We start from the raw sequence: 56,623 nt of genomic DNA on the forward strand, positions 1-56,623 counted from the left end.
AAGCTGGCCTTACCGCTGATGCCGGTGGGCGGTCAGATCGTGTTCGTCACCAGCCATCAGGCGCACTTCTTCCCGAACAAGGCCGTGCCGAAGGGTTACGGACCGATCGCCGCGAGCAAGCGGGCCGGCGAGACCGCGCTGTACGCGATGCGTTCCGAGTTCGACCGGCGGGGAATTGATTTCACCGTGGTGTCCGGCGAGATGATGTCGGACCGGGAGTTGGCGACGACGATCGCCCGCGCCGCGTCCGCACCGTACCCGTCGGGGATCGTGTACGTCGGCGGGCCTGATCGCCTGAGCCGGATGTCGGCCTGACGTACAGCGAATAGCTCGAGACAAAGCGAGGGGCGCCCGGTATGGGCGCCCCTCGCTTTGCTTGCGTCGCGTGTCAGCGGCCGTTGCCGAATGTCGATGTGACGACGCCGGTGCTCGCCTGCTGCTGGATGTCGTGCACCCACTGGTGATGGGAGATATCAGCTTGCGCCGGGGCGGCCAGGCCGACGATGGCGGCGGCGAAACCGGTGGCGATCATGCTCGCAAAACCAAACTTCTTCATGTCGAAGCCCTTCGCTCGGGGCGTTCGAGCCGTGGCGTGTGAGTCGCGGTTCGGACGTCTTGTCCACCGGTTCGGGGGATTCCTACCCGGTCTGACCTCCACAACACGCTGCTCAAGGCGGTTAATTCCGCTGGCAGAAATTGACCGGCCGTTGGCAGCAATCACGCGACTCCGCTGCCTTCAGGCGCCCTTCGGGATCATCGCCAGCTGACGGCTCTGCACAACGACCGCCCCGGTCGCGTCGAGGATCAGGTGGTCCTCTTCGAACCAGGTCGTGCTCATGACCGTCGAATTCGCCATCACCCGCAGCCAACCCGGCGACGGTCGCCGGCGCAGATAGGTCGTGAGCTGGACCGTCGGCGCCCAGCCGAACATTCCCCGGTTCATCGTCACCGGCGCACTGATGTCGCCGGCCATCAGCGCGAACAGCAGCGCCGTGTCGGTGTCGGCCTCGTCGGCGGCGAAGGGCCGCAACCACATCCGGTTGATCGGGTCACCCTGCCGGCCGGTCAGGAACAGTGCGGCCGAGGGGTCGACCCGCAGATCGCAACCCTGCGCGACGTGCACGATCTGTCCCATCGGATGGTCCGGTGTCACGTGCACGGCATCGGCCGACGGTTCGGCCGGCATCTGGGTCAGCGCCAGCGGTTCCTGATGCCGCGGGTCGCCGTCGTCGAGCATGCCGAGGGTGACCGCCGCCGTCACCGCGACCCGATCCCCCTGCGACAGCTGCACATCCACCGCGCACACCTGTCGGCCCAGCTTGCGCAGGGTCGTGCTCACCTGCACCTCACCCGGATCCGGTGCGGCCAGATAGTTGGCACTCACCGCGACCGGCTGCAGCTCGGCGCTGCCGCCGGCGGCGAGGACGGACCGGCGCGCGGCGGCCGCGCAGATCGCCATCATGCAGCCGCCGTGCACCTTGGGCCCGATGGTCCACATCGGATCAACGGTCGCACCGAAGCGGTCTGGCCCGAGCTCGCGCAGCGCGGTGAGCTCAGCGAATGGGCTGGTGCGGGTGAGGATCTCGGTCATGGGGTTCCTTTCGGGATCTCCACGGTCGGCTCGTCGTTCGAAGGGCCGGCGGCGGCAAGAGCGGGAACCGGTTGCGGTGCAGCCGGAGTGGGACGCGCCGGGCGGCTTCGAACCTTGAGCGGCCACCAGAACCAACGCCCGAGGAGCGCCGCGATCGAAGGAGTGATCAGTGAGCGGACGATGAAGGTGTCGAACAGCAGCCCCAGGCCGATGGTCGTGCCGATCTGACCGACCGAACGCAGGTCGCTGGCGATCATCGAGATCATGGTGAAGGCGAACACCATGCCGGCCGCGGTGACCACCCCGCCGGTGGCGCCCATGGCCCGGATCAGCCCGGTCTTGATACCGCCGCCGAGTTCCTCCTTCATCCGGGAGACCACCAGCAGGTTGTAGTCCGAGCCGACCGCGAGCAGGATGATCACCGACATCGCGATCACCAGCCATTGCAGTTCGATGCCCAGGATGTGCTGCCAGATCAGCACCGACATGCCGAACGAAGCGGCCAGCGAGAGCACCACCGTTCCCACGATGACCAGCGAGGCCACCAGGGCCCGGGTGATCAACAACATCACCACGAAGATCAGGATGATCGCCGCGAGCGCCGCGATGAACAGGTCGTAATGCGCGCCTTCCTGGATGTCCTTGTAGGTGGCCGCGGTACCACCGAGATAGAACTTGGCGTTGGCCAACGGCGTGCCCTTGACGGCTTCCTTGGCTGCCAGCAGCTCGGCGTCCACATGCGAAATACCTTCCAGCGTGGCCGGATCCACGTCGTGGGTGATGAGGATCCGCGCCGCCTTCCCGTCCGGTGAGAGCATCAGCTCCATACCGCGCAGGAAGTCCGGGCTGGTGAACGCCTCGGGCGGCAGATAGAACATGTCGTCGTTCTTGGCGTCGTCGAAAGTCTGGCCCATGGCCGACGCAGTGTCGGTCATCTGCTCCATCTGGATAACCATCCCGCTGAACGTGCTGTGCAGCGTCAGCATCAAATCCCGCACCTGGGTGGAGATCCCGATCATCGGCGGAATCTGCGCGGCGATCTGTGGGGTCAGCCCGTCGACCTTGTCCATCTCGGTGGCCAGGGCCTTGGTGTTGTCGGCCAGCTTGTCGAAACCGTCCGTCGCATCGAACACCGACCGCAGGGCGTGACACACCGGGATGTTGAAGCAGTGCGGTTCCCAGTAGAAGTAGTTGCGCACCGGCCGGAAGAAGTCGTCGAAATCGGCGACCTGATCCCGCAGTTCGGCCATGGTGGCTTCCATGTCGTGCGTGGCACCGACCGCGCTGTGGGTCGCGTCGGACAGTTGCACGCTCAGATCGTGCAGGTGCTCCATGATCGCGATCATCGAGCTGAGGTGGTCGGTCATCTTCAACGTGTCGTCCAGGCGGGCCCTGACGAACTGCAGGTTCTCCCGCATGGCCACGCCCTGGGCGCTGACCTGGAACGGAACCGAGCCGTGTTCCATCGGCGGTCCGAGCGGACGGGTGATGCTCTGCACCCGCGCGATGCCCGGCACCCGGAAGATGTTCTTGGCGATACGGTCCAGCACCAGCATGTCGCGCGCGTTGCGCATGTCGTGGTCCACCTCGACCATGAGCATGTCGGGATTCATTCTGGCCGAAGAGAAATGCTTCTCGGCCGCGGCGTGCCCGATATTGGACGGCACATCGGCCGGAACGTAGTGACGGTTGTCGTAGTTGGTCCGATAGCCCGGCAGGGCCAGCACCCCGATGAGCGCGACGGACGTGGCGGCAACCAGGATCGGCAACGGCCAGCGCACGATAGCCGTGCCCAGCCGGCGCCAGCCGCGGGTCTTGGTCGCCCGCTTGGGGTCCAACCAGCCGAACCGGACACATACCGCCAGCACCGCTGGGGCGAAGGTCAGTGCCATCACCAGGATCACCAGCATGCCCAACGCACACGGGATGGCCAGCGTGTTGAAGTAGTTCAACCGGGTGAAGTGCAGGCACAGCATCGCGCCCGAGATGGTCAGCCCGGATCCGACGATGACGTGGGTGACGCCGGAAATCGTGGTGTAGTACGCGGTTTCACGCTCTTCGCCGGCGTTTCTGGCCTCGTGGTAGCGGCCGACCAGGAAGATCCAGTAGTCGGTGCCCGCCGCGATGGCCAGCGCGGTGAGAATGCTGACGACGAATGTCGACAAGCCGAAGACATGCACGGACCCGAGCACCGCGATCAGCCCGCGCGCCATGCTCATCTCGGCGAGAACCACCGACAGCGCGATCAGCGTGGCACCGAACGAGCGGTAGACCACCAGCAGCATGATCGCGATGACGGCGAGCGTCACGGCGGTCATCTTCACCATGCTCTCGTCGCCGGCCTCGTTGGTGTCGGCGACCAGGGCGGCCTGCCCGGTGACGTGGGCCCGGATGCCCGGCGGCGCTTCGGTCTGCTCGACGATCTCGCGGACCGCATCGACGGATTCGACGCCCTGGGTGGAGCCCTGGTTGCCCGCCAGGTTCACCTGGACATAGGCGGCCTTGCCGTCCTCGCTCTGCGAGCCGGCCGAGGTGATGCGATCACCCCAGAAATCCTGCACATGCTGGACGTGCTCGGTGTCGCGTTCCAGGTTGGCCACCAGCTCGCCGTAGAAGCGGCGAGCGTCGTCGCCGAGCGGTTCGTCGCCTTCCAGCACCACCATCAGGGCGCTGTCCGAGTTGAACTCGCCGAACTTCTCGCCGATGTGCTTCATCGCGATCACCGACGGTGCGTCCTGCGGGGACAGTGAGACGGCGTTGTTCTTGCCGACGATTTCCAACGTCGGCACCAGCACGCTCACCGCGATGGTGGCTGCCAACCAGAACAAGATGATCGGCACCGACAGGGTGCGGATCAGCCGGGGATACAGGGGCGGCCGGGCGCCCTCGACGTTACGGTGGCCGCTCATGCCGCCTTCACCAAACAGCTTGTGGTGGCGGTGTGTCCGTCGGCGGACCGCTCGTCGCGAACTTCGCCGTTGACGGTGATGCGGCAGCCCAGCGCCCCGCTGTCGCCCTGCGCGATGACGTTGGCGAACACGCTGGGCACGGTGGTGGTCAGGGTCAGCGTCCAGGGCAGGGCGCTGAACTGAGCCTCCTGCGCTTGCGCGTGTTCGTCGATGTAGCTGACCATCCCGGAGGTGCCGGCCGGTCCGTACACCTCGTAGGTCACGTACTTGGGCACGGTCGAGACGATGTTCTCGACCCGGGCGTCACCGCCAGCCAGTCGCTGCGTGCCGAACACCCCGTGGAACCGGTTGATGATGAACGCGCCGGCGCCGACCACCACGACGATCACCAGCACAATCCACATCCGCGCCAGTGCGCTCATCACTGTCTTCATCGCCTGTATCCAGACGCATTCCGCGTTACCGCACCCAACATGGACGCTGACCTTACAGCCATAAGCAAACAGGTGTAAAGTTGAGGCAATCGACCGGTAAACCAGGCGTTCGCCGAGACATTGGAATCGCGTAATCCGCTGAGCAGCAATAGTTTTGAGCGGCAATCAGACAAGGACCGTCGCCGAAAACGCCCGAGGCGCAAAGACGCGACGGGCGCAAGGCCGGTCCACATATAGTGGGCGCACGAGAAACCGACCCGACGTTAACCTAACACGTGTTAGCATAAGGGCATGGTTCCAGCCCCTCGTCGACGCAATATGCGTGGTCAGGGCGCTCTCCTTCGCGACGAGATCCTTTCCGCGGCCATCCGCGTCATCGATGCCGCCCAGAATGAGGCTGAGGTATCGCTGCGCAGCATCGCCCGCGAGGCCGGTATCGCGGCCCCTTCGGTCTACGCGCACTTCGAAGACCGTGACAGCGTGCTCGATGCGGTGGCCGAAGCGAGTTGGACGCAGGTGTCCGAGGAGATCGCGGAACACCGCACCGACAGCAAGCCCCCGCGCGAGCGGCTGTTTCTCGGCTGCCAGACCTACGTGTCCTTCGCCGAGCGCCACCCGCTGCGCTATGCGCTGATGAGCCAGATCACCGACACCTCGCCGGCCGCCCGGCAGGCATTGGCGATCGTCACCCGGGGCCTGCTCGCCTGCCGCGGCGACGACCCGCAGGCGCCCCCGACGCCCGAATCCGATCGGATCGCCGCGGCCCTCTCGGTCGCGGTGCACGGTGTGGCGATGCTGCACCGCACCGATACCCCACACCTGTGGCTGAGCTCGTTCAGCACCGACGAGATCCTCCGCAGCCTGATCGACGCCGCCATCCTGCAACTCGACCAGGCCGCCGTCTCCCCCGGGTCACGTCGTCAATCGACTTCAAGGCGCGGCTCACGTACTTCTTGACCGAGCCTTCGGTCAATTTGTCCACTTTCGTGCACCATCGGCACCGTCAGCGCGAAGCTAGCTTTCTGACGAACACACTTCGCGCCAAGGAGGCCCTGTGTCCCGACTCCGCTTCGGCTTCTTCATCGCCCCGTTCCATCGCGCGGGCATCAATCCGACGTTGGCCCTGCACCGGGACCTGGAGTTCATCGAGCACCTCGACGCGCTCGGGTACGACGAGGTCTGGATCGGCGAACATCACTCCGCCGGCAGCGAGATCATCAGCTCGCCGGAGGTGTTCATCGCCGCGGCGGCCGCACGAGCCAAGCGGATCAAGTTCGGCACCGGCGTGATCTCGCTGTCGTATCACAACCCGCTGTGGGCGGCCGACCGGCTGATGCTGCTCGACCACCTCACCCACGGCCGCATCATCGGCGGCGTCGGGCCCGGTTCCCTGCCCACCGACTCGGCCATGATCGGACTCAACCCGACCGATACCCGCGAATTGTTGGAAACCAACCTCGACATCCTGGTACGTCTGCTCGCCGGGGAAACGGTCAGCGCCAAGACGCCCACCCACGAACTGTTCGACGCGAAACTGCAACTGGCCCCGTACTCAGAAGGTGGGATCCCTTTGTCGGTGGCCGCCGTGGCCTCCCCCACCGGTGCCCGGTTGGCCGGCAAGCATGGCATCGGCCTGCTGTCGGTCGGCGCCACGCTGAGCGAGGCCGGTTTCGATGCGCTGGGCCATCACTGGAACATCGCCGAGGAGCGCGCCGCGGCGTTCGGCACCACGATCGATCGGAGCAACTGGTCGCTGGTCGGCCCGTTCCACGTCGCCGAGACTGACGCGCAGGCCCGCGCCGAGGTCCGCTACGGCATCGAGGCGTGGTTCAACTACTTCCAGAAGATTGCGGCATTCCCGCAGATGACCATGCCGGGCGGCCATATCGACGAGATGATCGACATGATCAACGATCGCGGCGCCGGTGTGATCGGAACTCCGGAGCGGGCGCGCGCCCAGGTGCAGCGACTGTGGGACCAGTCCGGCGGGTTCGGATCCATGCTCCAGATGGCCGCGGACTGGGCCAATCCCGCCGCCACCCGACGCTCGGCGGAGCTGTTCGCCGAGGAAGTCATGCCGCATTTCCAGGGGCAGGCCCAGCCGACCCTGGACGCCGCGGCGCGCGCCGGGCAAGTGCGCGACGAGCTGGCCCAGACACAGATCGATGCGATCACCCACATGGCGCAGAAGTACGAGGCCGAAAAGGCCGATACCTAAGCGGATTGGATGATCTCAGCCAAAGTCGATGCCGCGCGAAAGAGCGAAAGGGTGCGTTCAGTGATCGACTTCAACCGCTTGTCGAGCGCTTCGAGTGAGCGATTCACATCGTCGAGGTCCCGGATCGCCGCGACCGCCCGTTGAACATCGGGGATGCGGTAACCGGCAGCCCGCAGAGCTGCCGTGATGCGCGCCTCGCGGATGGCCTCAAGCTGATAGCGCCTGGTCGATCCACTCCGATTCGTGATCCGCTCTGGCTTCACCAGCCCCTCCTTCTCCCAGAAGCGGAGCGTGGAGGCACGAACGCCGAGCGCCCGTGACAGTTCGGTGATGGTCATCGCGTCGGCTTCCACCGGGGCAGCTTCAGTCTCGGCCTCGCCCTGGATCGCCTCCAGCGCTTGACGCGCGACCAGTGCCTGTTCGTGCTCCCTGTTGAGCCCGATGTGCAACGAGCACACCAGGTTTACGGCTTCGCCTGGCGACACCGTTCGGATTGCGCGCATCGACCGACGGGCCTCGGCCGGCCCCACGGCGTTGGCCAGATCGCGATACGCACGTAGGTCACGAATCTCGGTTGTCGAGAACTGCCGGTACCCGTTGTCCGCTCGTACCGCCGATGAGATGACGCCGAGACGCTCCAGGTCACGAATCTGCTGGACCGAGTACCCGGTCGCCGCCGCTACCGCCGAGACGGTCAGCATGATGCTCCAAACCCTCCATAAGGACTTCAACCGCACACTTCAACCATGAGTATGGACCAGCTACTGGAGATGATCCGACGCTTCGACGGCGTCTTTGAACTGGCACCGACAGCGGGCAGCCCGTTCCCGCAGATCGCCTGGGGCGACCACTTCTTCTACTTCGCACCCAACGGTCAAGTACCGCAACGAGAACAGCCTTACGCCACCATTGTCACGAAGAACTATCCCGACGATACTTCGTGTGACCTCGACCAACCCGACCGATGGCGGCTGAACATCCACGTCGGCCGGAGCGCCTTCATCGAAGTCGTCGGCGCTGATCCTCGGGTCGACCCGACCGCCGTCGACTTCACCGCCGTCGACACCGTCCTCCCTCATCCGGTCCATCGCGCCCAGGGCTGGATCTCGATCATCAACCCGGGGGCACACACTCAAGCGTTGGCGGTCAACCTGCTCGGCGGGGCGCACGACGCGGCGCGCCGGCGAGCAATCCGCCGCGCGTCCAGCACTTCCCAGCACGCCCCATGAGTACTACATTCGGTAGTAGTCAACCCTCCGGGGGGCAGGATGCGGTGGCGCGGAGTAAGTCATGTCGAGTTCGCGGTCTTGGACTACGACGAATCGATCGCGTTCTACGACGCGATGCTCGGCTAGCTCGGGTACCACAGCTTCTCGTCGCTGAACATGGAGTACCAGTCGGTCTACTACATGACTCGATTCATCAACCCGCACAGCTACATTGGAATCCAACCGGCCCGCACCGGGGAGAAACTCACCCACCCCGACCCGGCCGTCGGGATCAACCACATCGCACTGTGGGCTCGAAATCGCAAGGAAGTAGACCGCTTTCATCGCGAATTCCTGCTCGCCAGGAATCTCCCGGTCACCGATGCACCCAAGGACTACCCCCAGTACTGGCCCGGCTACTACGCGGTGTTCTTCGATGACCCGATCAACGGAATCCACTGGGAACTGGCCTGGGTACCGAAAGTTCCGACCCCACCGCAGATCTGGTCGTTCTATCGAACGATGCGGGCCTTCGGCAAGCAGCGCCCGGACCTGGCGAACTCGGTGCCCGGCATCACCCGGCAGGCGATGCGGCCCCTGCAGCGATGATCCAGTTGCCGAACTCGACGGCCAGGTGCCAGCGGTGCGCGGCGACCATGCGGGCGGGAAACAGCCCGGGAAACTCGACCGCCAGGAGCGCCTCCATCGCGCCGTCGTGGTCCCGGAACTGGTGGCGGACCCCTCCGATGACCAGCCCGTCGTCGAGGACTGCCCGACCGGCGATCTGCACCGGGTACTCAGGTTTCACCGGCACCGAGACCGAACCGGCCGCGGCATAGTCGACGAGGAACCGGGTCGGGGTCGGCGATCCCCCGGTGGTCTCGACGACTTCCTGCCGCCCGTCCGGCAGCGCCCGCAGCAGGTAGTGGTCAGGGCAGGCCCGGACCATGGCCGCCTCGTCGTTCGTCGCGGTGAGGCCGTCGAACCACGCACCGAACTGCGCGGCGGACACCCCGTCGACCTCGCCATCGAATTCGGCAAGTCGATCCTGCGGCGTTTCGACATCGATTGGTCCGCAGTCGGATTCGACGGCGATGCGCTCGATCAGCTGGTCGAGTTCATGCTGCGGACACTGCAGTCGTTCATCATCGACCCCGGCGGACCGTCACGCCGAGACTCCGAACTGCGTACCTATCTGCGCGATTGGGTGGCGCCGGCTGTGTCGGCGCGCACGACCTACCCGTCGTCGCCGGCCCCGTGATTGGGGTTGGTGCAGATGGTGCCTTCACACGGCACATCCGAGCCGTCGCCATTAGGGTTCGGCATCACCGCCCCGCCATTTTCCTCCGGATTGTCACCGGCCCCATGGTTCGGGTTGGTGCAGATGGTCCCCTCGCACGGCACCATCGAACCGTCGCCGTTCGGATTGGGCATCATCGGCTGACTCGGCGCGCCAGGCGCAGCCGGATGGGTGACTCCTGGTGACCTGGCCGGATTGGTGGGCGACGAGGTGCCCGGGACGGGCGTGGTCGACGGGTCCTGATCAGTGGACGCACTGCTGCATGCGGCGGCCCCAAAGACCGCCAGTGCAGCCGCGGCTGCGGCCATACATTGCACGAGCTTCATGAGCGCGACGGTATCAGCTAACTTCAATTAATGTTGGCGGTTGCCAGAGGACTTCCGCACTAGGGTTCGAAACTGTAGGAATACGCCATAATTCGCGTCTCCATCGACGAATCCACACCGCGACAGAGCCATACCCAGCAATCGATGAGATCCCCACGAGGATCTGGGCTCCCGCACCGCAACATAACAAGCGGTCACCTGCCACGCTTTCGAAAAACTATTGAATTGTCAAAAACATTCGTGGCCGAACGCCCGTCGGTGACTGACAGATCAGAGGGTCACGACACCTTCGATGCAGGTGGTGGTCGCACCGCCGACCCAGACCGAGCCATCGGTTTCAGCCACCACGCTGATCTCGCCGGCCCGGCCGAGCCGCGCCCCCTGGGCGACCCGGTATTCCGCCGGAGCCGCGCCGGTGCACGTCAGCCACTGCCCCACTGAGGCATTCATGCTGCCGCACACCGGATCTTCGGGAACGCCGACGCCCGGTGCGAACGTCCGCATCTCGTAGTCGTGCGCGGATCCCGCCGGATATGCGCCGATGACACCGACCATGGCGGCGGGAATCCGGGCCAAGTCAGGTTCCAGTTCGAGCACACGTTGCGCGCTGTCCAGCACGAGGACGGCCCAGCCTGGACCGTTGTCAGCCCACTGGTGCGCGAGGACGTCTGTGCGTGCCAGCCCGAAGGCGTCGATGATCTGATCCAGATACTCGTCGTCGAGAAGTCCGGACCGCAGGGTCGGTGGCGCCCGGAAGTACAGCTCGGCGTCACGTTGCCGCACCTCGACGAGTCCGGCACCGCATTCCTGCACGACACGTCCCGCACGCCGGGGTTGTCCGCCGTGTCCGAGCCAGGCGTGTGCGGAACCGAGCGTGGGGTGCCCGGCGAACGGCAGTTCACTGCCCGGCGTGAAGATGCGCAGACGGTAGTCGGCCTCGGGGTTCGTCGGGGGCAGCACGAAGGTCGTCTCCGACAGATTGGTCCAGCGTGCAAGCCGTTGCATCGCAACGTCGTCGAGCCCCTCGCCATCGAGCACGACCGCGACCGGGTTACCGAGGTACGGGGTTCGCGAGAACACATCGACCTGGGCAAATGCACGATGACGCGGCATAGTCCTCCCACCTCCGAAGAGCGCAGCAACCTACGCCAGTATCCGCCGAGTTGCAGTGGGACGCTCGTAGCCCTGGCGTACGCTCACCCACGTGGTCGACCTCTCGTATGTCATCGCCGGATCCGAAGCCACCGGCGGCGCCGGTTTGCAAGCTGACCTGCGCACTTTTCAGGAGTTCGGTACCTACGGCGTGGGCACCGTGACGTGCATCGTGTCGTTCGACCCCAAGGCGAACTGGGGCCACCGGTTCGTGCCGGTCGACCCGCAAGTCATCGCAGATCAGATCGAGGCGGCGACGTCGGCGTACGACCTCGACGTCGTCAAGATCGGCATGCTCGGCACTCCCGCAACGATCGACGTCGTCGCAGAGGCCCTGGCCCGCCAATCCTGGCGGCACATCGTCGTGGACCCCGTCCTGATCTGCAAAGGGCAGGAGCCCGGCGCCGCACTCGACACCGACACCGCACTGCGCCGTCAGATCCTGCCGCTGGCGACCGTCGTCACCCCGAACCTGTTCGAGGCCCGCACCCTCGCCGGGATGGACGCCATCTCCTCGATCGATGACCTCGTCGAGGCGGCCCGACGCATCGCCGACCTGGGCCCGACCTACGTTGTCGTGAAGGGCGGGGTCGAGTTCCCCGGTGACGACGCCGTCGACGTCCTCTTCGACGGCAACGAGGCTGAGGTCCTGCGCGCGCCGAAGGTCGGACAGGCCCGCGTCGCCGGCGCGGGATGCACGCTGGCAGCGGCGATCACCGCCGCACTGGCCAAGGGGGCGAGCGCCCCGGAAGCGGTGCGCCTGGCCAAGGACTTCACCACCGCCGGCATCATCGATCGGATTGGTGGAAACGCACCGTTCGACACCGTGTGGCAGGGAGCCGGACACTCCCTCGCGCGCAGCTGAGGGCTACCAGCCGGCCTCATCCAGCGATCCCAGCGGGGGTAGTCACGGAGATTGCCGTCAGCAAAGGCCGCGATCGGCGACCGGAAGCTCAGGCGGACGGAAACCGGAAGATGAGCGCGTCGAGGAGGCGCCTCACCTCGTTGAGTCGCGTACGCACCGCCATCTGGTGATGCTGTGCTCCCGGTCGGCCGGCCCTGACACGGTCGTCAATCCGGGCTAATTGCGATTGAAGGTCGGCCATTTCAGCCTCGAGAAGCACGATGAATGCCTGCGCCTGGCGTACATCGGCGCTGGCCCGCGGAGCCATGTTCACCACCGGAGCAGGCACGGCCACCGGCCGGAGCCAGAGTGGATCAACAGGGTCTGCCGTCATCGCCTTACGGTGGCAGCGTCCCTCGGCGATCCAGTTTCCCGGTCGTATCCGTCCGGTAAGGAGCTGTTCACACCGGTGTCCACCGGTGTGTGAACTCGCGCCCTATTGGCTGCGTAGTGCCGGCCCAGGGCTTACCGGACAGGGCGCTGGCGACGTCCGCGATGACGCGTCAACAGGGGTCGCCGGGTGGGGTGTAGTAGGGCACGCCTTCGACCGTGTAGCAGGGGATTTCTCCGGGAACGTAGGGTACGTGCGCTGCTGCGATCGCCGCGCCGGTTGCGACGTCACCGGCGATGTTGGTGCAGCCACCTGCGGCGAAATGTCGTCCGCTGGCGCCGGCACAGACGTCAGCGCCGGCAGTGGGCGCCACGGCGATCGGCGCGAGACCGATCGCTGTGGTGGCGATGAGGGTGAGAGTGTGTTTCTTCATCGGATACTCCGTGTTCTGGTAGTCAAAGCCACCCGGCGCCAGCGGATCTCGTTATCTCACAGGCGTATACAAATGCGATTCGAAACGGTGATGACTGCGGACAGCGGTCCCGCCCGGCCGCATGCCGCGTGAACCGGTTCCTAGACCTTCTCCGGTTTGGGTGCTTGCCAGGTGCCGTTGAGGGCGGCTTCTTCGGGCCAGTACAGACGTTCGACGACCTGGAACGCACCTTCCGGTGAGGGTAGCCAGTTGGATTCCTTGTCCGGGCCGGGCGATTGGTTCTGGATGTAGATGGTGTAGCCGCCGTCAGGGTCGGCTTTAAGGCTGGGCAGCATCGGCGAGTTGATGAGGTACCGATTGATCGGGTTGGCCACCAGCAGGCTTTGCGGCATCCGGTACATGGTCAGCGACCAGAACGCCTTGACGGGTGGCAGCTGTCCGGGCGCGAACCGGTAGGTGTAGTTGTTGGCACCGTCCAGCGGTGCACCGGTGGAGTCCGTGGCGAAGATCGGATACATCGCTTCGGCTTTGGTGTTGCCGTAGATTCCGATTACCGCGCCGGCCATCCGGTACAGGTAGTTGTCACCGAGTATCTCCCGGGTGCCGAACAGATCACCGGAGGTGACTTTGCCGTCGGCGACCTTGGCCTGCAGCCCGTCGAATTCCTTCCAGGCATCGGTGATAGCCCCCTGGAACGCGTCGCGCTGCTGCGGGCTCAGCTTCTCGGCGTTGAAATCACCGTCGGAGCCGATCCCGATGGAGGCGAACTTGGCGCGCAGGTCTTTTTCCGAATCCAGGACGGGCACGTACTTCAGGACAAAGTTGAGTTCTTCGAAGAACTTCGGGGAACCCTTCTGCTCGTCGATACTCAGCGGCGCGACGAAGTCGACTTTCGGCGCGGCGGCCGGGGGCTGCTGCTTGAGGAATCCCGACAGCGGCTGCACGGTGTAGCCGGCCTGGATGGCCTTGACATTGTTGATGTCGTCAGGGCCGAACAACTGCGTCCGGTACACCGCCAACACGAAATCACTGTCGGCGTGCAGCACCTCATCGACACCGGCGGGCTTCTCACCGGTCCATCCGGGACCCGCGAGCAGGAACTTGCCGCCACCGTTGCCGGTGGTCCGGCTGCCCGCATAGGCGAAGTTGTAGGTGTAGGCGTCGATGAACTGGATCGAGAAATAGCGGTCCTTCTCGATCGGCGGGACCGTCAACACCAACGGTTCGGCACGCAGGTCCGCGCCCAGCATCGAATACGGCGTATCGGAATTAGGGGTCTGCACCGTGGTGTCGGCCGGCGTGTATACCCGGCTATCGGAGTGGGTCTCATTCCAGCCACCGACATACTGCGGGCTGGTGTGATTGACGAAATACGAGTGCTGAATCCGGTAGTTGTCGACCATCGGATACCCGTAGATGTAGGCCTGCTTCGCGATCTCACGGATCTGCTCCAAACTCACCTCGCCACGGTCGTCGGATCCGCCATCGCCACTGCATCCCGCCATTGCCGCCGAAACCGCCACCACGGCAAGCGCACTCGACCACCGCCGCCACGAACCAGAGAGCTTCAACTCGGACCCCTTCACCTGGACCGCTCGGCGTGCCGCGCCGGGGTCGCCGAATCACACCGGCCCGTCCCCATATCACCGTCGGCGGTGAACCGGGCCCCGATGATCTTTGCTGTAAAAGGTCACCGCCGTCTTGACATATCTGGACATCTTCTTGACCGTTATGGACATGCTGTTGATCCGGGGCTCGTGCCTGACCGGCTTTTCGCCGCTGGTGACCGCCCATGGCGGCGACCCTGAAGCCATACTCGAACTGGCCAACATCGATCCCGACGACGTTGGCCAGCGTGACCGGTTCATCCCGCTGCGCAACGCCATTGCTGCCATGGAGGATGCCGCCGTGGTCCTCAATGTGGCTGACATCGGTCGCCAGCTCGCGCTGCGCCAGAGCATCGACATCCTCGGCCCAGTCGGCGTCGCGGCCCGCACCGCGTCCACCGTCGCCGACGCCTTCGCCATCGTCGACACCTACATGGACACCTACAGTCCCGGCATCAAAACGCGCATCAGTGCCCATCCCGATCCTGCGCTGGGCCGGTTCGAATTCGACTTCCTGCTCAATCCGCCACCCCCGCAGGCGCAGGCCATCGAACTGGCCCTCGGTGTCACGCTACGGGTGCTGCATCTGTATCTGGGCACCACCTACCGGCCCGTGGCCGTACACCTGCCCCATCCCGCGCTGAGCACAACAACTGACTATCGCCGCTACTTCGGCTGCCCACCACAGTTCAACGAGCCGATCGCCGGATTCAGCGTGCGCGCAACTGATCTGCAACGACCGCTCAGCCACGACGTCCTCGCCCACCAACTCGCCCTCAACTACCTGTCCACTACCAAGGGCCAGCACACGCGCGGCCTGGCCGACACCCTGCGCAGCGTCATCCGCCAATTGCTGCCCACCGGAAATCTCACCGCCGAGGTGGCCGCGCGCCAATTCGGCCTGCACCCCAAAACACTGCGCCGCCGGTTGGCCGACGAAGGCACCACCTTCGCCGAGCTGCTCGATCAGGCCCGCCGCGACATCGCCCACCGCCTACTGCTCGACACCGATCTGAGTCTGAACCAGATCTGTCGCCACCTCGGCTACGCCGAACAAAGCGTGCTCACCCGATCCTGCAAACGCTGGTTCAACAGCACTCCCACCGCCTACCGCCACGCCCGCACAGGCCCCGCGACCGACACCTGACACTCGATGGCCATGACCAAGTGCCGCAGGCCGACATACGCTGGGCGGGGTGGATGTGTATGAAGCGGTGGCGTCACGGCACTCAGTGCGGGCTTTTGCGGATCGGCCGGTGGATTGGGACGTCTTGTCACGGGTGCTGACGGCAGCCTCGCGGGCGCCGTCGGGAGGCAACCTTCAGCCATGGCACATCTACGTGCTCGGCGGTGAGCGCCTGGCTCACCTCAAAGAACGCATCGCCGTACGCGTAGCGGCAGGGGACCGCGGAGATCCCTTGGAGGTCGCGACGTATCCGGCACCGCTGAGCAATCCCTACCGGGAGCGCCTCGAAGAATTCGGGCAACGGCGTTACGGCGCTCTGGGTATCAGCCACGACGACCACGCGGCGCGAGCCCGAGTCCGTGCCGGCAACTGGGACTGCTTCGGCGCCTCCACCGCGCTGTTCTGCTACCTGGACCGCGACATGCTACCGCCGCAATGGGGCGATGCCGGCATGTACCTGCAGACGGTGATGCTCTTGCTGCGGTCGGAAGGACTGCACAGCTGCCCGCAGATCGCCTGGGCGGAATACCATCGCACCGTTGACGAGGTCATTGCACCGCCGTCACAACGAATCTTGTACTGCGGTATGTCAATTGGATACCCAGACCCGACACCGCCGCAACCGTCCATACCGCGTGCACCGTTGTCGGAGACGGTTACCTTTCTGCGGTGAGTTCTGCGCCGCGATGCATTTCATAGCTGCTGCGGGCGCCACCGGGAAACTCGACGAACTCGACGGCGGTGCCGTCGGGGTCGTTGACGAAGAACATCCGGACCCGGTCGATGGGGAACGGCTCTTGAACGGGCTGGAAGCCCGCGTCGATCACGGCGCGATACGTCGCGTCGAGGTCGGTGACCGACAACGCGATGTTCTGGTTGCCCACGATGCCTCGTTTCCCCGATCCAGGCGGGGTCGACGTCCCGAAGCTGACAAGTTCGAGCATGACTCCGCCCACCGCTCCCCCGACAACTCGTCCCTCCTGCTGGCGGGACGCGTGCAGGACCGCGTCGAACGGCTCACCGGAAATCAACTGGTCGAACACCACATCCATGCCCAGCAGGCCACGGTAGAAGTCCAGGGCCCGATCCATGTCGGTCACGCCGACAACCAGATGGCAGAAACGTAGATCACTCAGCATGGGGTTCCTCGACTTCCTCGTCAGCGCTTGATCATATGAGTTAGCGTGCCAAATCTGGCCGACTTCGAAAGGCAACCCCATGTCCACCTACAGCCATCCGCTCTCGCTGGACGGCCACGTCACGATCGTCACCGGAGCCGCCCGTGGTGTCGGCAAAGGCATCGCCACTGCCCTACTCTCCCGCGGGGCGCGGGTGCTCGTGACCGACATCCTCGATGACGTACTGGCAAACACCACAGCGGAATTCGTCGAAGCCGGATTCGACGTCGCATCCGTGGTGGCCGACCTCCGAGACGGCGACAGCGCCCAGCGCATCGTCGACGCCGCGCTCGACGCATTCGGAACGGTGGACGGATTGGTCAACAACGCCGTGGCCAGCGCCGGACCCATCCCGTTCGTCGATATCCCGGCAGAGGAGTACGAGCGGGTCCACGACACCGGGCCACGCGCGACGTTCCGGCTGATGCAGGCGATTCACCCGATCATGGTCAAAGGCGGCGGCGGATCCATCGTCAACCTCGGTTCAGCCGCCGGAACAGTCGGTACCCCCGCGTTCGGCGCCTACGCCGGCGCCAAGGAAGCGATTCGCGGCATGTCCAAAGTCGCCGCGCTGGAATGGGGCGTCGACCGGATCCGCGTCAACGTGGTTTGCCCGCTCGCCGAAACCGACGGCCTGAAAGTGTTGCGCGACATGGCGCCCAAGCAGTACGAGGCAGTCGTCAGGAGCACCTCACTCAAGCGAATCGGCGATCCCACCACCGACATCGGTGCCGTCGTCGCCTTCCTGATCGGCGACGACTCCGCCTATCTCACCGGGCAGACGCTCCTCGTCGACGGCGGGGCCGGCTCTTTCCGCTAGCGGCAATCCCCGCCAAACCGCTGGTCACCCTTGTAGGTTCGATTTTGCCGATATAAGCACGAGCCAATAAGGAGGAAGACCAATGACGAATCATTCAGGGAGCGCGTTCTCCCGCCGCACGTTCATCCGCGGTGCCGCCTTGACGGTGCCCGTCGTCGGAACCGCGGTACTCGCGCCAGCTGCCTTGGCGGCGCCACAGGAATGCGGGGATCCATCCGGCAAAGTCGGCAATTGCGCGGCTCAACTGCCGCAGCAGTTCACTTCGACGAGTTTCAGCACGACAGCAATTGCCGGAGGCACGAACTACTCAATCTTGTTCAGCACGAACATCAGACGGGGTCCACTCATCCCGTCCGGCACCACCGGTTATCGCATCAGAAGCGTCAGCGTGTCCGGCACGAAGCCCGACGGCGCCCCGTTCTATCTGACACCGGGGATCGGTGAGGTCGGCCCGCGGCTACTCAATGCCCTGTCCGCGTCGTCGCTCGGTTTCGCCCTCGACGTGCCATGGGACGCGAACCAGCTCGTGCGTTCGTTCCTCTACACCTACGACGTCGAGTTCCTCACCGGCCTGACGGTCAATCAGACCTGCCGCTACACGACGACGATGACGCTGCGCGACAACGGGATGACGCTTGGCGGCGTCGGATCGGTCAACTTCTCCACACCGATGCTCGCCGAGTGCGAAACGGCGCCCCCGCCTCCGCCGCCCCAGTAGGGCGCCGTTCCAGCCACATCGAGTGCCACCGGTCCTCTGCCTGTACCGGTCGTTATCGGCGGCTGCCTGGAAGTTCGGGCGCCCGGGGGGCCGGCGTGCGAATAGCCGATGCGGCGCCTGGGAACAGCATGCGCCGGCGGGTATCAACGAAACGGCTCAGCTCGGTGAGCGAGCGTCGCTGGAGGTCGGCCCGCAACCCGCTGTCGGCCACAGTCTCCGCGAGCTGCAACGACATCAACTGCCTGAGGGAAGTGACAATCGGGTCACCGCGGTTGATGACCAGGACTTGCCCGTCAACACCAATGAAGCCACCGCCGTCAACCCACGGAATACCCCGGCTTCCACCCACCGGGATCTCGCCCTCCAAGTCGCGTCCGGCATGGCCAGAAAACGACAACGTGGCCTTCCGTGCCGCAGGGTCGATTGCATCGACGCGGATCTGGACGTAGGGCAGGTCCCGAGTATCCGGCCACGGTGACCAAACGTCACCGGCGACCAGCCCATACGTCCCGCGGTGTGATGGCTGGAGGACTGAGTGGTTGTCAACGAAGCTGTGCACGAGCACAACTGGTTCGGGTTCTGCCGAATCCCATCCGGTGCGGTCGCGGTACTCGATGATGAAGTCGTCGACTTCCAACGCCAAGTAGCCGGGAAGTTCTCGTGCATGCAGCGGCCGCAACTCGACATGCGTCGATGTGTAGGCGTCGGTACCAATCGACATGACACGCGATCGGTCCAGCCACCCGCGGCCCCGCATGTTCGCGGCATTCAAGCCGGGCCCCCACGCGCCATAGGGGCCGACCGTGTTGATGTGGCAAGAACCCCACGTGGACATGACATCCCAGTCGTCGAGATAGTCCGCGTCGGGCTGATCGGCTCGGCGTGAATGGTCGAGACCGTAGACATGTCCCATCTCCTGCCCCAACAGGGCCGGGTGAACGTTGGTCGAGTCGCACACGGCCGCCCAACCATTCTGTTGCCCGTAAAGGTCTGTCGCCGTGTTCATCACGATCACCGCGCCGGTGAAATCGGCCGTCGAGTAACCCGCATCGTCGGCAGCCTGGCGGGCCGCTTCAACGAGTCCCGTACGGTTGATCTTCCCCTGCGGGGCCGTGGGAACGTTGCCGACATAATCGGCCTGCTCGTACGGGAGCGAGATCCAGGCTGACACTTTGGAACCGGTGAGATCTAGGGTGCCGTGCGACATCCGATCGAAGAACTCCACCATGTTGTGCGTGCCTGCACCGGCCGCAGTGAACATGTTCTCGAAGTACGTGTCCGATAGTGGTTCGGCGTCAGCGCCCTTCCACTTGCATCTCAGAATCAGCCACGGTGTCGATACAGCCATCGCCAGCCTCCTTGGCGTCCATGTGTGGGACCGTCCCAAGCAGGAGCGTGCGCCCATCTGGGCCGGTGATCACGAGTAGCCCACTACCTGTAAACGCTCGTAGCGAGACAGCACCGATGGCACTTTCGAGCCACCGTGAAGGCATGATTCACACACGGCAGCGCCCGTGCGCCGGACAGGAGAGCATGGCCGGCGCCGGTTGGAGAACCGCAGCCCGTCGGCTACCCGTGCGCCTTGCGGACCAGGTCGATGGCGTACTGGTTGACGAAGGTGCCTGCGGAGGCCTCTCCCGTGCCGCAGGCACCGTCGGACTCGCCGGGCCGCTTGACCCACAGGAACGCGTCGACGTTTCCGTTTCCGGTTGCCGTGGTCGGCGCAGCGCCGAGGGCCCGGCCGCTGGGGTTGCACCAGTACATCTCGCCCTCGGCCGGTCCGGCACCGTTGCGCGACGTGTCGATGACGTAAGGCTTCCCACCTGTCGCACCCGAGATGGCGTCGCCGTAACCGACTTCCTCATCGGTGGTGAAGAAGTTGGCGGTATTGAGGCTGAAACCGCGAGCCTTGGCCACCCCGACCCGGTTCAGCCTGTTTGCCATTTCACCGGCGGCCGTCCACCGGGAGTGGCCCGCGTCGACGTACAGCGCGGTGCCCGGATTGCGGGTCAGCGTATCGACGGCGTAGCTCATCAGGTTGTAGCGCTCCTCGCGCTGATCGCCTGACAGACAGTCGGCCATGGCGAGCGCATCGGGTTCGAGGATGACCGCGGCCGGCCCGCCGCCGATGGCGGCGGCGACGCCGTCGATCCAGCCCTTGTAGGCCGCAGCCGACCCGAAGCCGCCTGCCGCGTAGCTTCCGCAGTCGCGATGCGGGATGCCGTACAGCGCCAGGATCGGCATGGTGCCGGCGGCCTGGGCCGCGGCGATGTACTTCGCGTCCACTGCGGGGCTGGAGACGTTGTCCATCCAGTACGCCGTGGGCGTGTTGGCGATCGCCTGCAGCTCAGGGCTCGGGTCGCCCTGCGCGGCGCGCGCGGCCTTCGACGAGGGATTGACGTAGAAAGTCTGCCCCTCGAGTGGGTTGGAATCACTGACCAGGCGCACCGTCGGCGCCGGGCCTGCAGCAAGACCTGCGCCGACCACGGAGGCAACTGTCAAAACGGGGGCGATCCAACGCGCGACTGCACCAGCAGCAGAGGACATCACCTCAGGGAAAGTAATGGCGCGACGCGAGATGCGCCAGTCGCTGCCTGCCGCGGCGGGCGTGTCAGGCCTGGATCCGGCCGGCGTCGAATGTGTCGAGCGCCTGGGTATAGAAGCGCATACGCTCGCGCAACTCGTCGGGGTTGATGCCGAACTCCTCGGGCAGGTAGCGATGCTTGCCTTTCCCGTCGCGCGGTTGGGCGCGGTGATGTTCGTCGAGCATTCCGGCGATGTCCGGCGGCTCCATCTGTGCTGCGGCGTAGATCCGGCGCACCGTCGCCTCGGGGTCGGACACCAGGTCGCGGTACTTGATATCGAGCCAGGTGGCGGTCGGTTCTGCCGAGGCTCGGACGGCGACGGCGCGCCGCAGCCACAGCTCGGTCTGCTCGGTTTGAAACCGGCCCACGTCGGCCCCGTCGACGTGGTCACTGTAGGTGGATCGGTACGTCGCGAACAGGCTCGCGCCGGACGCGACAGTCTCCACGATGTCGCGGTGCAGCTGCACGACGCAGGCGCCCGGATACGTCGCGATCACATGGCGGAGCTCCGCGGTGTGTGCCGGTGCCTTGAGAACCCAGCGGCGTCCGTCGCCGGCGTCGAGGATCTGCAGCATCCGGCGGTGCTGGTCGTATTCGGGCCCGAAGTCCTGACCGGCGAGCCAGGTCGCGTAGCTGTCCAGGCGAGTGGTTGCGGTGAACCCCCAGTTGCGCAGGGAGGTGCCCATGCCGAGCACGCACTCCTCGGGCAGGTGCGGCCCCGAGTCGTGCACGGCCGCCATTGCCGGGTTGAGGACGTGCAACAGGTACTGGCCGGCGGCGGCCGCCTCGAGGCGACGGTCGCGTTCGTCCGGGCCGAGGTCACCGGGTAGCCGCCAGGGAGCGCCGAGTTCGGCGGGCAGCGGCGCGCGCAACCGCGGGTCACGGTCGAGCAGCCGGAACAGGAACGTCGTCCCCGTGCGCCAGCCCCCGGTGATGACGATCGGCGGCAGCAATGGCCGGTGTCCGATCGCGGGGTGCTCCTGCAGATAGCGGGTGATCGCGACCCGGGCGGCCAGCCGGCCGGCCGCCGTTCGCTGCGCGGTGAGCGCGCCGAGCGCATTGAGCCGGCCGTCCCCCTCGGCGGACTCGAGGTACTGCTGCAGGCCCGGACGCCACTGGTCGGGATCGCCGAGCACGCCGGCGCCTGCACCACGGGTGCCGCGGTCGATGACGATGTCGACGGCGTCGGCACCAAGCCGGTACCGGTCAGGGCGGACAGCCCGATCCTCTTCGGCCGCGGCATACGCCTTGCGCGCTTCTGGCGTGCGGGTGGGTGCGGTCCAGCCGGTCATGAGCGCCCTGCCAGGTCGGCGAGGCGCACGACGCGTGTCGAGGGCACGACCGGCTGCTGCTCGGGCTGCAGGAACCGCATGACGACGATCCCGAACGAACGGCCCTCACTGTCGATCCAATCGCCGGCCGCCGGGCCGGGATCGGTGGCCGAGACCACGAATCGGTAGCGCCCGCCGTCGAGGCTCGCGGTGGCACCGGTGTAAGACACGCGCCGATGGCGGTAGTCCAGTGAGTTGAGAAATCTGCTGTACGCCAATATGTTCCAGTACCGACACGGCACCAGCTCACCTTCGATGAGCAGCGCTTCACCGGGGTCCAGCTGCCAGCCGCCGCGCACATAGTGGATGGCCGGTTCGGTGAACACCGCGCCACCGGTCATCTCGGTCCAGTGCCGCAACTGGTTCGGTGCCGTGTGATCGGCTGCCGCAGCGGCGTTCCAGATGCGGGGCAGGTGCAGTATCGCCGCCGACGCCTTGGACAGGTGCTTTCCGAACCGAGCCGGGTCGGTGGGTGCCGGGATCGGGGGCGACTCGACCGGCTCGATTGCACACCACCCGGGCTGCTCGGTCTGCACGTCATCGTGAAAGTGCCGTACCCAGACCACGGTGGCACGCTCGGGCAGGGCCAGCCAGTCGCCGGACGTCGGTCGATCTCCGCCGACCGTCACCTCGTAGGCCCCGTCGGCGTCGAAAGTGATTGCATCACTGTCGATACGGGCGGTTGCCTGGGCACCGCTCCCGCCGGCGCCGTAAACCGTGATCGATACGTACGCCGCGTCTCCTCGATTCCCGCGGATCCGGTATCGGCCGTCGGAGCGAATATCGGCGACCCAGTACCGGAAGTCGGGATTGTCCATCAGAAACTTCTGGCGCCACCCGTTGAACGCGACGAACTCGGGCTTGTCGCGATCGACTTCGAAGCGTCCCAACTGGTTTGACAGGGCCCGCAGCAGAGCCCGGAATCCATCGGCACGTTCGGAATCCGGAAGGTCCGCGGTGTCGATCGCGAGTTGCTCACCCGCCGTTCGCAATCCGTCGACGAGTGCATTCCAGGCCGCAACTTCGGCCCGGGGTTCTTCTGCGACGCCTTCGTCGGACGCGGTCACGATGCATCCCCCCTCCAATTCCGGAAGCGCATGCTTCCGGAATTGGATGCTGCCCGCTATGCTCGCGACATGTCAAGGCCGTACCGCGGCCAGGCCGCCGGCGCACGGTCGGCCGATCGCCGCGCCCGACTGCTGCAGGCAGGCGTCGATCTGGTCGGTACCCACGGGGTAGCGGCGATGACCATGCGAGCCGTGTGCCGTGAAGCCGAGCTCAGCCAGAGGTTCTTCTACGAAAGCTTCACCGACACCGACGATCTGCTGCGCGAGGTCTACCGCAGCACGTTCGAGCGAGCACGTCACGTCATTCGGTCCGCCGGCGACCCGGATGCCGATCTGCACGCGCGCACTCGCGCGGGGGTGGGGGCGGCAGCGCGACTCGTCAAGGACGATCCCCGCCTCTGCCGAATCCTGTTGGTGGAGCCCATCGCCGACCTGAGGCTGCGGCAGTTTGTGCGCGACACCATCGGCACGATGACGCTGGGCACACTGACCGCGCCCATTGCCGGGGCCGACGCCGCATCGGCACCGGTCAAGATGCAGTACGCCACCGTATTCGGCGCCATCATCTCGCTGTTCATCGAATGGACCGAGGGCAACCTCGGTGCCGACCAGGAGGCATTCGTCGATCATGTGACGACGATGCTGCTGTCGTCACCGCTGGTGACCGACCATCAGAGCCACCCGACTGCCGCTCAGACATGGTTGAGACCATGAAGCTGAGCCACATCGGAACCCGCACCGACGACCGAAGCGGCGGTACGACGGGGTGGCTCGGCGCATCCGGATGTCAGTCGACGCTGGCGTAAAAGGGCTCGAGTCCCGTCAGCAGATCATCGATCAACGCAGCAACAGCGTCCATCTCCTTCAGGTGGATCACCTTCTGCGTGGTCGTCGGCTTGTCGAGCTTGTAGGTGAGTTCGGTGTATGGATGCTTCGACATCCCCATGTAGACGCAGTACGGCAGAGCTTGTTCCCGGGTGTAGGTGACGTCAACGAAGAGCTTCCCTCGCGTCGCCGAGAAGATCAGTTCCACGTCGCGGTGCTCAGCCTCTGCTTCGGTCAGATTGTTGACCACGACTGTCCAACTGGAGAGCCGGAGAGGGATCAGGTCCTTGCCGAGCGGATTGAGGAACCGGGGAAGCATGCCGAAGATCGCCTCGATGTCGTGGCCGGTTGCGATCGTTGTGTGGACGCTTCTTGTCTCGTCGTACGTCCATCTGCCTGACGCTCTCGACAGCAGAATCTGCTCGAGTGAATAGCCGATGGCCGCGTTCTCGTATGAGATGGAGACCGTCACGCCGGTGATGCCGTTCACCGCGGCGAACAGTACGGTGTCATCGAACGGCACGTCCTGTGCGTTGTAGCGCTCGTCGATGAACGCATTGGAGTCAACACTCCATCCGCCGTCGACCTGGATCCCTCTTGTCGTGCTGGTCTTCGTCACCGAGTTCCTTTGAGTCCGTCCTGCTGCCGCGAGCGTCGCGGCACGCGGTGATCCCCACGGCCTGCATTGACGAGCAAACGCCCGATGAGCAGACCACACTGGCGGGGACACCCAGTTGCGCGGGGTGGTGCCCAAGGGCACACCCCTCAAGTCCTCACAGTGACGGCACGGGTTCCAGTTCGACGGCGTGTTCGGCGGCTCGGCGTCCCGAGAACACGCAGTCGGCTATCGACAATCCACTGACGTACGAGTTCGCACAGATTCCGATCGCCGTGCGCCCCGCCGCATAGAGACCCGGAATTGCCTGGCCTTCAGGCGTTTTCACCGCTCCGGTGACCTCGTCGACAATCAGGCCGCCGAGGGTGAACATGGGGCACGGATTGATCAAGCTGCGCTTGATGGATATCGCGATCAGCGAGAACGGTCCCCGCTCGACAGGTTGCACGAATTCGGCGGGCTTTCCCATCGGGTCCGGCAACCCGCCTGCGGCCGCGGCATTGTGGGCCTCGACGGTAGCCCGCAAGCCCACCGGATCGACACCGGCCTTGGCGGCCACTTCCTCCAGCGTGTCCCCGACGACCCGGTCGGTGCGCAGCATGGCTTCCATCTGCAGGCGCTGAAACCAGATGGCCTGCTTGGGAAGTTGCGCTCGCGCCTCGTCGAGCAGACGCCGATCGGCCAGAATCCAGCCGCGGCCGCCGTGGTCTTGAATCATGGCGTGCCCGACGGCCGCGCCGTAGCGGGTCTCGTCGATGAATCGTTGTCCGGCTTGATCGACGACGAGGGCGCCCAGGAACGCGCTCGGTGGGGTGATGAATCGCCAGGCCGATACATTGTCGAGGCGATCGACGGCGGCACCGACATCGGCGGCGAGAGTGATTCCGCTGCCGTCGTCGGCGCTGGTGCCGAGCTGAAGGCCGTCGCGGTACTCCGGTGCATGCTCGGCGATCCATTCGCGATTGGCGATGTAACCGCCCGCGCTGAGGATGACCGCCTGGCGCACATGAATATCGACGGTGCGGGCATACCTGCGCTCCAGACGGTTCAGGAGCTTTTCCATCGCGGCCCGCAGTGGCGGGTAGTAGATGCCCGGTTTGATCGCGAGCTCGGCGTATGCGCGATAGCGGCGCTGAACCCAGGCCGGCGCATCGGCGAGCGTGCTGGCCCGCACGCCGACCACCCGGCCGTCCGAGTTGGTCAACAGCGCGACAGCGCGGGTGTGGAACTGCGTGCGTACCCCCAGGGCCGCGGCTGATTCGGCCAGCGGTTGATAGATCTTCTTGCCCGAGGCTCCCGGTCCTTTGGCCCGGTGACCACGTTGCGCGGGCGGCGTGACCGCCCGGAATCGCCCGGAGTTCTCGCTGCCCGAGTAGTACAGGTAGTACTTGTTGTTCGGGTAGGACGTCTTGTACGGGCACACCGACGCTTCGAACGGCACGCCATGTTCGGTGAGCCAGTCGATCATCGCCGGGCTGGTGTCGACGAAACGGCGAAGTGTTTCGGGACGCACGGCATCGCCGATCTCGGCCTGCAGGTATGCGTACATCGCATCGGCGTTGTCGTCGACACCGGCTTGCTGCTGCACCCAGGTACCACCACCGGCGTAGATGATCCCGCCGGACACCTGAGTGGCGCCGCCGCCGTTGAAGCGGTCGATGGCCAGCACGTCGGCGCCTCTCGACCGTGCTTCCAGGGCGGCACAGACCCCAGCCGCTCCGTATCCGACCACGAGGACATCGACTGTGCGTGCGTCTGGCATGGCTCTCCCTGAAAGTGATCGACGACCGCTCTTAAACTCCTAGTTTGTACTCACAGTACAAACTAGGCGCAAGGACGCTCGTAGACTGCGCTCGTGGCTGAACAGACCGGGCGGACAGTGCCCCCCGCCGTTGCCGAGAAGCTGTACACCGCGACGGACCTCATTGCCGCCCGCGGGCTGGAGAAAACCAAGATCGAGGACATCGCCAAAGCATCAGGCGTCCCGAAGGCAACGCTGTACTACTACTTCAAAGGCAAGGACGACATCCTGGCCTTCCTCTTCCGGGATTCGCTCGATGCACTCGCCCGCGACGTCGCCTCGGCGGCCGACGCCCCCGGGCCGGGCCGAGACCGATTGGCCGCCGTGATCCAGGTCCAGGTTGCGCACACCATGCACCGACCGGGCACTGCCCAGGCACTGGTCGGTGATCTGGGCCGCGCAATCCGACTGCCCGAACTCGCGTCGGCCGTTCAAGAGGCTTTCTACGAACCCATCGCCCGAGTGCTCGAGGCCGGGGCCGCCGATGGCTCACTGCGGAACCTCGCCGACCCGCAGGGCACCGCGATCAGCATCTTCGGCGCCATCATGATGACCGCGATGCTGCACAACGTCATCAACTCCGAGAAGACGCAGGACGAAGTCGCCGACGAGGTCATGCACCTCATCGAGAACGGGCTCGCGCCGTCACGCTGATCGGTTCAGACATGATGGAGCCCATGAGCCACACGCGAACCCAGTCTGCAAACCGGCCGGCAGCCACATCGATGGCCATCGCGATGGTGCTGGGTCTGCTGGCAGCGGCTCTGGTGTGGGGTCCGGGTGCCGGGCGGGCGTACGCGGCGGAAGCGTCACCGGCCGGGGACGCGCTGTCCATCGGCGACCCTGCCGCGCCGGGCCAGATCGACCTCTATCTGGATCCGCTGTGCCCCTACAGCGGGAAGATGGTGCGCGAGCAGGGCACGGAGATCGGCCGGCGCATCGAAGCCGGCAAGCTCCACATCAATCTGCGGCTCGTCAATTTTCTCGAAAAGTACTCGGCCAGCGGCACTTACGACAGCCGGGCGATCTACGCGGCCTTCATCGTCGCCGATCACTCGCAATCGAGCGACGTCACCTGGAAGTTCATCGAGCAGATCTTCGCCGCCGATCAGCAGCCGAAGGAGAAAGGCCAGACCGATCTGAGCAACGATCAGCTCGCCGGCCTGGCCGACCGCGCCGGCGCGCCGCCGTCGGCTCAGGACATGATCAAGCTGGGCCTTCCCATCCCCTTCGACGGACACGCCATCGCCGCCAACAACCTGCCGCTCCTACGGGAACTCCCCGACTCCGGAGTGCCGATGGCGGTCATCGACGGCGAATCGGTCGACGGAAACTCTGATTGGCTCGACCGCCTGCCGCGCTGACTATCGAGGGGTTCCGATCGGCGGCAGCGAGCCGACGGCCTCGAGCTGATCGTGCTGGGCAGCGAGGGTATCGGCGAGGAACGTCCGGGCGATGAGCAGCAGTTCGGCGATCTTCGGATGCGCGAGGGTGTAGTACACCGCGTTGCCGACGCGATGCCCGCTGACCACATGATGGCGTTTGAGGACCGCGAGATGCTGGGACAGCAGAGTCGGTTCGATATCGGTGGCAGCCAGGATCGTGCTGACCGGGGTTGGCTCCTCATTCATGGACAGGATCTCCAGCACCCGGATCCGCGCCGGGTGCGCCAACGCCTTGAACAGGTTGGCCTTGATCTCGTACAACGGCCGCTCGGGGCCATCCAGGACGCTGTCGACCACCACTGCCCCAATGATTGATGGATTGATGAAATTCGCAATCCATCATAGCGACCGTTACCCTTCAGCAATGCCCACCGGCCAAGCCCCACGCACCAAACCGGGCCCGCTGCAGTACATCGGGTACTGCTACGGCAAGCGGCTACCCGACTCGATGCGCGACTGGGTGGCCAACGACCTGGCAGGCCCCGGAGCCACGATCCGGATGATGGTTCGCGTCGCGATCCCCGCTGTCCTCGTCCTGGCGCCGATCTGGTTCATCCCCATGTCGCTCTACCTGCACGCCAGCATGACGGTGCCCATCTTCATCCCGTTCGTGTACTTCTCCCACGCACTGAACAAGGTGTGGCGACGTCACATGCTCGTCAAACACGGCCTGAACCCGGCCCTCATCGACCAGCTGTCACGCAAGAAGAATGCGCACATCCATCAGGCCTATGCCGAACGCTACGGACCGCGCACGGGGCCGAGCAGCAGCGGCGATATCTGACCGCGCACCGCTGCAACCATCACGTCGCTGATCGGTCAGGGCTGGAGGGTGCACAACGTGAGGGCGAAGGCCGGCGCCGCGGCGGTCCCGATGACGATGAGCAACATCGTCAGCGACTGCGGGTGCCACCACATCGAACGCCGGGGCTGCATGAGACGGGCAAGACGGTCGGTCACCGCGGTACCGGCCGCGGCCAGCACGCCGTCGGGGAGGCGGAGCCGGGTGCTCAACGTGACGAGCCCGGCCACCAGCGGCCCACGCCCGTGCCTGCGGGTGGCCGCATCGTCGGCGCACATCTCCAGTAATGCCGGTACAGCCCGCGCCGCCGCCCGCATCAGCGGAAGCCGCGGCAGCGCCACCGCGAGCGTGTTGAGCGTCGCGATGATGTGGTGATGGCGTCCACGGAGGTGTGCCCGCTCGTGGGCCAGAACCGCGGCCAAGGCCGGCGGATCCAGTAAGTCCAGGGCGGCGGTGGTGACGACAATGGCGCGCTGCCGGCCGCCGGATACGCAGTATGCCGTTGGTTGATCAGCTGTGATGGCGACGACGCCATCGTGGTCGGTAGGCGAGCCGATGATCCGGACCGCTTCCGCGTGTCGGCCATTGGCGCGCCGCACCCGGTACAACGCGACGATCACCCGACGCGTGGTGTTGGTCGCCACCGCGGCAGTGACCGCAAGCAGGGCGACAACCAATACCGTCGCCACGGTGGGCGGTAACGTCACCGCGCTGGCGATCCCCAGTGTTTCGACGCAGAACGTCGGTGCGCTGCGAGTGATCAGGCTGTGGGCGGCACCCGCGATCAGGATCACCAACGCCGCCACCCAGGCGAATGATGCGGTTGCGACGACCACCAGCCAGCCCGCCACCGAGAGCCGGGGATGAATGTTGGTCGAGATCGGGCCGGTGAACAGCACCGGCGCCAGCCAGCTCAAAGCCATGGCGTAGCCGAGGAGAAAGGTGACAGCGTTCATCGTGGCTGCCCCTCGGTGAACCGCTTGAGCGCCTGCCGGAGCTTTGTCGAGTCGTCGTCGACGATCTGCTCGAGGAAGAAGTTGAGGATCAGCTCGCTGTCACCGCCGGATTCGAACACGGTGCGCATGAGCTGCGCGGAGTGTTCCTCGCGGCTCATCACCGGCCGATAGCTGTAGGCCAGACCGACCTTCTCCCGCTGCAGCCATCCCTTTCGAAACAGGTTGTCCATCGTCGACATGACCGTGGTGTAGGCGATCTGACGCTTGGCGACGAGCTCATCGTGCACGCTGCGCACTGTGGAGGCCTCCGCACGCGACCAGAGCACTTCCATCACCACAGCTTCGAGATCGCCAAATCCCTTTATTCCCATACCCATTACCGCCCGCCAAGATGCGCCGTCAGCATTTCCCGGCCTCGCACGCCAAACCTATGTAGCGCGATAGTAGCCGCTCGCCTCATTTCGCCACGCTCCCGATCTCGCCGCCACGGGAATCGGCGTCCATAGCGGAAGATTCTGCGACAGGGGTTCGCGAACGGGCACGCCGCCGCCACAACCGAATTGACCGCCACAGGATGAGGACCACCACCACGCCCAGGATCAGCCAGGGATCACTGACGCCCGATGACAGTCGACCCAGCCAAACCTGCAGGTCATACTGTGCGTCGACGGACATCAAGCCGCCGAGATTCGCGGTGCCGTCGGTGAACAGGAACACCCCACCGAGAACGATGAATACCGCCCCGGTGAGCAGCGAGGTGGTGTGGGTCTCCAGCGGGCCCAGACGTACCGGTCGCCCCCGCAGCCAGGTCCGCTTCGACAGGTTGAAGCGGTCCCACAACCAGGCGAGCAGGAACAGCGGCGCGGCCATCCCGAGGGCGTAGACCGCCATCAGCAGGGCCCCGTAGGCCGGGTCGGCCCCCATCGCCGACATGGTCAGGACCGCACCCAGCAGCGGGCCCGCACAGAAGCCGGCCAGTCCGTAGACAGCGCCCAACGCGAGCACCGAGGCGGTGCCGGAGATGTTGATCCGTGCCGTCATCCGTTGCATGGAGGACAGGCTGAACCCCTTGCCCAGCAACGTAATAAGACCGAACCCGATCAACACCAGCCCACCGGCCGTGGTCATTTCACTGCGATAACGCGTGACGACGCTGCCCAGCGCCCCAACGCCGGCGCCCAATGGCACCAGCACCACGCAGAGCCCCACCCAGAACGCGAAGGTGCGGCCGATCAACAGGTGCGCCCGATCGAAGGCGTAGGCGAAGAACGACGGTAGGAGCAGAGCCGAGCAGGGACTGAGCAGGGAGGCCAACCCGCCCAGGAAGGCTCCGAGCAGTCCGACGCCACTCACCGGCCGGCCAACGCCCCGTCGATGGCGCGCACGAAGTCCTCGGTGGGCTGCGCACCGAGCATCGGCACGTCGTTGATCAGGAATGCCGGAGTGCTGGGGACGCCGATCCCGGTGCCCTGCGCCAGATCGGCATTGATGGCGGCGTCGAACGTGTCTCCGCGCATCGCGGTGGCGAATCTGTCGATATCGGGGACACCGGCCTGCCTGGCGAAGCCGATCAATACCTCGTCGGTCAGGTCTGCCTTCGACCGCTCCGGCGCGGCCGCGTAGACGGCCCTGTTGAACTCCCAGAACTTGCCTTGCTCAGCCGCTGCGCGTCCGGCCCGTGCTGCTGACATCGACTGCGGGCCGAAGATCGCGAAGTCACGCCACTCGATGCGGAGCTGGCCCGCATCGACGTAGCGCTTGACGAGTTCCGGCTCGATGTTGCGGCTGAACTTGGCGCAGAACGGACATCGATAGTCGGAGAACACCACCAATGCCACGGGCGCGTCGGGAGAACCCAACGCGAGCGGGTCCCCCGCCTGACGGCGCTCCACCGGAGGGCGGCCCCCGTCGGCGCCGCCGGACGATTCGGCACCGGTTGCCAGGGACGTCGCCGACGGCCCTGCGGCGGGCGCGGCGGAGACCGCGTCATTGTCGGGACGTATCAGCAGGTAGGCGATCAGGGCAGCCGCGATGACAACAAGCCCCCCGATGAAGATCAGGTCCTTGTTGACGCTTTCTCGCCGTCCGGTCACTGCGCACCTCCATGCTAACCTCGCCTACGTAGCTACGCCGTAGCTACGTATTCCGTTCTAGCACACCGCGTCGCCGGGACGCAGGGACAGATGGGAGACGCCGGGATGTCGGTGGGTTCACCCCAAAAGCGGCCAGTACCAATCCTGTCGGCATTCGCGCTGATCCTGGTCGCGACCATCGGCGTGGCTTTCTGGCGGGCCGATGCCCCATTCGGCTACGGCCCCGCCTACACAATGGCCACGTCCAGCGGCCCCGCCGGGGCGCTGTCCCAGCAGACGCCGATGTTCACAAAACTGACGCCCGGCGAGCCTCAGGTGAGCTTCACCACAACGTCGGGCGCCACGCTGGTCGACGGTGGGACATACGGTGTCGGCACGGTCGTCGTGGCCAACTTCGACGGACCGGTTGCCGACCGCGGGGCCGCAGAGAAGCAGCTCTCGGTCAAGACCGTTCCGCCTGTTGAAGGTTCCTGGTATTGGATGAACAACCAGCGTGCCCACTGGCGGCCGCAGAGCTACTACAGCCCGGGCACCGAGGTCGTCGCGATCGCGAACGGCCAGGGCATTGACGGCGCCCCCGGCCAAGGAGGCAGTCGAGTTTCGTTCCGCATCGGAGAATCTCACGTATCCATCGCCGACGACGCCACCAAGCAGATCCGCGTCTACCGCAATGATGAGCTGGTCCGCACGATCCCGACCTCGATGGGCATGGGCGGATCCGAGACCGTTGCCGGCAAGACAATTTCGTTCTGGACCCAGCCGGGCGTCTATACCGTGATGGACAAGGCCAACTCCGTCGTCATGGACTCCTCCACCTACGGGCTGCCCGTCGATTCACGGCTGGGCTACAAGGTGACCGTCAACAATGCGGTTCGACTCACCAACAACGGGATCTATGTCCACCAACTCGACAGCACGGTCTGGGCGCAGGGCAAGACCAACACGTCGCACGGATGCCTGAATGTCAACGCCGACAACGGGCGGTGGTTCTACGAATTCTCACAACCCGGAGATGTGTTCGAAGTGCGCAACACCGGCGGCGAGCCTCTGCCCGTTTGGCAGAACGGCGACTGGGGCGTGCCGTGGGACAAATGGCTCGGCGGCAGCGCTCTACGGTGACGGCCCGTCGGGTCCGCGACCCCTCCGGACCCGATATTCCGCCTGTGACCTGGGCCACTGCTGATCTCACCGCCCGACCATGGCGTTTTGTGAGATCGGCCAATCGCTACCATCGAAGCGCTACTCATCCGAGGGACCAGCCCACACGACCCACAGGACGATTGATTTGAACTCGCCAGAACTCGCCCACTGGAATGCCCAAGAAGCACTCGCGGAGGCGATGATCCCGATCATCGGCACCCTGCACCGGGCGAAGGGCGTGACGGTTCTGCTGCACAGCCGGTCGCTGGTGAACAAATCCGTCATCAGCATCCTGCGGACGCACCGCTTCGCACGACAGGTGGGCGGCGACGAACTGTCGGTCGAAGAGACTTTCCCCTTCCTGCAGGCGCTGGCCGACCTGGACCTGGGCCCGTCGAAGATCGACCTCGGTCTGCTGGTCATGGCCTATCGCGCCAGCGATGCCGGACTGTCCGTGCCCGAGTTCACCGCGCAGGTGCTCAGCGACGTGACCGGTGAAAACAAGATCGAACCGCAAGGGCCGCGGGACGTGGTGCTCTACGGGTTCGGCCGTATCGGCCGGCTCGTCGCACGCCTGCTCATCGAGAAAGCCGGATCCGGCAACGGCCTGAACCTGCGGGCCGTCGTGATCCGCAGCAACGGGGAGGGCGACCTGGCCAAGCGGGCGTCATTGCTGCGCCGCGACTCGGTCCACGGCCAGTTCAACGGCTCGATCAAGGTCGACACCGAGAACAACTGCCTCATCGCCAACGGCAATGTCATCAAGTTCATCCACAGCGATGACCCGTCGAACGTCGATTACACCGAGTACGGCATCGACAACGCGATCCTGATCGACAACACCGGCAAATGGCGTGACCGCGACGGCCTGTCCAAGCACCTGCGCCCCGGGATCGCGAAGGTCTTGCTGACCGCCCCCGGCAAGGGCGACGTGCCGAACATCGTGCACGGGGTCAACCACCGAACGCTCGATCTTGAGCAGCAGATCTTCTCGTGTGCTTCCTGCACCACCAACGCGATCGTTCCGCCGCTCAAGGCGATGGACGACGAGTACGGCATCGCGCGCTGCCACGTGGAGACGGTGCACTCGTTCACCAACGACCAGAATCTGCTGGACAACTACCACAACGCCGACCGTCGCGGCCGGTCCGCGCCGTTCAACCTGGTGCTCACCGAAACCGGTGCCGCCTCCGCGGTCGCGAAGGCGATGCCGGACCTGAAGGCCAAGATCAGCGGGAGCTCGATCCGCGTTCCCACGCCGGATGTCTCGGTGGCGATCCTGAACTTGCAACTGCACCGTGCGACCACCAAGGAAGAGGCCCTGGAGTACCTGCGCCAGGCGTCGCTGTCGGGTCCGTTGAGCCGCAACCTCGACTACACCGCGGCGACCGACGCCGTGTCCAGCGACTTCATCGGCTCACGCGCGGCGTGCATCATCGATGCGAACGCCACGATCGTCGACGACGACAACGTGATCCTCTATGTCTGGTACGACAACGAATTCGGCTACTCGTCTCAGGTCGTGCGCACGGTGCAGTACCTGTCCGGTATCGAATACCAGACGTATCCGCAGATGCGGGCGGGCGCGGAGCAGACGGCCGTGGGCACTCCGTAACAGGCGACGATATCTCGGGATCTCGGTGAAAGCGGTGGTCCGGCAGTGGCATCGGGTGGGCATCCACCCGATGCGTGAAAGGTCTCGATAGGAATCGGACTTACCGCCCGCGCGGTCATTTCATCAACGTGCCGAGAAAACTGGAGCGTCTTCTACAAATGGGGACGCGACCAGTTACAGATCAGGCTCGCCTGCCGATCAACGCCAAGAGCTCAAGAGCTTGAGAGGGGCGGCAGCGATATAGACCGCGATGAGAGCCGAGAATGCCAGCCCTAAGAACGCTGCCGTCATCGCTATGTACATGGCAGTTGCCAGCCGCTCTAAAACACCACTCATGAAGCAACCTCTACAGACGTACTGACACTCTGGCGGTGCGGTCCCGTGATCGGTCATCGCGCACAACGCAGACCTTAGGCCGCTCGCCGGTCGGGTCTGGGTGACGCAATGTAACGGATCCGGTGAACTCGTTGACACTCTGCCAACAGGTCGGATCTGCAATGCCCGCTTCGGTTCATCAGTCTCGGCGTAATCGTCATGTCAGCTCAGCGGCATCGGCATGTCGGAGGTGATGCGATCTCGCTTAGCGTCCAATGCCATGTTCAACGACGGCAGCCAGGGACTCTCGGCACAGGTTTCGACCGGCGGTTTCAATCGCCGACGCTTCCTCGGCGGCGGTGCGGCCGCAGCCGCGGCAGCCGTAGTGGGTCCGGCGCTGCTGGCTGCGTGCGGGTCGGACGCGGGCCCAGGGTCCACACCGGCCACCGTTCCCGCAGATGACGGCACCCCGGCTACCGGTGTTCTGCGGGTGTCCAATTGGCCGCTCTACATCGCCGACGGCTTCGTCGCGGGATTCCAGAAGGCCTCCGGCCTGACCGTCGATTACCGCGAGGACTACAACGACGACGAGGAATGGTTCTCCAAATTCCGCGAACCGCTGTCGCGGCGCCAGTCCATCGGCTGCGATCTGGTGATCCCTTCGGAGACCATCGCCGCGCGCCTGCACCGACTCGGATGGCTCAACGACATCCGGGAGTCGCGCTGGTCCAACAAGAAGAATCTCCAGCCCGGTCTGCTCAACGCGAGTATCGACCCCGGCCGTAAGTTCACCGCGCCGTACATGTCCGGCATGGTCGGGATCGCCTACAACCGGGCCGCGACCGGCCGGGACATCACCAAGATCGACGACTTGTGGGATCCCACATTCAAGGGCAAGGTCAGCATGTTGTCCGATGTCCAGGACGGATTGGGAATGGTCATGCTGTCCCAGGGCAACTCCCCCGAGAATCCCAGTAGTGAATCCGTTCAGAAGGCCGCCGATGTCGTTCGTGAACAGACAGAAAAGGGACAGATCCGGCGGTTCACCGGGAACGACTACGCCAGCGATCTTGCCGCTGGCAACATCGCTGTCGCACAAGCCTATTCGGGCGATATCGTGCAGTTGCAGAAGGACAACCCGGACTTGAAGTTCGTCATCCCGGATTCGGGCGGGACGCTGACCCTGCAGAGCATGGTGATCCCGTATACCGCGGAGAACCAGAAGGCGGCCGAGGCGTGGATCGACTACGTGTACGACAGGCCCAACTACGCGAAACTCGTTGTCTTCACCCGCTATATCCCGGTTCTCACGGACATGACCGACGACCTCAACAAGCTCGACCCCAGCGCCGCCGCCAACCCGCTGATCAACCCGCCGCAATCGACGCTCGACCGCGTGAAGCAGTGGCCCGCGCTCAGCGACGAGCAGACCAAGGAGTTCGCGAGCGCTTACGCGGCGATCACCGGGGGCTGAGATTCAGGGGATGAAGATCGCCTGGATCTGCAGGCCGTGCACCGCGTCCGCATGGGCGACGACCTCGTCGACGCTGCCCCGGTCATGCATGGCGCTGTAGGTCAGCCAGATCGGGACCGGTCCTGTGTCAGGTAATCGCTGTGCCAATGCGTCGACGAGGGCCAGCGTGGCGACCTTGGTCGAGAATCCCAACACCAGGCATGCGGTGGCATGGATCTGTTCGAAGGAGGGAAGACCGTTGACCAGACGGCCATCGTCCAGATCCGACATTTCGACTCTGATCGGCACCAGGTGAGGCCGACCGGTCGGCGGATCAGCGGGCAGTGGACGGCTGGGAATCAGGTCTTGGCGGTGTGAACGGACGGCATCGAACAGATCCATCCGCGAGCCGATGTTCTTCAGCAGCAGCGGCGTGACGCTCAACCGCGGGCGTTCCGCCGGCGAGGCGACCTGCCGTCGGTGGTCGTGGACGAGCGCCGCCGCCGCGGCAGCGGGCACGTCGCCGATATCGCTGTCCCGCAGGATCTCTGGCGTACAGCGCCTTCGGTATTCCATCGGAGACTGGTGGAACCAGTCCACAAATGTCCGGGTGAAGTACTTCACGTCGGAGAAGCCACAGGCCGCGGCGATCTCCAGCATGGTGTCGTCAGTGGTGAGCAGTAGCAACTCGGCTCGCGACACCCGCAGAAATCCGAGCAGATCACTGAAGCTGACCGCCGCGACGTCCTTGACCAGATGCGACACATAGGATTTCGAGTAGTGCAGTGCCGCGGCTGTCAGTTCCAGGACATCGCGCCGGTCCAGATGCTCACGTACGAAACCGAGAATGGTGAGGAACTTTTCACGCTGCCCCGCCCGGGGAGCAGCCTCACGGTTGTAGTAATTCTCCAATGAGTAACCGGTGCACAGCAGACGCACCAATTCTTCGCACACCGCGTCTGTCCGCCCCGCGCCGAGATCCGCGGATTCCATTCCGCCGCTGATGAGGTCGAGCAGCATGCCCCGCATCAACGCCTCTTGACGGCGGTAGCGCGGGAGGTCGAACGACTCGCAGGCGAAGATGATCTGTTGGACAAAGGGATCCACGGACTGGAACTGCTCGAGGTCGATGTGGACGAGTGCGGTGACATTGTCGGCGGATCCGCTGAGGAGATGCGGATCGCCTGCATTGATGACCGCAAAGTCGCCGGGTTCCAGTTCGAACGTCTCGCAGCTGACCTGGACGCGTAGCCCGCCCTGCAGCGCGTAGGCGATTTCGACCACACCGGGGTGCCGGTGCAGGCTGGTACGCCGGATCGAATGCACGCCGGTGCGCACCGCTGTGCCTGCAGCGAAGTTGACGACCGACTCGAACATCACCGTGCCGCCCACGCGGGGCGCCTCCATTGCCCCGGCCAGGTGCCGGGCTTCTCCGGTCAGGACGACCGGAGCGCCCAGCGTAACGCCCGGACAAACCGCTACCAAACGAACTGACCGTTCTCCACCGTCAGCTTGCCGTCACAGAAGGTCAGGTAGATGTTCGAGGCGTCGTAGATGACCATGGGGTCCTCAGTCGGGTCGCGCCGCAGCACCAGCAGATCCGCGAGCTTGCCCGGCTCGACGGTGCCGAGCACGTGCGACATTCCAACGGCCTCCGACCCGGTCTGCGTTGCCGCGGTGATGGCCTCGCTGGTCGTCAGCCCGTGTTGGACCAGGGCACGGAATTCGAGCGCGCTGTATTCGCCGTACTTGGTCAGAGGCTCGTAGACGGTGTCGGAACCCAGCGCGATCTTGACTCCGGCGGCCTTGGCGGTCTGGAAACTCTCGACCGCGCGCTTGCTGTACTCCTCGCCGAACTCCTCGTCGTGGTGGTGGTAATGGTCGCGGTAGAGAAACGCGTCGGGGCGAACCTTGGGCTCGGCGGCCTCGCCGACCGGGATGAAGTCGCGGTACCAGTTCACGATCAACTGCAGCGTGGGCACCAGAATCGTGCCCTGCCTGGCCATCTGGCGGGCGAGTTGTTCATCGATGTCCTCGCCGTGCTCGATGGTGTCGCAGCCGGCGTCGACCGCCATCTGGATCGCCTCGCGGTTCTCGGCGTGGCACAGCACGATCGTGCCCTTCTGGCGGTGTGCCTCCTCAACGGCTGCCCGCATCTCATCCAGGGAGTAGTGCACGTCGGCGTTGCGGTCGTGCGGCCAGTTGTCCCCACCGCTCGCCCAGATCTTGATCGCGTCGGCGCCTTCGCGGAGCAGGAAGCGCACGGCCTTGACTATCTCGTCGTGGCCGTCGGCGACCAGGCCCCACACACCGTTCTCCCGCACGTACTCGGGGGTGAACTGGAACAGGTCGGCGTGGCCGCCGGTGCGGGTCAGACCCGGCCCGCAGGCGATGACCTTGGGGCCCGGGATCTGCTGCTCGAAGAACAACCTCTTGAGGTACAGCCCGTTCCAGGAGATGTCGCGGACGGTGGTGAACCCGCGCTTGAGCAGCTGCTGCGCCTCGTAAACCGAGCGCACCGCCCGCATCAACTTCGGCTCGGCGATCACCCCGAGTTCTTGATCGTCGATCTGCGCGCGGCCGCCGGACAGGTGGACGTGGGCATCGATCAAGCCCGGCATGACGTAGTGGCCGTCGAGGTCCAGTTCGGTGATCTCGTCGCAGCGCCGATACTCCGTCATCGGGACGATCGAGTGGATACGTCTGTCCCGGACGACCACGGCCTGATCCGGAACGGGATCTCCGCCGCGTCCGTCGACGACGGTCACGGACAGCAGAGCAAAGTTGTTCTCGACATTCACGATGTAATGGCCTCCGGTAGTGATGTGCGGTTGTCTTCGGGGTCTTCACCGGTGGCGTCCTCCAGACGGAGCGTGACCGGAGGATTCCGAAACCCCTTGGTGGTGAAGGCGATATATACGACGCCGAGCGCTAACCAGCTCAACCCGAGCAATTTGGCCGAGGAGTCGACGTTGATCCAGAGCAGCAGGCTCACGACGACACCGATGCCCGGCAGGATCAGGAAGCGCAGCAGGTCCGCACCATGCCGCCGCCGATTGCGGACGAAGTAGTGATTGATCACCGAGTAGTTGACGAGGACGAATCCGGTAAGGGCACCGAAGCTCATCAAAGATGCTGCGCCAGTGAGGTTGTCTGCGTAGAACACGGCACTCAGCGCGATCAGCGAGGTCAGCACGATGTTGTTGACGGGCGTGCGGAAGCGTGGGTTGAGCGAACCGAAGAAACGCCGTGGCAGCGCGCCGTCACGGCCCATCCCGTAGAGGATGCGCGACGCGGCAGCCAACCCGGCCATGGCGCAGATGAGGCTGGCGAGGTTGTCGGTCACCAGGAAGACGGTGGACAACGCGTTTCCGCCGACCCTGGTCAGGAGTTCGAAGATCCCGGCGTCCGGGTTCGAGATCTCTGTATTGGCGCTCGGCCAGGCGATCTGGGTGAAGTACGAGATGATGGCGAACCCGATGCCCGCGGCGATCGGGACGATCATGATGGCTCTAGGCACCGTCTTGGCCGGCTCGACGGTCTCTTCCGCCATGGTGGACACGGCATCGAATCCGAGGAACGACACCGCGAGAATGGATGCCGCCAGCAGCACATTGCCCGAGTCGAAGGTCTGCGGGTTGAACAGCGCGGTGGACGAGAACAGCGTCCCGCTGCCGCCGCCGCGCGCCACATAGAAACCGATCAGGCCGATCAGCGCCACCGAGAACAGCACCTGGGCGGCGATGATCACGGTGTTGATCCGCCCGGTGGCTTTGACCCCGACGATGTTCGTCCACGCTCCGAGGGTGGCGGCTGCGACAACCCAGACCGCGACCGGCACGGCGGGCACGAACTCGTTCAGGTAGATGCCGACGAGCAGGTAGCAGATCATCGGCAGCAGCAGATAATCCACCAGCATCACCCAGCCGGTGAAGAACCCGAGCCACGGGTTGACTGCTTTCTGCACGTAGGTATACGCCGAGCCGGCCACCGGGAACGCCTTGACCATGTTGGCGTAGCTGTAGGCGGTGAAACACATGACGACAGTGGTGATTACGTATGCCAGCGCCATCATTCCGCCGGTCAGGCTGGTGATGATGCCGTAGTAGTTGAAGACCACCGTGGGCGCCAGATAGGCCAGTCCGAAGACCACCAGATACCGCAGAGTGAGCACTCGCTTGAGCGTTACGTCGTGCCCCTGCTGGTCTTCGATCGCCATGTCACCTCCGCGTCGGCGAACCTGTTTCCCCGAGTTCAGGCTGGAAATCTATGGGACTTCCATGCCGTCGGGACATGGCTACGACGCTGGATCGACATGACGATTGCGCTCGCTGTCCGTCGCGGGCGCGTCGCCTTCGGAACGCCGACGACGCCCTGGCGGTGGGCCCGCCAGGGCGTCGTCAAGCAGTTACCCAGTCCGGTTTACGGCTCCCGATTCTCAGCTGCTTCGGCACCGACCCGTTCACCGACCGGCACGGTGATCCGGTCCTTGCACTTCGCATACACGGCGGCCCCCAGGATGCCGAGGCTCACCAGTGAGATGACCATGCTCCAGTTGACGAACCACGGCTGCCCGGGCTGCGTGCGCGGCCACAGCACGTTGACGACCTCGAAGGCCAGCCATGCGGCCGCCGCGTAGGTCACCGGGGCACCCCAGCGTCCCAGGGTGAAGACGCCGGGAACCCAGCGCCCGGCGAGCCGGGTCAGGGCGGCGGCGAAGACGGGCACGGCGAAGGCGATGTAGGGACCCATCACGGAGAAGTTGACCAGGACGTTGTACAGATCCGAGCCGGCGAACAGCAGGAAGGTGCCGGCGACCACCGCCGTCAGACCGATCGCAAAGATCGGCATCCGCTCGGGGCCGGCGAGCTTCGACAGCACTGCGGCCCCCGGGAGGGCGCGGTCGCGTGCCATCCCGTAGACGGCACGGGAGACCGCCGACTGGACCGCCAGACAGGCGGACATGAAGCCGATGACGAACATCAGCAGCAGCGGCTTGGCGATCGAGGAACCGAGCTGCGCCGTCAGCGTCGCCGACACCGGGTCACCGCTCTGCTCGGTGAGTACCGCCGACATGTCCGGGATCGCGAGGATGACCGCGACTGCGGAGTACATCACGATGACGCCGACCAGCAGCAGCGCGAAGACAATCGCCTTCGGGACATTGCGCTCCGGATTCTCCACCTCCTCGGCGATCGAACCCGCGGACTCGAAGCCCAGGAACGCCCATCCCACGAAGGCGACCGCGACGAGCATCGTGCTCAGCATGCTGCCGTGATCTCCCGGGAGGCCCTCGAAGAGAACCGAGACCGGGTTGACGCGGTGGAAGAGCAACAGCACGGTGCCCAGCACGACAGAGCCGACGATCTCGCAGATGATGCTCGCGACGATCATGACCTTGAGGACCTGCCGGCCGATCATGTTGGCCGCCGTCGTGAAGCTGATGACGCCGATCGCCACCGCGCTGAGCACCCACCGGTCGGGCGAGCTGACACCGAACACCTCGAGAATGAACCCCGCTGCGGCGTAGGCCATTGTGGAGAGTGTCAGGGTCAGACCCCAGATGTAGGCCCACGCTGCCGTCCAGCCCCAGGTCGTACCTTTGGCGTGCCGTGCCCACTGGTAGACACTGCCCGCGTAGGGGAACCGTGACGCCAACTCACCGAACACCAGCGCGACGAGCAACTGGCCGCACAGCACGATCGGGAAGGCCCAGAAGAATCGGGGGCCGGCGGCGAACAGGCCGAGCGCGAAGATCGCGTACAGGGCCACGATCGGCGAGATGTCGGCGAACGCCAGTGACAGCGCAGCCCGGAAGCTGAAGCCACGGTTGAGGACATCGTGACCGTTCGTGCCGGTCGGGGTGCCCGCACTGTCGGCAATACGCTCCGGGCTGCCAAGTACCACTATTTCCTCCTTGAGGCTGAAGTGGCCCAATCTTGACGAGCGCCAAGACTCCCCAAAAGCCGCATTGAGGCACATCCTGAATCCGCAATTTTGTGCGAATGTCTAACATCGCGCCGAGATGGTGGCCAGACGCCTTGGTAGGGCTGCCGCAGCCGGAGGCCACATTCAGGCGACCTAGATAGTTTGCGAAACGAACGGTTTCGGCGCTCGATCAGCCGCACGGAGCAGATTAGCGAAGACTACCTATACAACCTTTGCTGACAACTGGAGTGCATCCCTGATCCGAGAGTCATGATGGGGCCGAATGATGCGCATCGAACCCTTTAGCAAGGGCGAACGATCCCTTTAGCAACACAATAGAGGCACCCCGTAGCCAGCGCATGAGTGGCCAGGCCACCCTCAAATAATCATTAACGGAGTCGGCACAGCGACAGTGCCCGACCGCGACTGGCGAACCAGCCGCCCGAAACCAACCGGCGGCCGACTCCGCACCCGCCCAGAACGGCGGCAACAAGCAGACCCGCAACTCGGCCGGGTGGCGATCCCCGGTCCCGCAACCGACCTCGAAGCCGGGCCGACCGGAGCAACACGCGGTCCGACACGACGACGACACTCCGGTACCTCCCCGAAACACACGGCGATACCCGACCGACAAAATCAGCTCTACCTGCAGATTCAGTTAAGCCTCCACGCTTCAACCGGATGTTCACACGCGGATTGCTGAATCGTCGACGTCGCACCCGACACGCTGACGGCAACGCCCGACAGAGAGGCGCCACGTGCAATTCATGCAAATTCTCACGCCTGCCGCCCTGGCACATATTTCGTCGCGCATCCGCACGAAGCCCCAGATTCAGCTATTCCGAGTTCCTGGCCGCGACACCGGCCCACGGAGCCAGTGCCAACCGCCGGCAAAGTTCCAACAATTGTTTGCCGAAAGATGGCGATACGCCACGATCGCACATCTGCCGCTACAGATGGTGGGCAAATACGCAGCAAAGGCGAAGAAAGCCGAGAAAACCAAATTCAAAGAATTGGTCGGCTACTTATCTGGCTCTCAGGTACGGTTTGCTCGTCCAAGATCCACACCACCCAAGGGGAAGCCATGGAAGTTGCTGCACGGTCATATCTCACCGCCGGAATCGCGGCGGTCGGAGCGACAGCATTGATTGCTAGTCCGATCGCCCCTACGCCGCCGGACATCACAGTCCGGGCAGACGACCTGTCGGCGGTGTTTTCCGATTACACGCCGACGGCGCTGAGCTCGGCGCTGCTGGGGCTGCCGAGCGCGGCCGCCATCCGTGACGCGATCGGAAACCTCACCCTTGGTGGGCTCGGGGCATTCAACATCGGCTTGGCCGGCGCGGCTGACGTCGCCGGCATCGGCGCGACGGCGTTCTCGGACATTGCGTCATCGATGGCGTTGACGGGACAGACGATGAACACCGCGTTGGTGGCGGGATTCCTCGCCGCCATCGGTTTCGAGATCCCAGCCGGTCAGAATGCCTCGGCAGCGGCGACCACACTGGTCAGCACGGCAGACATCCGCGACGCCATCGGGAACCTGACACTCGGCTTCCTGACGGCGGTCAACGCCGGCCTCGGTGGGCTGGCCGATGTGGCCGACATCGGCGCGGTGGCGTTCTCGGACATCGCCGCCTCCCTGGCGCTGACCGGACAGACCGTCGCGACTGCGCTGACCGCAGGGTTCCTTGCCGCCATCGGTTTCGAGATGCCGGCCGAGGGAGGTGCGGCCACCGCAGCGGCGGCGAGAACCATGGTCAGCACCAACGATCTCCGCGACGCCGTGGGCAACCTGACCATGGGCTTCCTGACGGCGGTCAACGCCACCCTGGGCGGGCTGGCCGATGTGGCCGACATTGGCGCCGTGGCGTTCTCGGACGCCGTGACGTCCCTGGCCGTCACCGGGCAGACGGCCGCCACCGCGCTGACGAATGGGTTCCTGGCCGCCATCGGCTTCCAGCTCCCGCACTCGGCGACAACGGCCGCAGCGGCAATGGTCAGCCCCGGCGGTATCCGTGATGCCGTCGGCAACCTGACGCTGGGTTTCCTCGGTGCCTTCAACGCGGGCCTTGGCGGGCTGGCCGACGTGGCCGACATTGGCGCCGTGGCATTCTCGGACATCGCCGCCTCCCTGGCCCTGACCGGACAGACCGCCGCCACCGCGCTGACTGCCGGGTTCCTGGCCGCCATCGGCTTCCAGGTCCCGACCGAAGAGCAGACCAGCCGACTGGCGGCCGCAGCGATGGTCAGCCCGAGCGGCATCCGCGACGCCGTCGGCAACCTGACGCTGGGTGGTCTGGCGGCGTTCAATGCCGGCCTGGCCGGGCTGGCCGACGTGGCCGACATTGGCGCCGTGGCATTCTCGGACATCGCCGCCTCCCTGGCCCTGACCGGACAGACCGCCGCCACCGCACTGACTGCCGGGTTCCTGAACGCGATCGGCTTCCAACCGCCGGTGTCGCAAGCCACTGCGACAGCCGCAGCCTTGGTCGGCCCGGGCAGCATCCGCGACGCGGTGGGCAACCTGACGCTGGGTGGTCTGGCGGCGTTCAATGCCAGCCTGGCCGGGCTCGCCGACGTCGCCGACATTGGCGCCGTGGCATTCTCGGACATCGCCGCCTCCCTGGCCCTGACCGGACAAACCGCCGCCACCGCACTCACCGCCGGATTCCTGACCGCCATCGGCTTCCAGGTCCCCCAACCGAAAGCACCAGAATCGGTTGGGCCGGCATCACTTCCGCAGGCCAAGACGTTGGTGAATGTTTCGGTGCCGAAGGCTGAGGTCGCCAAGGACGATGTCGTCGATGTCAAGCAGGTAGCCACCGAAGTCGCGGTAGAGAGCACCGGAGCCGTCAAGGAGGTGACTGTCAAGGATGCGGATGGCGCCGTCAAGGTCGTGAACGAAGGGTCCGTCAAGGTCACGGATGGGGGCACCGAGACCACAACGGTCACGGTGAAAGATGACACCGTCAAGGAAGTCAAGGAAACCGAGAGCGGCGGTGGCGCCCAAACACCCGGGTCAGGCACCGACAACAGCAGCAGTACCGGCAGCGGCTCGACTGGCAGTGGCTCAACCGATGCCGGCACCGGCACCGGAGGAGCCACCGGCGGCGACGACGCTACGCCTGCACCCACGAAGCGGGCTGAGCGCAAGCAACTCCGCAACCAGCAGAGCCAGGACCGCAAGACGACCCGCCAGGAGCAGAAGGCCGACCGGGCGGACAACCAGCAATCCACCCGGGCCGAGCGCACCACCGAGCGCAAGGCCCAGGCTGTCGAGCGCAATCAGCAGCGGCAGGCCGACAAGCAGGAAAGGAAGACGCAACGCCAGCAGCACAACGGCTCCGGCAACGGCGGCTCCAATAGCGGTAGCTCCGAATAGGAGATAGACGTACCGGGTAACTCCCCCTAACGCACCCGGTACCGGCCCCGTTTCCAGTGGCGCCCCAACGCAGCCACAGGAAACGGGGCCATTCCGTGTTCGGTCGAAATCTGTACGGCACGAACGAATGTGGTCCGACCGTGAACATCAACGGCGAGCCACACGGGCCTGCCCGCTAGGCCGCTTCGTGCCTGGTCTTGTCCGGCTTGCTGGTGTTAGTGCCGCCGCTCTTTTGGCTAGGACCGTCGGACTTGGTGGATTTGTCCTGTCCGACGCTGCTGCCAGGCTCGCTGGCGCCTCCCGATCTAGTACCGGTTGCGCTGTGGTCCTTCTGACCGGTTTGGTCGCGCTTGACGGTCTTGGCAGGTTTGGCGGTGACGTCCGATTTGGTTGTGCCGTCGGTCTTGGTGCTGGTTGCAGGGCGGCCCTTCTCCCCAGTTCTGTCGTCCTTGACGGTGCTGCCGGGCTTGGCGCCGTCCGGCTTGGTTGCGCTGTCGGACTTGGCAATGCGGGGCTTGGTGGTGGCGTCCGGCTTGGCGCTGTCGTCCTTCTTGGCGTCCTCGGCGCCGTCCGGCTTGGCTGACGCCGGCTTGGCTGGGGCGGCATCGACGTTTTCTCCAGCGGTGCCCGCGTCGGTACGCACTGGCGCTGTCGTGGATGGCTCATCCTTGGGGGCAGCGGATGCCGAGGGGGCCGTGACAGACACCGCCGTCGCCGTTGCGGTTGCTTCCAGTTCCGCGTCCGTGCCCGGCAGCACATGCACCGGGACCGGCTGCAGGAGGGGCGTTTCCGGTTTCGGCGTCGTCTCGCCCTTGACCGAGGGGGCATCGGCCGTAGTGGTGCTCGGATCGGCGACGGGCTTGGGTTCCTTCGCGGCTTTGGGCTCGGTGGTTTTCAGCTCGCTCGTCTTGGGCTCGCTGGTTTTCAACTCGCTCGTTTTGGGTTCGCTCGTCTTGGGCTCGGCCGGTGCGGGCTTCTCGGGCTCCTGCGGTCGCTTGATGCCCAAATCGTTGAGCGCGTCGTTGACGCCCTTCTGGATCGCGGCATCGAGGTCGGCCGCGAGTTTCTTGAGGTCGATGTGGCGAAACAGTTTGGCGCTGGTAGGCACGCCCATGTTCTCGGGCGTGCGGTCGTAACCGAGCTCGATCAAGGTGCGCAGCACCGGCTCGATCAGATGGATCAGTGCAGGGTGAACGCCAAGATCACGCAGAGGCTGCAAGATCGGGAGGTTCTGGGTGCGCACCCGGTAGTAGGTCGTATTCCCTTGGGTGTACGACTCGTAGGTGCTCGGATCGTCGAGATTGACCTGGTCCGGCCCGTAGTAGGGATGCAGCTGGAAGTACCCCATGAAGGCGTTGATGTCGGCCAGCAGGTTCAGCGGGTATTCGGGGAAGTCAGCAATCAGGTCGTACTCGCGGGCCACGTCGATCGTCTTGTATTCGTCGTCGGGGGTCGCGCCGTCGAACATGACGTCGAGGATGGGGACGTACAGACCCGGGAATCGCGCCAGAATTCCGCCGTTGGGCCGGTTCGGATTGGCGAGCAACAGAAATGACAGATCGTCCGGCGACGGCAGACCGGTGGCGCCCTGTGAACGTAGATAGTCGAGATGCCGCTTCTCGCGGGTCGCAATGGTCCCGCTCTGGGAGTAGCCGACCACCACCTTCTTCCCCGGTGTGGTCCGGATGTCGTTGTCCAGGCTGAGCACGCCCAGAGCCACCGACTCACCAAACGTCATGTCGTTTGGACCCGTTGCCGGCCAAAAGTGCTCAGGTGTCTGCACCCACTTGAAGTCCGGGTCGGGCAGATGCAGATAGGCGTCATTCACGGCGTTGCTGAACGACTGGCTGGGAGTTTTCATCCCGGTACCACCCATGATCAGCGCGGTGGTCGCGGTCAGCTGGATCAGCGTCGTTGCGGCCGATGCCACTGTGAGGACAACAGTCCCCACCACGGCGACAAGGGCAATGAGAAGCCCGCGGATTGTGCGCATGTTCGACCCTTCTAGTGCCGGTGTGAACCGTCCGGGGGCTCGATTCCCCGATTTCTGGCCGAAGTCTGCACAAATATAAACACTGCTGTCTATAGTTCGGGAAGAAGTGGTGCTTTCGCCCTGCGGGACGGGAGATATTCAGGGCCGCAACGTTGTTCGAACGAATCAAGTACCGCGATCCACTACTGAAAAACGAAGTGGGGCAGCAATGAAGCGCAGCCACGTGTTGGAGTCGGCGCCGTCAGCCCGTGCGCTGGAGGTGATCGGGTCGCGTTGGACGATCCTGATCGTGCGGGATTTGTTGGCCGGTCCGCGCAGATTCACCGATCTTCAGTCGGCACTGCCAGGCATCGCCCCGAGCATGCTCACCGACAGACTCCGAAACCTTCGGGAATGCGGGGTAATCCGGCAGGTCAGACTTCCGGCGCCGTCCGCCGCGTCGGTGTATGAACTGACGGATCTGGGCCAGGCCTTGCGGCCCGTCGTCGATGAACTCGATGGCTGGGGAATGCTCATGTTAGGGCTCAAACCCGGCAACCGGTTTCGTCTGGCCTGGTTGCTGCAATGCCTGGAAGCGTCCTTTAGGCCGGCGCTGGCGCGGCATCTGTGCGAGACGTACGAGTACCGCATTGGCGAGGATGTGTTCCATATCCGAATTGACGACGGGACCGCCCGCGCGGGCCACGGGCCGGCCCACGATCCTGCCTTCAGCATGGAATCCGATGTCGGCACTTTCCTGGCGCTGGGGGCGTCGGTGACCGTAGTGGAAGAGGCAGTGGCACGCGACCTGGCCCGGCTGACCGGTGACATGCGGGCCGCCGAGCGTGCGGTCGCGCTCCTTGGGCCCAACTTCGATGCAGTGGGCGGCGACTGCGGAATTCTGGGTGCCGTCAGGTCGACCTTCAATAGCGTTGCTGCGCAAGGTATTTACGAGACCTATGAGTTCCGCGTGGGCGAGCAGACGTTCCATGCGCGGGTGTCGGACGGCGCTATCGAGATGCATCTGGGCCTTGCCGAGGACGCTGCGGTGATCCTGGCGACTGACCTGTATTCGCTGCTGGCGCTGGGGGCTGGCCTGCAGCCGGCGCCGCGTGCCGCGGCCGAGGGCTCGGTAATTTTCAGCGGCGACCGCGATGCGCTGAGCCGGATGGCCGCCGTGTTCGGCCTTCCGACGTCGAACTAGCCGGCCAGTTCGGGCAGTACCGTCAAGATCGGTCCCGCGAGATCCATGATCGGGTCGTAGAGGGCGAGAATGGCTGACGGTCCATCCGTCATCAGGCGCGAGGAGACGAGCGCCACGATCGCTCCGACAAATCCCTCGCACACCGCCCGCTGCCGTTCTGTCGATGCGCCGAAGTTCGAGGCAATCAGCTCCGCGATCGCGCGATTGGTGGCGAACCGGCGCGCAGTCAGTACCGGCCCCACGGCATGCGATTCGATCAGAAAGAACCTTGACAACTCGGGGTCGCGCGCCAGCGCGTGCAGATAGGACTTGATCGCACGGCCCACGAGCTCCATGGGTTCCCCCGCTGCGCTGAACTCGTCACCGACCCCGCGGGATACTTCCGTGGCGACATGGTCGTAGGCAGCGATGAAGCACGCCTCCTTGTTGTCGAACATTTCATAGAAGGTGAGTCGGGAAACTTTGGCCCGCTTCAGGATGTCGGCAACTGATGTTGCAGCGTAACCCTTTTCGGCGGCAATCTCGGTGGCAGCCACGAGCAAGCGGCCGCGTTGCGATGTGACCACCTCGTCGCGGGAGAGTTTGTGGAGCCCGCGCGGCAGCGGTTCGTGCTCACGCTGCGGAGTTCGGCGCTTCACGCATTGATGGTATCGCCGGCAGCCATCCCAGCCGCACTCGCCACAGGATCCGAACTCCGAGATCCGGTACTCCTCGCCAAGACTTCACAACCGCGGGATCATCGATCGGGTAGGCCCAAATACACCGTCCGACGCCGTGTGGCAGGGTGCACCCGGCGGCGAGGAAGCGGAGGTCGACTGCAGTGCAGGAAGGCGACGAAGGGTCAGATCGGCCGGTGACGATCGTCAGCGCGTGCCTGAGTGGAATCCCTTGCCGATACGACGGGCGGGCTCGGCCCGACAGAGACGTGATCGATGCCGTTTCCGCTGGGGAGGCGTTGCCGCTCTGCGCCGAAGTGCTCGGCGGACTTCCCACCCCGCGGCCTGCAGCGGAGATCGTCGGCGGCGACGGCCATGACGTGCTCGACGGGCGTGCGCGGGTGGTCTCTGTGCACGGGGACGATCTCACCGACGCTTTCATCGCCGGGGCCAAGGCAGTTGCCGACACCGCCATCGAAAAGGGTGCGCGGCGCGCCATCCTGCAAGCACGCAGCCCGTCATGTGGTTGCGGATCGATCTACGACGGAACGCATTCCGGCGCCCTCCAGCCTGGCGATGGCGTCGTTGCGGCCGAACTACGCCGCTGCGGCATCCACGTTGAAGAACGGTCGGGTGACAACACCGTCGAGACCCCGGTGGTTTCGCCGCCGCTCAACAGCTCCAACTGCGATTCCTGATCATCACCCGATGCATCACAGCCTCGCCAGGAAACGCTTCACATCAAGGCTCAGCGTTCTCACAGCCACCCACTGCCAGCCTGAGGTATACCGATTGCCGCTCCACATGAGCGGCCGAAACCTCCGTGAAAGGTGTTGATGGACGTGACTGCCCGACGAGAAGCGGTAAACCTGATCATCGGTGCGTTGATGCTGGTAGCAGCGGCGGTGACGGTCACAGAGGCCCAAGAACGGGCACCACACGCACCCGCGGCATCGGTCGGCGAGCACCAGAATCCCGCCGACACTGTCGAGGTAGTGCTGCCCGGCAACTGATGGGCGGCCCGGTGACCTGTGACAGGCTGACCAGGTGAGAGTGCTGTTGATCGAAGACGAGCCAAGCCTGGCCGAAACGATCACCGCCGGCCTGCGCGCGGAAGGGTTCGTCGTGGTTGCCGTCGCCGACGGTGTCGAGGGCTTGTGGCAGGCCACCCACGAGCAGTTCGACGTGATTGTGCTCGACATCATGCTGCCCGGCCTCAATGGTTACGAGGTGCTGCGCAAGATGCGCGCGGAGCGCACGTGGACCCCCGTGCTGATGCTGACCGCCAAGGACGGCGATTACGACCAGACCGATGCCTTCGACCTGGGCGCCGATGACTACCTGACCAAACCCTTCTCGTTCATCGTGCTCACCGCCCGCTTACGAGCCCTGATCCGCCGGGGCGCCCCGCAACGCCCGGTGGTGCTGACCGCCGGGGAGATCTCACTCGATCCGGCACGCCGTGTCGTGCACCGGGCTGGAGAGCCGGTGTCACTGACCCCGCGAGAATTCGCTCTGCTGGCATATCTGTTGCGCCACAAGGACACTGTGCTCACCAAAACCGACATCCTGCACAACGTGTGGGACAGCCACTACGACGGCCCCGACAACGTGGTGGAGGTGTATATCGGCTATCTGCGGCGCAAGGTCGGCGCGCACACGATCACCACCCTGCGTGGCGCGGGCTACCGGCTGGAATCTGGCGAATTCGCCAACGGCAACTGAACCGTCACTACTGTTCCCCCGATGGCCTCGCGGTCACTGATGGTCACGCTGCCATCGTGTGCGGCCACAATCTCGGCGACGATCGCCAATCCCAGGCCGGTGCCGCCGCCGCGGCGGGAACGGTCGGAATCCAATCGGATAAATCGCTCAAAGACCTTGTCGCGCTGGGCGGCCGGGATTCCCGGCCCATCATCGATCACCTGCACCACCGCGTTGTTCCCTTCGGCACGGACTACGACGGTCACTTCGGTGGCGGCGTGGCGCGCGGCATTGTCGGCGAGGTTGCGCAGCACCCGCACAAAGCCGTCGGGATCGACGCTGGCCTTCACCGCCGACAGCTGAGCCGTAATCCGCAGTGTGGTTTCGCGTTTGAGTCGCGCCACCTCGGCGGTGGCCAGATCGTCGAGGTCAACCTCGACGCGGCGTAGCGGTAGCCCGTGCTCATCGGCGCGGGCCAGCAGCAGCAGGTTCTCGACCAACGACTGCATCCGGCGTGCCTCGGGCAGCAGCGCTGTGGTGAGCAAGGTTCTGTCCAAGGCATCGGGATGCGTGGCCCCGATCTCCAAGGCGGACACCACCGTGGCCAAGGGACTGCGCAATTCGTGGGAGGCGTCCCCGACAAATCTGCGTTGCGCGGCATTGCCGGCCTCGATGCGGGACAACATTTCATTCATCGTCACCGCCAAAGCCGAAATCTCATCCGATCTACCCGAGACCGGCACCCGCTCAGCGAGATCGGACGCACTGATCTCAGACACCCGCGACCGGATGGCCTCCACCGACCGCAGCGACCGGCGCACCAACAGATAGGTGACGATCGCGGCGACCGCAGCGACGATCGGGGCGGTGATCGCGAGCATCCGCGCGACAGTGGACATCATCAGTTCGATCGGCTCGATGCCCCCGCCCACCAATACCGTGTACGGGCCACCTTCGCGGGAGGTGGCCGGGACAGTGCTGACTCGCACATCGTCATCATCAGTTGCCAAGATCCCGACGCGGGAATCATTGCCTTGCAAGGGAATCAACGGCGTCTTAGGCGCTGCATCCGACCGGCGCACCACAGTTCCGGTGGTGTCGACGATCTGCACGGCCACGATCCGGTGATCGGTGTCCATCAGCACCGACTCCACTTCATCAGGCGGTTCTTTTCGCAGCACATCGGCCACCGCCTGCGCGCGTGCGACGGCGGCGTTATCGACATCGGCGCACATAAATCGGTAGAGCAATACCGCCGAGACCGACCCCACGACCACCAGACCGGCCAACACCACGATCGCCGCCACCGCCCCCGATCGCACTGCGATTCCACCGAACCAGCCGCGCCATCGTCTCAGCATCGCCAGCAGTGCCCGACGGTCAGTCGCCTCCGACCCTGTATCCATAGCCTCACCAATTGTCAGAGTAGATTGCCCGCCGTCGTTGCCCGACTGGCAGCAACGGCCCAGGCCGGAGCCCCACGAACAAATTACGCCGACACGTGCCGGTAGCTGCCTGCCTCAACTCCCGACCACATGGGGATAGTTCTCGTCACGCTCAGCTCAAAGATGCCAGTAGGGCGTCAAGCGATTGCTTCTCAGTCGCGGGATCGGGTTGGGCCGCTCGCAAAGCGGTGAGAACACCGTCGATCTGGCCGTCCAGTCCCGTCCAGGTGTCAACATCCATCGGCTGCAGGGCGCCTTGACGTTCGTCCCAAGCGGTTTCGAGATCCTTGATCCGTACGGTCGCGCCGGTCTGATCTCCAGCCCGCAGCTTCGTCAGCGTGTCCTCAGCGATGGTGCGAAATGTTGCGATGTCCGCCGCCGGGAAATGCGCAGTGACCTGTTCGGGCGACAGTGCCGCGACCGACGTGGAGGCATTCGCGTCCTCTTCGCCGGCAGCGGCCGTTTGGTGCGGCTGCCCGGCCGCCCAGACGAGAAGCGCGCCGGTGACCGCGGCCACCACCCCGAAGTAGCCGAGCATCGCGTGCTCACGGGCCGGACGTGAGACTGTCGGGGGCTTCAATCCTGTCTGCGCAGTCGCCGCGATGACATCGACCCTGCTGCGCGTCAGATACAGCACAGTAGCGGCGATCGCTGCCAGAAAAATCACGCTGGTTAGCGCAGTACCCAGACCGAGGCCGTGTTCGGTTGCCGGAGTGGCGAACCAGTCGCCCAAATTGGCGCCCAGCGGCCGGGTCAAAATGTAGGCGAGCCAGAAGGACAGCACGCTGTTTGCACCGCACCGCCAGCCGACGAGGACGGCACCGATCAAGGCGGCAGGCAACAGTACCGAGACGCCAGGTCCCCAGCCGGTCAGCTGCAGTACCCAATCGCCGACCGCCGTGCCCAGCGCGAAGGTAACGAGGACCGCAAGCCAATAGAACAATTCGCGAGGCGTGGTGACAATGCTGTGGATCGACAGGGTCCGTTCCCGCGCGAACCACACCGCGAAGACCACGGCGAGCGCGGCTGCGACGACGCTCGCACTCACCGCGAGCGGCACTGCGAAGGTGTCGGTGAGGATGTCGGTGTAGAGCGTGCCTGCGACGCTGAGCACCACGACCGTCAGCCAATAGACAAAGGGCACATACCGTTCGAGCCGCAGCTGCCAAATCAGGACAGCGGCAAGCACGACCGTGAAAATCAGCGCAGTGGCGATCAATCCGACGCCCAGCGACATATTGATCCAGTCGGCGAAGCTCTCACCAACGGTGGTGCAGAGAATCTTGATCACCCAGAACCACACGGTGATTTCGGGGACCTTACTCACCATTACACGCGTGGCCCTGCCGCTCCCATTTCTCGTCGTCTCCGTCACGACCGGCAACGTACCGACCGCTAGCTGAACGCTCGCTGAGGAGCAAATGTCCAGAGTTGAGGATCGAACTCGCGGGATGGTGTCGACTTCGACGGGACGTGACGGGCGACCCGGCTGATCGGCACGATCACGCGCTGACTACTCATGCTGCGGGGCGCCGCGTTGCTCAGCCATCGCCAACAACCTCAAATGGAGTGCAGACAAGGCTGTGTGCAACTCGTCCTTCACGACAGCGTCGCTGACATTCCGCTCGGCGGCTATGTGCCCGGTCATCCGCCCCCTGTAATACGCCTCTCGAATCACCGCACGATGCGACGGGGACATCTGCTTCATGGCTTCGCTGACGAGGGTGCGATCGAACGCCGTTCCCATCCGGTCGGCTCGGGACGCATCGTTGCGCCTCTGTTGGCCACTCTCACCGCCGGTGGTCATGACGGCCTACGGCCTTCACGGTGTTGCGCCAAGCGGTGTCGCCGGCTCGGGTCCGGTGTCCGAATGACGGCCGGCGTGCAGACCGATCAACACATCCTCGTCACCGGCCGTGGCCTGAATCTCCAGCAGATAGTTGAGGATGAAATGGTGCGATGTCGCCAGGTGCTCCCGGGTTAGCCGGGCGGCCAAGGCGGCGTCACCCTTCTCGACTGCGGCGAGAATTTCCAGGTGTTCGGATGTCAGGTGTTCGGTCTTACCCAGGACCTCAAGGTGGACGTACATATAGCGATCACCGAGACGTCTCAACTGCTCGACAAGCTCAATCATCCGTGGACGGCCCGCACGTCGATAGACCGCGGCGTGAAACTCGGTATTGGCAGCCAGCCACGTCCGCGTATCCGAGTGCTCTTCCATGATCTTCAATTGCTTGCGCATCGTAAGTAAGTCGGCGCGACCGACATTCGATACGGCGAGATGAGTGGCAAGCGGCTCGATCGCCTCCCGCAACTCGTAGATTTCCTGCAGTTCTGCGACCGACAGCCCGGTCACCACCGCACTCGCGTTTGACGACGGCTGTACGAGCCCCTCGCCGGCGAGGGTTTGGAGCGCATCACGCACCGGAATGCGGCTTACCCCGAACTGTTCGGCGATGCTCTGCTGGGAAAGTCTCGTGCCCGGGCAGATGTCACCCTGCAGAATCTCCGACCGCAGCCGTGCAGCCACCCGTCCGGCGGCATTCTGGTATGCCATCTTCTCTCCTTGTATACAGACCAGATTCCACATATACACCGGGACCCTGGGTACGGGCTGAACCGCGCCTGACCGGCGGCGCGCGAGGAGCATTCGGGACCATCGAGAATGACAACCCACGGCGAGTCGCTCGCCTTCTAGAACTCCGCCGGCAATAGCACCCTTACCTGCGGGTTCAGCGGGCTCCATATGATCTGGCAGCGGATTTCTCCATTTGAAACCGGCAAAACTGAAACCGTGCGGTTGTCCAACAGCTCACTCCACTCACCCGTCGCGTACAGCTGCGATCGAGCTACGAAGCGCCGGTGAGGACCGATGCGACGAAATCTGCTTTGGCCGTCGAGTAGGCCTCGCGATCGTCGGAATGTTCGGATGCGAGAGCCCGTTTCAGCGCCGCATACTGCGCGACCAGGACCGGGTTTGCGCGTAGCGCGTCGCGGAAGATGAGCTGCTGGCGCCAGCGCGGACTGTCGGGCGTCATGACGTGCAGGTGGGCACTGCGCCTGCCTCCCGTGACTTTGACAAAGAATCGTCGCCAGGGGCGCCGGTCCAGGTCGGGATCCACGTAGTGCCAGCCATGCGGTTGCAGCGCTGCGACCAGCTGTTGCGGATCCACCAGGTCAGCTACGAGCGCTTGCAAGTCAATGATTGGCTTGGCAGCGAGACCGGGTATCGACGTGGAGCCGACATGCTCGACCCGGGCGATCAGCCACGGTGCCAATAGCACTTCCAGTTGGCCGCGATCCTGCTCGCCGCGCAGTGCCCACGCAGGATCGGCATCGGCGAGATAGACCGGTTCGGTGGCCCAAGCCGGCGGACCGCTCTCACTGGCCGACAATTCCTTCTCCTCTGATCGAGGGGCACCGCTCGACGCAGGCATCGACTCCCCTAGAACCGTCGGCATCTCTTGCTGGTCCAGGTCCCCAGCGCCCCGTGTCCCAACTCACCGGCAGACCTGCAAGGCTCTCGCATGGCCCGAATGTTGTGTCTGCGCGGTCAATCGGTAGTTCATTCGAAGAATGTGAGTATCTCGCGCAGGAACATGTCGGGGGCAGTATCCATCGCAAAATGCGCCTGACCGTTCAGGACCACTTCCCTGACGTCCGGCAGTACTGTGTGCAGGCGTTCAGTGCCGAGTTTTAATGGCTGCGGACTGTCGCTACCGACGAGCAGCAGCACCGGTGCGGCAACGCTCGCGAATCTGTCGAAGTCTGGTTGGTAGATCCCGGATATCGCCTGCATCTCACGCGGAATCGTGTGCGCAGCGTCGACTCGCCTGCGCCAAGCGGGAAGATCTCGCAATGTCGCTAAATCGCTTGCCCGCGTGCCGGTTTGGGTGAACATTGCGGCTACCAATCCGTCTCGATCGCCAGCATCGAGCAACGCGCTGAGGTGTTCGACGAAACCCGCCGG

General features: G+C 64.8%; 56 protein-coding genes and 1 pseudogene (2 of these 57 running past the window's edge). 23 read left to right on the top strand and 34 right to left on the bottom strand.

From position 1 onward, the window contains the following. Positions 1-315, top strand: the end of a protein-coding gene (locus ACWEFV_RS06560) for an SDR family oxidoreductase (RefSeq protein WP_450069529.1). 354 nt of this gene lie to the left of the window's left edge; 315 of the gene's 669 nt are visible here — the last part of the coding sequence; its start codon lies beyond the left edge, outside the window; it ends in the stop codon at positions 313-315. Between the two features lie 73 nt (positions 316-388). Here ACWEFV_RS06560 and ACWEFV_RS06565 read toward each other — a convergent pair whose 3' ends face one another. The 4 genes from ACWEFV_RS06565 to ACWEFV_RS06580 form a co-directional block, all read right to left on the bottom strand. Further along, entirely contained in the window at positions 389-556 is a 168-nt protein-coding gene (locus ACWEFV_RS06565) for a hypothetical protein (protein ID WP_450069530.1), read from the bottom strand. A gap of 180 nt (positions 557-736) precedes the next feature. After that, on the bottom strand, positions 737-1,591 hold the full coding sequence (locus ACWEFV_RS06570; protein ID WP_450069531.1) for a thioesterase family protein: 855 nt from the start codon (positions 1,589-1,591) through the stop codon (positions 737-739). Next, complete coding sequence (locus ACWEFV_RS06575; protein WP_450069532.1) at positions 1,588-4,500, bottom strand: MMPL/RND family transporter; 2,913 nt, start codon at positions 4,498-4,500, stop codon at positions 1,588-1,590. Before ACWEFV_RS06575 ends, ACWEFV_RS06570 begins: the two co-directional genes overlap by 4 nt. Continuing rightward, positions 4,497-4,922, bottom strand: a complete 426-nt coding sequence (locus tag ACWEFV_RS06580; protein ID WP_286174586.1) for an MmpS family transport accessory protein — start codon at positions 4,920-4,922, stop codon at positions 4,497-4,499. Before ACWEFV_RS06580 ends, ACWEFV_RS06575 begins: the two co-directional genes overlap by 4 nt. A gap of 303 nt (positions 4,923-5,225) precedes the next feature. On the opposite strand from ACWEFV_RS06580, the gene ACWEFV_RS06585 reads away from it, so the two are divergent. Together ACWEFV_RS06585 and ACWEFV_RS06590 are read left to right on the top strand one after the other, a co-directional pair. Continuing rightward, complete coding sequence (locus ACWEFV_RS06585) at positions 5,226-5,891, top strand: TetR/AcrR family transcriptional regulator (RefSeq protein ID WP_450069533.1); 666 nt, start codon at positions 5,226-5,228, stop codon at positions 5,889-5,891. A gap of 97 nt (positions 5,892-5,988) precedes the next feature. Beyond that, the gene (locus ACWEFV_RS06590; protein WP_450069534.1) at positions 5,989-7,152 is read left to right on the top strand and encodes an LLM class flavin-dependent oxidoreductase; all 1,164 of its coding nucleotides are present in this window, start codon (positions 5,989-5,991) and stop codon (positions 7,150-7,152) included. Here ACWEFV_RS06590 and ACWEFV_RS06595 read toward each other — a convergent pair. Next, complete coding sequence (locus tag ACWEFV_RS06595) at positions 7,149-7,853, bottom strand: MerR family transcriptional regulator (protein ID WP_450069535.1); 705 nt, start codon at positions 7,851-7,853, stop codon at positions 7,149-7,151. The two genes, ACWEFV_RS06590 and ACWEFV_RS06595, sit on opposite strands and share 4 nt — an antisense overlap. 45 nt (positions 7,854-7,898) lie before the next feature. Here ACWEFV_RS06595 and ACWEFV_RS06600 point away from each other — a divergent pair, with 45 nt between their 5' ends. Next, entirely contained in the window at positions 7,899-8,381 is a 483-nt protein-coding gene (locus ACWEFV_RS06600; RefSeq protein ID WP_450069536.1) for a DUF6194 family protein, read from the top strand. Between the two features lie 39 nt (positions 8,382-8,420). Then, positions 8,421-8,969 (top strand): annotated as a pseudogene (locus ACWEFV_RS06605) (VOC family protein). On the opposite strand, the gene ACWEFV_RS06610 reads toward ACWEFV_RS06605, so the two are convergent. Further along, entirely contained in the window at positions 8,935-9,309 is a 375-nt protein-coding gene (locus ACWEFV_RS06610) for a hypothetical protein (RefSeq protein ID WP_450069537.1), read from the bottom strand. The pseudogene ACWEFV_RS06605 and the gene ACWEFV_RS06610 sit on opposite strands and share 35 nt — an antisense overlap. Between ACWEFV_RS06610 and ACWEFV_RS06615 the strand changes: the two genes are divergently transcribed. Beyond that, positions 9,286-9,621 carry a hypothetical protein gene (locus ACWEFV_RS06615; RefSeq protein ID WP_450069538.1) on the top strand — a complete coding sequence of 112 codons (336 nt, stop codon included), beginning with the start codon at positions 9,286-9,288 and terminating at the stop codon, positions 9,619-9,621. The two genes, ACWEFV_RS06610 and ACWEFV_RS06615, sit on opposite strands and share 24 nt — an antisense overlap. On the opposite strand, the gene ACWEFV_RS06620 is transcribed toward ACWEFV_RS06615, so the two are convergent. Both ACWEFV_RS06620 and ACWEFV_RS06625 read right to left on the bottom strand, forming a co-directional pair. Then, the gene (locus ACWEFV_RS06620; RefSeq protein ID WP_450069539.1) at positions 9,597-9,986 is read right to left on the bottom strand and encodes a hypothetical protein; all 390 of its coding nucleotides are present in this window, start codon (positions 9,984-9,986) and stop codon (positions 9,597-9,599) included. The two genes, ACWEFV_RS06615 and ACWEFV_RS06620, sit on opposite strands and share 25 nt — an antisense overlap. Positions 9,987-10,256: 270 nt before the next feature. Then, positions 10,257-11,099 carry a PhzF family phenazine biosynthesis protein gene (locus tag ACWEFV_RS06625; RefSeq protein WP_450069540.1) on the bottom strand — a complete coding sequence of 281 codons (843 nt, stop codon included), beginning with the start codon at positions 11,097-11,099 and terminating at the stop codon, positions 10,257-10,259. 91 nt (positions 11,100-11,190) lie between these two features. On the opposite strand from ACWEFV_RS06625, the gene thiD reads away from it, so the two are divergent. Then, a complete protein-coding gene (gene thiD / locus ACWEFV_RS06630; RefSeq protein WP_450069541.1) occupies positions 11,191-12,003 on the top strand; it encodes a bifunctional hydroxymethylpyrimidine kinase/phosphomethylpyrimidine kinase in 813 nt (270 codons plus the stop codon). Positions 12,004-12,091: 88 nt separating this feature from the next. On the opposite strand, the gene ACWEFV_RS06635 is transcribed toward thiD, so the two are convergent. From ACWEFV_RS06635 to ACWEFV_RS06645, 3 genes are all read right to left on the bottom strand, one after another. Continuing rightward, positions 12,092-12,376, bottom strand: coding sequence for a hypothetical protein (locus tag ACWEFV_RS06635; RefSeq protein ID WP_450069542.1), 285 nt, complete (start codon positions 12,374-12,376; stop codon positions 12,092-12,094). Between the two features lie 169 nt (positions 12,377-12,545). Beyond that, positions 12,546-12,806, bottom strand: a complete 261-nt coding sequence (locus ACWEFV_RS06640) for a hypothetical protein (RefSeq protein WP_135451784.1) — start codon at positions 12,804-12,806, stop codon at positions 12,546-12,548. Positions 12,807-12,946: 140 nt separating this feature from the next. Beyond that, entirely contained in the window at positions 12,947-14,311 is a 1,365-nt protein-coding gene (locus tag ACWEFV_RS06645; RefSeq protein ID WP_450069748.1) for a DUF1254 domain-containing protein, read from the bottom strand. A 232-nt stretch (positions 14,312-14,543) separates the two neighbouring features. On the opposite strand from ACWEFV_RS06645, the gene ACWEFV_RS06650 reads away from it, so the two are divergent. Both ACWEFV_RS06650 and ACWEFV_RS06655 read left to right on the top strand, forming a co-directional pair. Then, positions 14,544-15,560 carry an AraC family transcriptional regulator gene (locus ACWEFV_RS06650; protein WP_450069749.1) on the top strand — a complete coding sequence of 339 codons (1,017 nt, stop codon included), beginning with the start codon at positions 14,544-14,546 and terminating at the stop codon, positions 15,558-15,560. Between the two features lie 49 nt (positions 15,561-15,609). Beyond that, entirely contained in the window at positions 15,610-16,272 is a 663-nt protein-coding gene (locus ACWEFV_RS06655) for a nitroreductase (protein WP_450069543.1), read from the top strand. Here ACWEFV_RS06655 and ACWEFV_RS06660 read toward each other — a convergent pair. Continuing rightward, positions 16,256-16,738 (bottom strand): VOC family protein, encoded by a 483-nt coding sequence (locus tag ACWEFV_RS06660; RefSeq protein WP_450069544.1) that lies wholly within the window; start codon positions 16,736-16,738, stop codon positions 16,256-16,258. The two genes, ACWEFV_RS06655 and ACWEFV_RS06660, sit on opposite strands and share 17 nt — an antisense overlap. A 79-nt stretch (positions 16,739-16,817) precedes the next feature. Here ACWEFV_RS06660 and ACWEFV_RS06665 point away from each other — a divergent pair, with 79 nt between their 5' ends. Together ACWEFV_RS06665 and ACWEFV_RS06670 are read left to right on the top strand one after the other, a co-directional pair. Beyond that, positions 16,818-17,597, top strand: coding sequence for an SDR family NAD(P)-dependent oxidoreductase (locus tag ACWEFV_RS06665; RefSeq protein WP_450069545.1), 780 nt, complete (start codon positions 16,818-16,820; stop codon positions 17,595-17,597). 82 nt (positions 17,598-17,679) lie between these two features. Continuing rightward, entirely contained in the window at positions 17,680-18,315 is a 636-nt protein-coding gene (locus ACWEFV_RS06670; RefSeq protein ID WP_450069546.1) for a hypothetical protein, read from the top strand. A gap of 52 nt (positions 18,316-18,367) precedes the next feature. Here the strand turns inward: ACWEFV_RS06670 and ACWEFV_RS06675 are convergent, their stop codons facing one another. The 4 genes from ACWEFV_RS06675 to ACWEFV_RS06690 form a co-directional block, all read right to left on the bottom strand. Further along, positions 18,368-19,663 (bottom strand): hypothetical protein, encoded by a 1,296-nt coding sequence (locus ACWEFV_RS06675; protein WP_450069547.1) that lies wholly within the window; start codon positions 19,661-19,663, stop codon positions 18,368-18,370. Between the two features lie 221 nt (positions 19,664-19,884). After that, positions 19,885-20,862, bottom strand: a complete 978-nt coding sequence (locus tag ACWEFV_RS06680; RefSeq protein ID WP_450069548.1) for a glycoside hydrolase family 6 protein — start codon at positions 20,860-20,862, stop codon at positions 19,885-19,887. 64 nt (positions 20,863-20,926) lie between these two features. After that, on the bottom strand, positions 20,927-22,192 hold the full coding sequence (locus ACWEFV_RS06685; RefSeq protein WP_450069549.1) for a sulfotransferase family protein: 1,266 nt from the start codon (positions 22,190-22,192) through the stop codon (positions 20,927-20,929). Further along, positions 22,189-23,298: a DUF1214 domain-containing protein gene (locus ACWEFV_RS06690; protein WP_450069550.1), complete on the bottom strand. Its 1,110-nt coding sequence runs from the start codon at positions 23,296-23,298 to the stop codon at positions 22,189-22,191. The genes ACWEFV_RS06685 and ACWEFV_RS06690 overlap by 4 nt, the downstream gene beginning before the upstream one ends. Positions 23,299-23,367: 69 nt before the next feature. Here ACWEFV_RS06690 and ACWEFV_RS06695 point away from each other — a divergent pair, with 69 nt between their 5' ends. Continuing rightward, complete coding sequence (locus ACWEFV_RS06695) at positions 23,368-24,012, top strand: TetR/AcrR family transcriptional regulator (RefSeq protein WP_450069551.1); 645 nt, start codon at positions 23,368-23,370, stop codon at positions 24,010-24,012. Between the two features lie 73 nt (positions 24,013-24,085). On the opposite strand, the gene ACWEFV_RS06700 is transcribed toward ACWEFV_RS06695, so the two are convergent. Then, positions 24,086-24,742, bottom strand: coding sequence for a hypothetical protein (locus tag ACWEFV_RS06700; RefSeq protein WP_135451774.1), 657 nt, complete (start codon positions 24,740-24,742; stop codon positions 24,086-24,088). 154 nt (positions 24,743-24,896) lie between these two features. Further along, positions 24,897-26,501 (bottom strand): FAD-binding protein, encoded by a 1,605-nt coding sequence (locus ACWEFV_RS06705; RefSeq protein ID WP_450069552.1) that lies wholly within the window; start codon positions 26,499-26,501, stop codon positions 24,897-24,899. A gap of 93 nt (positions 26,502-26,594) precedes the next feature. On the opposite strand from ACWEFV_RS06705, the gene ACWEFV_RS06710 reads away from it, so the two are divergent. Together ACWEFV_RS06710 and ACWEFV_RS06715 are read left to right on the top strand one after the other, a co-directional pair. After that, entirely contained in the window at positions 26,595-27,194 is a 600-nt protein-coding gene (locus ACWEFV_RS06710; RefSeq protein WP_450069553.1) for a TetR/AcrR family transcriptional regulator, read from the top strand. Positions 27,195-27,265: 71 nt separating this feature from the next. Continuing rightward, on the top strand, positions 27,266-27,904 hold the full coding sequence (locus ACWEFV_RS06715; RefSeq protein WP_450069750.1) for a DsbA family protein: 639 nt from the start codon (positions 27,266-27,268) through the stop codon (positions 27,902-27,904). On the opposite strand, the gene ACWEFV_RS06720 is transcribed toward ACWEFV_RS06715, so the two are convergent. Continuing rightward, on the bottom strand, positions 27,905-28,282 hold the full coding sequence (locus tag ACWEFV_RS06720) for an ArsR/SmtB family transcription factor (RefSeq protein WP_135459766.1): 378 nt from the start codon (positions 28,280-28,282) through the stop codon (positions 27,905-27,907). A 67-nt stretch (positions 28,283-28,349) separates the two neighbouring features. Here ACWEFV_RS06720 and ACWEFV_RS06725 point away from each other — a divergent pair, with 67 nt between their 5' ends. Continuing rightward, positions 28,350-28,769 carry a DUF5313 domain-containing protein gene (locus ACWEFV_RS06725; RefSeq protein ID WP_135451772.1) on the top strand — a complete coding sequence of 140 codons (420 nt, stop codon included), beginning with the start codon at positions 28,350-28,352 and terminating at the stop codon, positions 28,767-28,769. A gap of 35 nt (positions 28,770-28,804) precedes the next feature. On the opposite strand, the gene ACWEFV_RS06730 is transcribed toward ACWEFV_RS06725, so the two are convergent. The 4 genes from ACWEFV_RS06730 to ACWEFV_RS06745 all read right to left on the bottom strand — a co-directional run bounded on the left by ACWEFV_RS06730 (position 28,805) and on the right by ACWEFV_RS06745 (position 31,836). Then, positions 28,805-29,743, bottom strand: a complete 939-nt coding sequence (locus ACWEFV_RS06730; RefSeq protein WP_450069554.1) for a M56 family metallopeptidase — start codon at positions 29,741-29,743, stop codon at positions 28,805-28,807. After that, positions 29,740-30,114, bottom strand: a complete 375-nt coding sequence (locus ACWEFV_RS06735) for a BlaI/MecI/CopY family transcriptional regulator (protein ID WP_135451770.1) — start codon at positions 30,112-30,114, stop codon at positions 29,740-29,742. The genes ACWEFV_RS06730 and ACWEFV_RS06735 overlap by 4 nt, the downstream gene beginning before the upstream one ends. 85 nt (positions 30,115-30,199) lie before the next feature. Continuing rightward, positions 30,200-31,096 (bottom strand): cytochrome c biogenesis CcdA family protein, encoded by an 897-nt coding sequence (locus ACWEFV_RS06740; protein ID WP_450069555.1) that lies wholly within the window; start codon positions 31,094-31,096, stop codon positions 30,200-30,202. Continuing rightward, positions 31,093-31,836: a DsbA family protein gene (locus ACWEFV_RS06745; protein WP_450069556.1), complete on the bottom strand. Its 744-nt coding sequence runs from the start codon at positions 31,834-31,836 to the stop codon at positions 31,093-31,095. The genes ACWEFV_RS06740 and ACWEFV_RS06745 overlap by 4 nt, the downstream gene beginning before the upstream one ends. Before the next feature lie 90 nt (positions 31,837-31,926). Between ACWEFV_RS06745 and ACWEFV_RS06750 the strand changes: the two genes are divergently transcribed. The 3 genes from ACWEFV_RS06750 (at position 31,927) to ACWEFV_RS06760 (ending at position 36,380) form a co-directional block, all read left to right on the top strand. Then, positions 31,927-32,955 carry an Ig-like domain-containing protein gene (locus tag ACWEFV_RS06750; RefSeq protein WP_450069557.1) on the top strand — a complete coding sequence of 343 codons (1,029 nt, stop codon included), beginning with the start codon at positions 31,927-31,929 and terminating at the stop codon, positions 32,953-32,955. A 166-nt stretch (positions 32,956-33,121) separates the two neighbouring features. After that, the gene (locus ACWEFV_RS06755; RefSeq protein ID WP_135451767.1) at positions 33,122-34,591 is read left to right on the top strand and encodes a glyceraldehyde-3-phosphate dehydrogenase; all 1,470 of its coding nucleotides are present in this window, start codon (positions 33,122-33,124) and stop codon (positions 34,589-34,591) included. Between the two features lie 595 nt (positions 34,592-35,186). Beyond that, positions 35,187-36,380, top strand: coding sequence for a polyamine ABC transporter substrate-binding protein (locus tag ACWEFV_RS06760; RefSeq protein ID WP_450069558.1), 1,194 nt, complete (start codon positions 35,187-35,189; stop codon positions 36,378-36,380). Between the two features lie 3 nt (positions 36,381-36,383). Here ACWEFV_RS06760 and ACWEFV_RS06765 read toward each other — a convergent pair whose 3' ends face one another. The 4 genes from ACWEFV_RS06765 to ACWEFV_RS06780 form a co-directional block, all read right to left on the bottom strand. Continuing rightward, entirely contained in the window at positions 36,384-37,751 is a 1,368-nt protein-coding gene (locus ACWEFV_RS06765) for an AraC family transcriptional regulator (protein ID WP_450069559.1), read from the bottom strand. An 86-nt stretch (positions 37,752-37,837) separates the two neighbouring features. After that, complete coding sequence (locus ACWEFV_RS06770; RefSeq protein ID WP_450069560.1) at positions 37,838-39,160, bottom strand: amidohydrolase family protein; 1,323 nt, start codon at positions 39,158-39,160, stop codon at positions 37,838-37,840. After that, positions 39,157-40,578 carry an APC family permease gene (locus tag ACWEFV_RS06775; RefSeq protein WP_450069561.1) on the bottom strand — a complete coding sequence of 474 codons (1,422 nt, stop codon included), beginning with the start codon at positions 40,576-40,578 and terminating at the stop codon, positions 39,157-39,159. Before ACWEFV_RS06775 ends, ACWEFV_RS06770 begins: the two co-directional genes overlap by 4 nt. A gap of 203 nt (positions 40,579-40,781) precedes the next feature. Then, positions 40,782-42,266 carry an amino acid permease gene (locus ACWEFV_RS06780; RefSeq protein ID WP_450069562.1) on the bottom strand — a complete coding sequence of 495 codons (1,485 nt, stop codon included), beginning with the start codon at positions 42,264-42,266 and terminating at the stop codon, positions 40,782-40,784. A 1,105-nt stretch (positions 42,267-43,371) separates the two neighbouring features. Here ACWEFV_RS06780 and ACWEFV_RS06785 point away from each other — a divergent pair. After that, positions 43,372-45,672, top strand: a complete 2,301-nt coding sequence (locus ACWEFV_RS06785; protein WP_450069563.1) for a hypothetical protein — start codon at positions 43,372-43,374, stop codon at positions 45,670-45,672. Between the two features lie 175 nt (positions 45,673-45,847). Here the strand turns inward: ACWEFV_RS06785 and ACWEFV_RS06790 are convergent, their stop codons facing one another. After that, a complete protein-coding gene (locus ACWEFV_RS06790; RefSeq protein WP_450069564.1) occupies positions 45,848-47,665 on the bottom strand; it encodes a PE-PPE domain-containing protein in 1,818 nt (605 codons plus the stop codon). Positions 47,666-47,873: 208 nt separating this feature from the next. Here ACWEFV_RS06790 and ACWEFV_RS06795 point away from each other — a divergent pair, with 208 nt between their 5' ends. Further along, positions 47,874-48,848 (top strand): winged helix-turn-helix transcriptional regulator, encoded by a 975-nt coding sequence (locus ACWEFV_RS06795; RefSeq protein ID WP_450069565.1) that lies wholly within the window; start codon positions 47,874-47,876, stop codon positions 48,846-48,848. Here the strand turns inward: ACWEFV_RS06795 and ACWEFV_RS06800 are convergent. Then, entirely contained in the window at positions 48,845-49,384 is a 540-nt protein-coding gene (locus ACWEFV_RS06800; protein WP_167857683.1) for a TetR/AcrR family transcriptional regulator, read from the bottom strand. The two genes, ACWEFV_RS06795 and ACWEFV_RS06800, sit on opposite strands and share 4 nt — an antisense overlap. Positions 49,385-49,701: 317 nt before the next feature. Here ACWEFV_RS06800 and ACWEFV_RS06805 point away from each other — a divergent pair, with 317 nt between their 5' ends. The 3 genes from ACWEFV_RS06805 (at position 49,702) to ACWEFV_RS06815 (ending at position 51,229) form a co-directional block, all read left to right on the top strand. Beyond that, a complete protein-coding gene (locus ACWEFV_RS06805; RefSeq protein WP_450069566.1) occupies positions 49,702-50,202 on the top strand; it encodes a DUF523 domain-containing protein in 501 nt (166 codons plus the stop codon). Between the two features lie 144 nt (positions 50,203-50,346). After that, positions 50,347-50,517: a hypothetical protein gene (locus tag ACWEFV_RS06810; RefSeq protein WP_450069567.1), complete on the top strand. Its 171-nt coding sequence runs from the start codon at positions 50,347-50,349 to the stop codon at positions 50,515-50,517. 34 nt (positions 50,518-50,551) lie between these two features. Further along, on the top strand, positions 50,552-51,229 hold the full coding sequence (locus ACWEFV_RS06815; protein ID WP_450069568.1) for a response regulator transcription factor: 678 nt from the start codon (positions 50,552-50,554) through the stop codon (positions 51,227-51,229). On the opposite strand, the gene ACWEFV_RS06820 is transcribed toward ACWEFV_RS06815, so the two are convergent. The 5 genes from ACWEFV_RS06820 to ACWEFV_RS06840 form a co-directional block, all read right to left on the bottom strand. Then, positions 51,190-52,569, bottom strand: coding sequence for a HAMP domain-containing sensor histidine kinase (locus ACWEFV_RS06820; RefSeq protein WP_450069751.1), 1,380 nt, complete (start codon positions 52,567-52,569; stop codon positions 51,190-51,192). The genes ACWEFV_RS06815 and ACWEFV_RS06820 overlap by 40 nt on opposite strands. A 196-nt stretch (positions 52,570-52,765) precedes the next feature. Continuing rightward, entirely contained in the window at positions 52,766-54,028 is a 1,263-nt protein-coding gene (locus tag ACWEFV_RS06825) for a COG4705 family protein (protein ID WP_450069569.1), read from the bottom strand. A gap of 447 nt (positions 54,029-54,475) precedes the next feature. Then, the gene (locus ACWEFV_RS06830; protein WP_450069570.1) at positions 54,476-55,243 is read right to left on the bottom strand and encodes a GntR family transcriptional regulator; all 768 of its coding nucleotides are present in this window, start codon (positions 55,241-55,243) and stop codon (positions 54,476-54,478) included. A 259-nt stretch (positions 55,244-55,502) separates the two neighbouring features. Beyond that, entirely contained in the window at positions 55,503-56,090 is a 588-nt protein-coding gene (locus ACWEFV_RS06835) for a GrpB family protein (RefSeq protein ID WP_450069571.1), read from the bottom strand. A gap of 128 nt (positions 56,091-56,218) precedes the next feature. After that, on the bottom strand, positions 56,219-56,623 hold the 3' portion of the coding sequence (locus ACWEFV_RS06840) for an alpha/beta fold hydrolase (RefSeq protein ID WP_450069572.1). It continues 387 nt past the right edge of the window; the window shows 405 of its 792 coding nt (coding positions 388-792); its start codon lies off the right edge, out of view; its stop codon occupies positions 56,219-56,221.

This window comes from Mycobacterium sp. NPDC004974, assembly GCF_053600815.1.

What these genes read in the sequence shown, in the direction of transcription:
- ACWEFV_RS06565 (WP_450069530.1), bottom strand. Translation starts at nt 556, where the DNA reads ATGAAGAAGTTTGGTTTTGCGAGCATGATCGCCACCGGTTTCGCCGCC.
- ACWEFV_RS06570 (WP_450069531.1), bottom strand. Translation starts at nt 1,591, where the DNA reads ATGACCGAGATCCTCACCCGCACCAGCCCATTCGCTGAGCTCACCGCG.
- ACWEFV_RS06575 (WP_450069532.1), bottom strand. Translation starts at nt 4,500, where the DNA reads ATGAGCGGCCACCGTAACGTCGAGGGCGCCCGGCCGCCCCTGTATCCC.
- ACWEFV_RS06580 (WP_286174586.1), bottom strand. Translation starts at nt 4,922, where the DNA reads ATGAGCGCACTGGCGCGGATGTGGATTGTGCTGGTGATCGTCGTGGTG.
- ACWEFV_RS06585 (WP_450069533.1), top strand. Translation starts at nt 5,226, where the DNA reads ATGGTTCCAGCCCCTCGTCGACGCAATATGCGTGGTCAGGGCGCTCTC.
- ACWEFV_RS06595 (WP_450069535.1), bottom strand. Translation starts at nt 7,853, where the DNA reads ATGCTGACCGTCTCGGCGGTAGCGGCGGCGACCGGGTACTCGGTCCAG.
- ACWEFV_RS06600 (WP_450069536.1), top strand. Translation starts at nt 7,899, where the DNA reads ATGAGTATGGACCAGCTACTGGAGATGATCCGACGCTTCGACGGCGTC.
- ACWEFV_RS06610 (WP_450069537.1), bottom strand. Translation starts at nt 9,309, where the DNA reads ATGGTCCGGGCCTGCCCTGACCACTACCTGCTGCGGGCGCTGCCGGAC.
- ACWEFV_RS06620 (WP_450069539.1), bottom strand. Translation starts at nt 9,986, where the DNA reads ATGAAGCTCGTGCAATGTATGGCCGCAGCCGCGGCTGCACTGGCGGTC.
- ACWEFV_RS06625 (WP_450069540.1), bottom strand. Translation starts at nt 11,099, where the DNA reads ATGCCGCGTCATCGTGCATTTGCCCAGGTCGATGTGTTCTCGCGAACC.
- ACWEFV_RS06635 (WP_450069542.1), bottom strand. Translation starts at nt 12,376, where the DNA reads ATGACGGCAGACCCTGTTGATCCACTCTGGCTCCGGCCGGTGGCCGTG.
- ACWEFV_RS06640 (WP_135451784.1), bottom strand. Translation starts at nt 12,806, where the DNA reads ATGAAGAAACACACTCTCACCCTCATCGCCACCACAGCGATCGGTCTC.
- ACWEFV_RS06645 (WP_450069748.1), bottom strand. Translation starts at nt 14,311, where the DNA reads ATGGCGGGATGCAGTGGCGATGGCGGATCCGACGACCGTGGCGAGGTG.
- ACWEFV_RS06650 (WP_450069749.1), top strand. Translation starts at nt 14,544, where the DNA reads ATGCTGTTGATCCGGGGCTCGTGCCTGACCGGCTTTTCGCCGCTGGTG.
- ACWEFV_RS06660 (WP_450069544.1), bottom strand. Translation starts at nt 16,738, where the DNA reads ATGCTGAGTGATCTACGTTTCTGCCATCTGGTTGTCGGCGTGACCGAC.
- ACWEFV_RS06665 (WP_450069545.1), top strand. Translation starts at nt 16,818, where the DNA reads ATGTCCACCTACAGCCATCCGCTCTCGCTGGACGGCCACGTCACGATC.
- ACWEFV_RS06670 (WP_450069546.1), top strand. Translation starts at nt 17,680, where the DNA reads ATGACGAATCATTCAGGGAGCGCGTTCTCCCGCCGCACGTTCATCCGC.
- ACWEFV_RS06675 (WP_450069547.1), bottom strand. Translation starts at nt 19,663, where the DNA reads ATGGCTGTATCGACACCGTGGCTGATTCTGAGATGCAAGTGGAAGGGC.
- ACWEFV_RS06680 (WP_450069548.1), bottom strand. Translation starts at nt 20,862, where the DNA reads ATGTCCTCTGCTGCTGGTGCAGTCGCGCGTTGGATCGCCCCCGTTTTG.
- ACWEFV_RS06685 (WP_450069549.1), bottom strand. Translation starts at nt 22,192, where the DNA reads ATGACCGGCTGGACCGCACCCACCCGCACGCCAGAAGCGCGCAAGGCG.
- ACWEFV_RS06695 (WP_450069551.1), top strand. Translation starts at nt 23,368, where the DNA reads ATGTCAAGGCCGTACCGCGGCCAGGCCGCCGGCGCACGGTCGGCCGAT.
- ACWEFV_RS06705 (WP_450069552.1), bottom strand. Translation starts at nt 26,501, where the DNA reads ATGCCAGACGCACGCACAGTCGATGTCCTCGTGGTCGGATACGGAGCG.
- ACWEFV_RS06715 (WP_450069750.1), top strand. Translation starts at nt 27,266, where the DNA reads ATGGCCATCGCGATGGTGCTGGGTCTGCTGGCAGCGGCTCTGGTGTGG.
- ACWEFV_RS06725 (WP_135451772.1), top strand. Translation starts at nt 28,350, where the DNA reads ATGCCCACCGGCCAAGCCCCACGCACCAAACCGGGCCCGCTGCAGTAC.
- ACWEFV_RS06730 (WP_450069554.1), bottom strand. Translation starts at nt 29,743, where the DNA reads ATGAACGCTGTCACCTTTCTCCTCGGCTACGCCATGGCTTTGAGCTGG.
- ACWEFV_RS06735 (WP_135451770.1), bottom strand. Translation starts at nt 30,114, where the DNA reads ATGGGAATAAAGGGATTTGGCGATCTCGAAGCTGTGGTGATGGAAGTG.
- ACWEFV_RS06750 (WP_450069557.1), top strand. Translation starts at nt 31,927, where the DNA reads ATGGGAGACGCCGGGATGTCGGTGGGTTCACCCCAAAAGCGGCCAGTA.
- ACWEFV_RS06760 (WP_450069558.1), top strand. Translation starts at nt 35,187, where the DNA reads ATGTTCAACGACGGCAGCCAGGGACTCTCGGCACAGGTTTCGACCGGC.
- ACWEFV_RS06775 (WP_450069561.1), bottom strand. Translation starts at nt 40,578, where the DNA reads ATGGCGATCGAAGACCAGCAGGGGCACGACGTAACGCTCAAGCGAGTG.
- ACWEFV_RS06785 (WP_450069563.1), top strand. Translation starts at nt 43,372, where the DNA reads ATGGAAGTTGCTGCACGGTCATATCTCACCGCCGGAATCGCGGCGGTC.
- ACWEFV_RS06790 (WP_450069564.1), bottom strand. Translation starts at nt 47,665, where the DNA reads ATGCGCACAATCCGCGGGCTTCTCATTGCCCTTGTCGCCGTGGTGGGG.
- ACWEFV_RS06795 (WP_450069565.1), top strand. Translation starts at nt 47,874, where the DNA reads ATGAAGCGCAGCCACGTGTTGGAGTCGGCGCCGTCAGCCCGTGCGCTG.
- ACWEFV_RS06820 (WP_450069751.1), bottom strand. Translation starts at nt 52,569, where the DNA reads ATGCTGAGACGATGGCGCGGCTGGTTCGGTGGAATCGCAGTGCGATCG.
- ACWEFV_RS06830 (WP_450069570.1), bottom strand. Translation starts at nt 55,243, where the DNA reads ATGTGGAATCTGGTCTGTATACAAGGAGAGAAGATGGCATACCAGAAT.
- ACWEFV_RS06835 (WP_450069571.1), bottom strand. Translation starts at nt 56,090, where the DNA reads ATGCCTGCGTCGAGCGGTGCCCCTCGATCAGAGGAGAAGGAATTGTCG.